Origin of the sequence: Ravibacter arvi (assembly GCF_039540405.1) — a bacterium.
Classification (GTDB): domain Bacteria; phylum Bacteroidota; class Bacteroidia; order Cytophagales; family Spirosomataceae; genus Ravibacter; species Ravibacter arvi.
Genome location: NZ_BAABEY010000002.1, coordinates 346029 through 403699, shown reverse-complemented (window position 1 = coordinate 403699; position 57671 = coordinate 346029). Strand labels below are relative to the sequence as shown.

At 49.1% G+C, this 57671-nt stretch carries 50 protein-coding genes, 1 tRNA gene, 1 pseudogene and 1 CRISPR repeat array (2 of these 53 cut by a window edge); of the genes and pseudogenes, 17 read left to right on the top strand and 35 right to left on the bottom strand.

Annotated elements, in window-relative coordinates; translation table 11 throughout:
• The 3 genes from ABD852_RS03145 to ABD852_RS03135 all read left to right on the top strand — a co-directional run.
• A protein-coding gene (locus tag ABD852_RS03145) for an AraC family transcriptional regulator (RefSeq protein ID WP_345026559.1) crosses the window boundary here: on the top strand, window positions 1-283 show its final stretch. It extends 509 nt beyond the left edge of the window; only the last 283 of its 792 coding nucleotides appear in the window; its start codon lies off the left edge, out of view; its stop codon occupies window positions 281-283.
• 134 nt (window positions 284-417) lie between these two features.
• On the top strand, window positions 418-813 hold the full coding sequence (locus ABD852_RS03140) for a hypothetical protein (RefSeq protein WP_345026558.1): 396 nt from the start codon (window positions 418-420) through the stop codon (window positions 811-813).
• Between the two features lie 6 nt (window positions 814-819).
• The gene (locus tag ABD852_RS03135; RefSeq protein WP_345026557.1) at window positions 820-1023 is read left to right on the top strand and encodes a helix-turn-helix transcriptional regulator; all 204 of its coding nucleotides are present in this window, start codon (window positions 820-822) and stop codon (window positions 1021-1023) included.
• A gap of 237 nt (window positions 1024-1260) precedes the next feature.
• A CRISPR array of direct repeats spans window positions 1261-3641; the repeat unit is 29 nt; unit sequence GTTTCAATACCTACAGGTGCAATTGATAC.
• Window positions 3642-3837: 196 nt separating this feature from the next.
• Here the strand turns inward: ABD852_RS03135 and ABD852_RS03130 are convergent.
• The 11 genes and pseudogenes from ABD852_RS03130 to ABD852_RS03080 all read right to left on the bottom strand — a co-directional run bounded on the left by ABD852_RS03130 (window position 3838) and on the right by ABD852_RS03080 (window position 13424).
• Window positions 3838-4128 (bottom strand): CRISPR-associated endonuclease Cas2, encoded by a 291-nt coding sequence (locus ABD852_RS03130; protein ID WP_345026556.1) that lies wholly within the window; start codon window positions 4126-4128, stop codon window positions 3838-3840.
• 88 nt (window positions 4129-4216) lie between these two features.
• Window positions 4217-4384, bottom strand: coding sequence for a hypothetical protein (locus ABD852_RS03125; RefSeq protein ID WP_345026581.1), 168 nt, complete (start codon window positions 4382-4384; stop codon window positions 4217-4219).
• A 36-nt stretch (window positions 4385-4420) separates the two neighbouring features.
• Window positions 4421-5229, bottom strand: a pseudogene (gene cas1, locus ABD852_RS03120) (CRISPR-associated endonuclease Cas1); the annotation flags it as partial.
• A gap of 139 nt (window positions 5230-5368) precedes the next feature.
• Window positions 5369-5533 carry a CRISPR-associated protein Cas4 gene (locus ABD852_RS03115; RefSeq protein WP_345026580.1) on the bottom strand — a complete coding sequence of 55 codons (165 nt, stop codon included), beginning with the start codon at window positions 5531-5533 and terminating at the stop codon, window positions 5369-5371.
• 47 nt (window positions 5534-5580) lie between these two features.
• The gene (locus ABD852_RS03110; RefSeq protein ID WP_345026555.1) at window positions 5581-5919 is read right to left on the bottom strand and encodes a Dna2/Cas4 domain-containing protein; all 339 of its coding nucleotides are present in this window, start codon (window positions 5917-5919) and stop codon (window positions 5581-5583) included.
• A gap of 13 nt (window positions 5920-5932) precedes the next feature.
• Complete coding sequence (gene cas3 / locus ABD852_RS03105) at window positions 5933-8353, bottom strand: CRISPR-associated helicase Cas3' (protein WP_345026554.1); 2421 nt, start codon at window positions 8351-8353, stop codon at window positions 5933-5935.
• Between the two features lies 1 nt (window position 8354).
• Window positions 8355-9257: a type I-PGING CRISPR-associated protein Cas7/Csp1 gene (cas7p, locus tag ABD852_RS03100; RefSeq protein ID WP_345026553.1), complete on the bottom strand. Its 903-nt coding sequence runs from the start codon at window positions 9255-9257 to the stop codon at window positions 8355-8357.
• A 47-nt stretch (window positions 9258-9304) separates the two neighbouring features.
• Window positions 9305-10915 carry a hypothetical protein gene (locus ABD852_RS03095; RefSeq protein ID WP_345026552.1) on the bottom strand — a complete coding sequence of 537 codons (1611 nt, stop codon included), beginning with the start codon at window positions 10913-10915 and terminating at the stop codon, window positions 9305-9307.
• Window positions 10912-11694, bottom strand: a complete 783-nt coding sequence (locus ABD852_RS03090) for a hypothetical protein (RefSeq protein WP_345026551.1) — start codon at window positions 11692-11694, stop codon at window positions 10912-10914. Before ABD852_RS03090 ends, ABD852_RS03095 begins: the two co-directional genes overlap by 4 nt.
• Before the next feature lie 17 nt (window positions 11695-11711).
• Window positions 11712-12395 (bottom strand): CRISPR-associated endoribonuclease Cas6, encoded by a 684-nt coding sequence (locus ABD852_RS03085; RefSeq protein ID WP_345026550.1) that lies wholly within the window; start codon window positions 12393-12395, stop codon window positions 11712-11714.
• A gap of 84 nt (window positions 12396-12479) precedes the next feature.
• Window positions 12480-13424, bottom strand: a complete 945-nt coding sequence (locus tag ABD852_RS03080) for a helix-turn-helix transcriptional regulator (RefSeq protein WP_345026549.1) — start codon at window positions 13422-13424, stop codon at window positions 12480-12482.
• Between the two features lie 136 nt (window positions 13425-13560).
• Here ABD852_RS03080 and ABD852_RS23030 point away from each other — a divergent pair, with 136 nt between their 5' ends.
• On the top strand, window positions 13561-14064 hold the full coding sequence (locus ABD852_RS23030; protein ID WP_425568754.1) for a transposase: 504 nt from the start codon (window positions 13561-13563) through the stop codon (window positions 14062-14064).
• Here the strand turns inward: ABD852_RS23030 and ABD852_RS03075 are convergent, their stop codons facing one another.
• A complete protein-coding gene (locus ABD852_RS03075; protein ID WP_345026548.1) occupies window positions 14065-15480 on the bottom strand; it encodes a glycosyltransferase in 1416 nt (471 codons plus the stop codon).
• Window positions 15447-16973, bottom strand: a complete 1527-nt coding sequence (locus ABD852_RS03070; protein ID WP_345026547.1) for a glycosyltransferase family protein — start codon at window positions 16971-16973, stop codon at window positions 15447-15449. Before ABD852_RS03070 ends, ABD852_RS03075 begins: the two co-directional genes overlap by 34 nt.
• Before the next feature lie 599 nt (window positions 16974-17572).
• Between ABD852_RS03070 and ABD852_RS03065 the strand changes: the two genes are divergently transcribed.
• Window positions 17573-18811, top strand: a complete 1239-nt coding sequence (locus tag ABD852_RS03065) for an ATP-binding protein (RefSeq protein WP_345026546.1) — start codon at window positions 17573-17575, stop codon at window positions 18809-18811.
• 189 nt (window positions 18812-19000) lie between these two features.
• Here the strand turns inward: ABD852_RS03065 and ABD852_RS03060 are convergent.
• The 11 genes from ABD852_RS03060 to ABD852_RS03010 all read right to left on the bottom strand — a co-directional run bounded on the left by ABD852_RS03060 (window position 19001) and on the right by ABD852_RS03010 (window position 29790).
• Window positions 19001-19078, bottom strand: a tRNA-Val gene (locus tag ABD852_RS03060).
• A 75-nt stretch (window positions 19079-19153) separates the two neighbouring features.
• Window positions 19154-19891, bottom strand: coding sequence for a type IX secretion/gliding motility protein PorT/SprT (gene porT / locus ABD852_RS03055; protein WP_345026545.1), 738 nt, complete (start codon window positions 19889-19891; stop codon window positions 19154-19156).
• Complete coding sequence (ubiE, locus tag ABD852_RS03050; RefSeq protein WP_345026544.1) at window positions 19840-20562, bottom strand: bifunctional demethylmenaquinone methyltransferase/2-methoxy-6-polyprenyl-1,4-benzoquinol methylase UbiE; 723 nt, start codon at window positions 20560-20562, stop codon at window positions 19840-19842. The genes porT and ubiE overlap by 52 nt, the downstream gene beginning before the upstream one ends.
• A gap of 102 nt (window positions 20563-20664) precedes the next feature.
• Window positions 20665-22134: an MBOAT family O-acyltransferase gene (locus tag ABD852_RS03045; RefSeq protein ID WP_345026543.1), complete on the bottom strand. Its 1470-nt coding sequence runs from the start codon at window positions 22132-22134 to the stop codon at window positions 20665-20667.
• Window positions 22124-23083, bottom strand: a complete 960-nt coding sequence (locus ABD852_RS03040) for a glycosyltransferase family 2 protein (RefSeq protein ID WP_345026542.1) — start codon at window positions 23081-23083, stop codon at window positions 22124-22126. The genes ABD852_RS03045 and ABD852_RS03040 overlap by 11 nt, the downstream gene beginning before the upstream one ends.
• A 6-nt stretch (window positions 23084-23089) precedes the next feature.
• Window positions 23090-24853, bottom strand: a complete 1764-nt coding sequence (locus ABD852_RS03035; RefSeq protein ID WP_345026541.1) for a hypothetical protein — start codon at window positions 24851-24853, stop codon at window positions 23090-23092.
• Window positions 24837-26303, bottom strand: coding sequence for a DUF6056 family protein (locus ABD852_RS03030; protein WP_345026540.1), 1467 nt, complete (start codon window positions 26301-26303; stop codon window positions 24837-24839). Before ABD852_RS03030 ends, ABD852_RS03035 begins: the two co-directional genes overlap by 17 nt.
• A 92-nt stretch (window positions 26304-26395) precedes the next feature.
• Window positions 26396-27304, bottom strand: coding sequence for a DMT family transporter (locus ABD852_RS03025; protein WP_345026539.1), 909 nt, complete (start codon window positions 27302-27304; stop codon window positions 26396-26398).
• The gene (locus ABD852_RS03020; RefSeq protein WP_345026538.1) at window positions 27301-28383 is read right to left on the bottom strand and encodes an LptF/LptG family permease; all 1083 of its coding nucleotides are present in this window, start codon (window positions 28381-28383) and stop codon (window positions 27301-27303) included. The genes ABD852_RS03025 and ABD852_RS03020 overlap by 4 nt, the downstream gene beginning before the upstream one ends.
• 13 nt (window positions 28384-28396) lie before the next feature.
• Window positions 28397-29056, bottom strand: coding sequence for a metal-dependent transcriptional regulator (locus ABD852_RS03015; protein WP_345026537.1), 660 nt, complete (start codon window positions 29054-29056; stop codon window positions 28397-28399).
• Between the two features lie 128 nt (window positions 29057-29184).
• Entirely contained in the window at window positions 29185-29790 is a 606-nt protein-coding gene (locus ABD852_RS03010; RefSeq protein ID WP_345026536.1) for a hypothetical protein, read from the bottom strand.
• Between the two features lie 250 nt (window positions 29791-30040).
• Between ABD852_RS03010 and ABD852_RS03005 the strand changes: the two genes are divergently transcribed.
• The 4 genes from ABD852_RS03005 to ABD852_RS02990 all read left to right on the top strand — a co-directional run bounded on the left by ABD852_RS03005 (window position 30041) and on the right by ABD852_RS02990 (window position 35073).
• A complete protein-coding gene (locus ABD852_RS03005) occupies window positions 30041-31972 on the top strand; it encodes a KUP/HAK/KT family potassium transporter (RefSeq protein WP_345026535.1) in 1932 nt (643 codons plus the stop codon).
• A 77-nt stretch (window positions 31973-32049) separates the two neighbouring features.
• The gene (locus ABD852_RS03000; protein ID WP_345026534.1) at window positions 32050-33111 is read left to right on the top strand and encodes an NAD-dependent epimerase/dehydratase family protein; all 1062 of its coding nucleotides are present in this window, start codon (window positions 32050-32052) and stop codon (window positions 33109-33111) included.
• 122 nt (window positions 33112-33233) lie between these two features.
• Entirely contained in the window at window positions 33234-34070 is an 837-nt protein-coding gene (locus ABD852_RS02995) for an SMP-30/gluconolactonase/LRE family protein (protein ID WP_345026533.1), read from the top strand.
• Between the two features lie 94 nt (window positions 34071-34164).
• Window positions 34165-35073, top strand: coding sequence for a hypothetical protein (locus ABD852_RS02990; RefSeq protein ID WP_345026532.1), 909 nt, complete (start codon window positions 34165-34167; stop codon window positions 35071-35073).
• A gap of 71 nt (window positions 35074-35144) precedes the next feature.
• On the opposite strand, the gene ABD852_RS02985 is transcribed toward ABD852_RS02990, so the two are convergent.
• Genes ABD852_RS02985 through rbsK form a run of 3 tightly spaced genes read right to left on the bottom strand, consistent with a single transcriptional unit; the run spans window position 35145 to window position 38185 of the window.
• The gene (locus tag ABD852_RS02985) at window positions 35145-36155 is read right to left on the bottom strand and encodes a nucleoside hydrolase (RefSeq protein ID WP_345026531.1); all 1011 of its coding nucleotides are present in this window, start codon (window positions 36153-36155) and stop codon (window positions 35145-35147) included.
• Window positions 36156-36214: 59 nt separating this feature from the next.
• Window positions 36215-37219: a GRP family sugar transporter gene (locus ABD852_RS02980; RefSeq protein WP_345026530.1), complete on the bottom strand. Its 1005-nt coding sequence runs from the start codon at window positions 37217-37219 to the stop codon at window positions 36215-36217.
• Window positions 37220-37240: 21 nt separating this feature from the next.
• Window positions 37241-38185 (bottom strand): ribokinase, encoded by a 945-nt coding sequence (gene rbsK / locus ABD852_RS02975; RefSeq protein WP_345026529.1) that lies wholly within the window; start codon window positions 38183-38185, stop codon window positions 37241-37243.
• A 226-nt stretch (window positions 38186-38411) separates the two neighbouring features.
• Between rbsK and ABD852_RS02970 the strand changes: the two genes are divergently transcribed.
• The 3 genes from ABD852_RS02970 to ABD852_RS02960 all read left to right on the top strand — a co-directional run bounded on the left by ABD852_RS02970 (window position 38412) and on the right by ABD852_RS02960 (window position 42184).
• Window positions 38412-39848, top strand: coding sequence for a hypothetical protein (locus tag ABD852_RS02970; RefSeq protein WP_345026528.1), 1437 nt, complete (start codon window positions 38412-38414; stop codon window positions 39846-39848).
• Between the two features lie 73 nt (window positions 39849-39921).
• Window positions 39922-41199 carry a replication-associated recombination protein A gene (locus ABD852_RS02965; protein WP_345026527.1) on the top strand — a complete coding sequence of 426 codons (1278 nt, stop codon included), beginning with the start codon at window positions 39922-39924 and terminating at the stop codon, window positions 41197-41199.
• A gap of 70 nt (window positions 41200-41269) precedes the next feature.
• Window positions 41270-42184 carry an ion transporter gene (locus ABD852_RS02960; protein ID WP_345026526.1) on the top strand — a complete coding sequence of 305 codons (915 nt, stop codon included), beginning with the start codon at window positions 41270-41272 and terminating at the stop codon, window positions 42182-42184.
• 51 nt (window positions 42185-42235) lie between these two features.
• Here the strand turns inward: ABD852_RS02960 and ABD852_RS02955 are convergent, their stop codons facing one another.
• The 4 genes from ABD852_RS02955 to ABD852_RS02940 all read right to left on the bottom strand — a co-directional run bounded on the left by ABD852_RS02955 (window position 42236) and on the right by ABD852_RS02940 (window position 45855).
• Window positions 42236-43120: a sugar phosphate isomerase/epimerase family protein gene (locus ABD852_RS02955; RefSeq protein WP_345026525.1), complete on the bottom strand. Its 885-nt coding sequence runs from the start codon at window positions 43118-43120 to the stop codon at window positions 42236-42238.
• A gap of 78 nt (window positions 43121-43198) precedes the next feature.
• A complete protein-coding gene (locus ABD852_RS02950; RefSeq protein ID WP_345026524.1) occupies window positions 43199-43993 on the bottom strand; it encodes an SDR family oxidoreductase in 795 nt (264 codons plus the stop codon).
• A 77-nt stretch (window positions 43994-44070) separates the two neighbouring features.
• The gene (locus ABD852_RS02945) at window positions 44071-45096 is read right to left on the bottom strand and encodes a zinc-binding dehydrogenase (RefSeq protein WP_345026523.1); all 1026 of its coding nucleotides are present in this window, start codon (window positions 45094-45096) and stop codon (window positions 44071-44073) included.
• Between the two features lie 54 nt (window positions 45097-45150).
• On the bottom strand, window positions 45151-45855 hold the full coding sequence (locus ABD852_RS02940) for an orotidine 5'-phosphate decarboxylase / HUMPS family protein (protein WP_345026522.1): 705 nt from the start codon (window positions 45853-45855) through the stop codon (window positions 45151-45153).
• A gap of 218 nt (window positions 45856-46073) precedes the next feature.
• Between ABD852_RS02940 and ABD852_RS02935 the strand changes: the two genes are divergently transcribed.
• The 4 genes from ABD852_RS02935 to ABD852_RS02920 all read left to right on the top strand — a co-directional run bounded on the left by ABD852_RS02935 (window position 46074) and on the right by ABD852_RS02920 (window position 51087).
• Window positions 46074-48656 (top strand): family 20 glycosylhydrolase, encoded by a 2583-nt coding sequence (locus ABD852_RS02935; RefSeq protein WP_345026521.1) that lies wholly within the window; start codon window positions 46074-46076, stop codon window positions 48654-48656.
• 95 nt (window positions 48657-48751) lie between these two features.
• On the top strand, window positions 48752-49612 hold the full coding sequence (locus ABD852_RS02930) for an ROK family protein (RefSeq protein ID WP_345026520.1): 861 nt from the start codon (window positions 48752-48754) through the stop codon (window positions 49610-49612).
• A gap of 27 nt (window positions 49613-49639) precedes the next feature.
• A complete protein-coding gene (locus ABD852_RS02925; RefSeq protein WP_345026519.1) occupies window positions 49640-50881 on the top strand; it encodes an MFS transporter in 1242 nt (413 codons plus the stop codon).
• Window positions 50882-50955: 74 nt separating this feature from the next.
• Window positions 50956-51087 carry a hypothetical protein gene (locus tag ABD852_RS02920; protein WP_345026518.1) on the top strand — a complete coding sequence of 44 codons (132 nt, stop codon included), beginning with the start codon at window positions 50956-50958 and terminating at the stop codon, window positions 51085-51087.
• 431 nt (window positions 51088-51518) lie between these two features.
• On the opposite strand, the gene ABD852_RS02915 is transcribed toward ABD852_RS02920, so the two are convergent.
• The 3 genes from ABD852_RS02915 to ABD852_RS02905 all read right to left on the bottom strand — a co-directional run bounded on the left by ABD852_RS02915 (window position 51519) and on the right by ABD852_RS02905 (window position 55972).
• The gene (locus tag ABD852_RS02915) at window positions 51519-52898 is read right to left on the bottom strand and encodes a putative oxidoreductase C-terminal domain-containing protein (protein ID WP_345026517.1); all 1380 of its coding nucleotides are present in this window, start codon (window positions 52896-52898) and stop codon (window positions 51519-51521) included.
• Between the two features lie 159 nt (window positions 52899-53057).
• Window positions 53058-54170 (bottom strand): acyltransferase family protein, encoded by a 1113-nt coding sequence (locus tag ABD852_RS02910; protein ID WP_345026516.1) that lies wholly within the window; start codon window positions 54168-54170, stop codon window positions 53058-53060.
• 128 nt (window positions 54171-54298) lie between these two features.
• Entirely contained in the window at window positions 54299-55972 is a 1674-nt protein-coding gene (locus ABD852_RS02905; protein ID WP_345026515.1) for a VRR-NUC domain-containing protein, read from the bottom strand.
• A gap of 141 nt (window positions 55973-56113) precedes the next feature.
• Here ABD852_RS02905 and ABD852_RS02900 point away from each other — a divergent pair, with 141 nt between their 5' ends.
• Window positions 56114-57307, top strand: a complete 1194-nt coding sequence (locus ABD852_RS02900; protein ID WP_345026514.1) for a phosphoglycerate kinase — start codon at window positions 56114-56116, stop codon at window positions 57305-57307.
• A gap of 74 nt (window positions 57308-57381) precedes the next feature.
• On the opposite strand, the gene ABD852_RS02895 is transcribed toward ABD852_RS02900, so the two are convergent.
• On the bottom strand, window positions 57382-57671 hold the 3' portion of the coding sequence (locus ABD852_RS02895) for a hypothetical protein (protein ID WP_345026513.1). 1651 nt of this gene lie beyond the right edge of the window; the window shows 290 of its 1941 coding nt (coding positions 1652-1941); its start codon lies beyond the right edge, outside the window; its stop codon occupies window positions 57382-57384.

Here is a 57671-nt window from a genome sequence, read left to right as displayed (position 1 = left end):
CAATGAACATTTGCAGGAGAATATTGTTTTGAGGAATTTGGCGCAGGAATTCGGGATGTCAGAGAGGACGCTCAGCCGGCTTTTTGCTCTTGAATTGGATTTGTCGTTTTCAGGTTATTACAAAAGAGCCCGTACGATGAAAGCGCTCGAATTAATAGAGCAGGGATGTGACAGTGTTTCCCAACTGGCTTTCGAAGTGGGGTATCAAAGCGTCTCGACCTTTAGTAATAACTTCCTGGAGATATGCGGCAACAGGCCGTTGTATTTCATTCATAAAGATTAAACTCATGACATGCTGTGCGATGAAGCAATAAATCTGGTTCAACGTATTTTCGCCCATGTTGGAATGGAATCCCAAACAGATTCTCTACTTTTGTAAAGTTTACATGACATTAAGACTTCTAAACTTTACAATCTATGAACGGTACTTTTGGTGTTTTTGCCTATTCCCATAAGATGAAGATTGTGGGTACACTGCTGATCATCTGGGGGATATACGCTTTTATTTCTAAATATCGGCAGCACGATCTGCTCGACCTGAACCTGCTCTCCGGTCTTTCGTGCTGGGGATTGGTTTTTATTTTTTTCTCAAAGGAGAAAATAGACGATGAACGTATTCACCAGGTGAAGTTTCAGGCGCTGGCGTGGGCTGTGCCGGCAGGGTTAGTTATTACGCATTTGATTAATTATTTCTTTCTGAGCCAGGAGCCTGCTTCGGGGAAACTGACCGGGTCTATTTCCGCTTATCAGTCGCTGGTTATTATTTTGCTGCTTGCATTTGGCCTGTTCCACTATCTCAAGTATAAAAACTAAAGATTTGTGAAAAACCTGATTAAAGTCGGGCGGGCCCGCAGCAATATTACCCAGGCGGAGTTGGCGGATAAGGTGAAGGTCTCCCGGCAGACCATAAACTCGATTGAAACGGGGAAATTCACCCCTTCTACGGTGTTGGCTCTAAAGATTGCCGAGGTTTTGCAAGTTAATGTTAATGAGTTGTTTCAATTGGAGGATTCCGACTGGTAGAGGTTTGAGTTGATAAGCAATATTAGCGTGGAAGGCTGCTCAAAAAGCATCTCAGGATTCGTCTGTTCGTTCTCGGTCAGCAATCGAATCAGGTAATTGATGAATTCAATCTGGATAGACGAAAGAGGTGAGTGTGACAAAAAAACAGAGCCTCACGGGTCGAGAAGCTGTCCATCCCCAATATACTCGTGCGATTGATAGCTTCCGGTAGCTGGCCAGAGTTGCAGCATCCACGACGTCTCAATACCTACAGGTGCGATTGATACGGTCGATCCATCCGCCTCGTCGAAAGGTATGTCAAGTATGTTTCAATACCTACAGGTGCGATTGATACCATTATGCGAAAACGAAGAAAACCCCGAGGCATCATGTTTCAATACCCGTAGGTGCAATTGATACCGAAAAATGGCGTTGGCAGCCAGCTCCCGGAAGCCGTTTCAATACCCGTAGGTGCAATTGATACCGATGCGCAGTCGCTGGGAGAAGTCCCGGTAATTGGAGTTTCAATACCCGTAGGTGCAATTGATACTGGTGGTACGCCCGCAAGTTCCTTTGGTCACTCACGTTTCAATACCCGTAGGTGCAATTGATACAAATTCGCCACGCTTATTCGTATGGAAAGTACCATCGTTTCAATACCCGTAGGTGCAATTGATACTGTATTATGTGACTCTCTTGCCGGGTACCTATAGTAGTTTCAATACCCGTAGGTGCAATTGATACTAAAAAGCGTGGCGCCAAGGCAAGAAAAACTTCAAGGTTTCAATACCCGTAGGTGCAATTGATACGAGTTTTCATACTTTTAAAAGATCCGTTGTTTCCGTAGTTTCAATACCTACAGGTGCAATTGATACTTTTTATCTAATTCTCGTTGTCCTCCGTATACGTCTGTTTCAATACCTACAGGTGCAATTGATACGGCAGCGCTGGAATATCTACCCCGGTGAACATAATGTTTCAATACCTACAGGTGCAATTGATACGCCGTTCGCGGCTTCAACGCCGACTGGACTACCACGTTTCAATACCTACAGGTGCAATTGATACCTGGGCACGCCTACCGATTTTGTGCCTTTTAATCCGTTTCAATACCTACAGGTGCAATTGATACATAAATGGGGCCGCGACTCATCGGGAAATAAGGTAGTTTCAATACCTACAGGTGCAATTGATACTGACGTCGACAAGATTGACAAATCAAAAATTTACGTGTTTCAATACCTACAGGTGCAATTGATACGAGCGCGGAAGGTCTGGAATAATGTAGAACTCACCACGTGTTTCAATACCTACAGGTGCAATTGATACGAAAGATATGTATAGTACGTGCTAATGCCGAAGCCCGTTTCAATACCTACAGGTGCAATTGATACAAGCCATTATGACGAAATCGCCGATTCTGATTCTCCAGTTTCAATACCTACAGGTGCGATTAATACTTGGGGCCGTGGGTTTTCAGTTCGTTACAAAATTTAAGTTTCAATACCTACAGGTGCAATTGATACTCGGCTCGACCGGTTTTGTGTTCGCGAATTCCGAAGTTTCAATACCTACAGGTGCAATTGATACGAGTTTTCATACTTTTAAAAGATCCGTTGTTTCCGTAGTTTCCATACCTACAGGTGCAATTGATACTGATCGAAAAGATATCAGCTGCTATTACGAGGGACTAGTTTCAATACCTACAGGTGCAATTGATACAATAAGCAACCAAAAAACAGTATCAAATTATTAAAGTTTCAATACCTACAGGTGCAATTGATACCGTGACTGAGCTGGTGTTACAGTGCTGAGCTCACTCAGTTTCAATACCTACAGGTGCAATTGATACTAGTTGGTCAGCCTCAAAACGAACCGCATGTCCTCCATAAGTTTCAATACCTACAGGTGCAATTGATACGCGGTCGTACCCTAAAAGGGGGGCAAGCTTAAAATGGTTTCAATACCTACAGGTGCAATTGATACTAAAGTCAATTCTTGTGATATGTCGCGCGTCGAAATAGTTTCAATACCTACAGGTGCAATTGATACGGACCAACTCCTAAGTTTCCCCACCGGCCACGACGAGTTTCAATACCTACAGGTGCAATTGATACCGCTGAACGAAGGCTGGGAACCTGATTGGAGCAATAGGTTTCAATACCTACAGGTGCAATTGATACTATGATCTTCCGTCGCACAATTATCTCCGAGGTTCGGTTTCAATACCTACAGGTGCAATTGATACTAATCGAAGCGGACGGCTGGTACTTCGATTCGCAGACGTTTCAATACCTAGAGGTGCAATTGATACGGCGCGTTGTACATTTTCCTCGACTACCATCAGGGGTTTCAATACCTAGAGGTGCAATTGATACAAAAAAAACAGATCTTTTGTCCGGCAAAATTTGAAAGTTTCAATACCTAGAGGTGCAATTGATACCTGGTGGTCTTGTCTGGAACGCGCTTGAAAAGAGAAGTTTCAATACCTAGAGGTGCAGTTGATACTTGGAAGCGAAGCGGAGAGAAAGTGTGGAGGGAGTATGTTTCAATACCTAGAGGTGCAATTGATACAATTGGTAACTTGCTAAAAAAAGACCATGAACGAGAGTTTCAATACCTAGAGGTGCAATTGATACCCACTGCAAAAATATCGATTACAGCTAATCAGCACCGTTTTTATTCGGAAAAACGGATAAAAAAGTCGTCAGCCCGCGGTGTGGTGAAAATCTCTGCAGGCTGACGACTTAACTTTATGTGTTCATTTACAACTACTTGATTGGTTGGGATGAGCTTAATTCGCTTTTTGCGCTCAGAAAATCTACTCAAATTGTACTAGGCGACGACCTTGGCATTGCTTAACTTACAAAAAACGTGTACGTTGTCCTTTCTCCTTCCCCAACGCCACCCGTTCCGTGTAACGTTCATCCCGCATTTGGTAAAAACAACACCGTCACCCTCTTGCATCAGTTTTTCTGCTTCCAATTGTAGCGACTTGAATTGGGCGTGTGTTAATTCTCCTTCAAACACCGAATTCTGAATCCAGGTCAGGTAGCGCCGGAAAAGTTTTAGCATTTTTCCACCACGCTTTTGATCGACGTCATAAACTGCAATAAAATAGGGCATATAGTATCGGAATTAACCTCGTTGTGGGGCTATGAATTGTATTTAGTCAATATGTCAAAGAACGTGATTGTTCATTGAAGGTGTGTTTTTACCACCACATGTGAAGCCCCTCGTAGGGTTCTTTAAGTGGATCGTTCAGATGCTGGATCAGCTTGTAACATTCCAGCCTGATCAGCCGTTCGTAGGACACCTTACGATCCAGTAGCCGGTGCTGAACGGTCTGGCTCAAACGCTCGTCCCAATGTTGGACGAACACCTTTCGCCCGCTTTCTGACAGATAGCAGCCACCCAGGTGCTTTTCAAAATGCTTCGGTCCGATTTCTCCAGTTTTTAAAGTCTGAAAATCGCCCGGTCTACCAGCAATGGTTTGAACACTTCTGCAATATCCAGCGACAACGAAAAGCGTCGTTCACCCGGTTCGTGTAAGAAGGCAATCGTTGGATCTAAAGCCGTACGATAGATTTGCCGCAGCACGGTACTATAGCAAAGTGAATTCCCGAATGAAATCAGGGCATTCAGTTCGTTGGAGGGCGGCCGTCTTTCGCGTTTGGTAAAGGGGAATAAAGCTGATGTATTTTCTCCTAAAAAACAGGGCCACAATCGATAGTAGCGATCCCGGATACGACCTTCTACAGCCATGAGCGTCGGGATGTCAACTGCTTCGGGTAAAGCCTCTCGGTCGCGGGTAAGCGCTAAAAGTGTGGTCTGTACTGTCGTACGAGTCTCTCCCTCCAAACGAGGTTGATAGTACTTGATGACCCGCTCAATATTGAACAGTGCGGCTTCAACAATCGCCTTGGCCAGTACCAGACGTCTTTTGACATTCAGGTAAAACTGCGCCTGTCGCACTCTTAAATGCCCCGAAAGTTGGTTGTCACGAGGGTACAGTGTGGCCGTATAGTTTCCGTAATAGTCATAGAAAAATGCCGGAATGCCCTGCCGTCCCAGAAATGTAATGAGCTTCGAATTAATGTCTATTTCTCCGAACAAAAACAAACTGTCGACGCTTTCTACTGGGAAGGGGGCCCGCGGCCCATCGGCTTCTGCCGAAGGGAGTGCTTCATCGCCGGGAGAATCGTCGGGTTGCCTATCGCCCGTCATCCTTTCCAGCGCCAGTGTATTGTGCTGCCGTTTCAGACGTCCGCTGGAAAATAAGTAATAGGGTCGTTTCATTTTGATGTAGTTTTTGTCACAGGCGGGATGGCTTCACTATTGTCCTTACATTGGTATAGAGAGATTTTTAGCCGAAACACAATTCTTCAAAAGAGCATTTCTTGCAGAGCTTTCGGTTGGTCAGCACTGGCGGCGGCGATTCTTGTTGGGCCAGATTATTGATCGAAGCAACCATTTGCTCCAATTCTGATACATGAGTCTGATCTAGTGTTACTCCTTCGGTCCGTTTCAGAAGTGGATAATCCAGCTGCCCTGTAAAAGGCGACCCATCGGCTTGTTTTATACCGTTGCGATACAGTAGCCCAAAGGTAGAACCGCACTTGCACAGCTATGTGCCTCTTCGCAGGAGCGGCTTTTTTTTGTTTCGTGCAATACCCCTTGCTTCAGCTTCATACGGTCGATTTTGCCAATAAGTGGTGTGCCGTCCGGGGCTTCAGCCTCAATTTGAAACTGCTTGTCGTCGCGAGAGTAAGTAGCTTCGTCGAGCAGCCGCCCCAAAGCCACAGCATCCGATTCCTGCTCCATCCAAATCCCCCGCAACGACCACCAGGTCTTACGCGGGCACAGCCGATAGTATCCGATCAGCATTCCGCCGATGCGGGGGGAGGGGTTTTTCATTGATTGCATTGTACTAGTCTATAATGCCTTTTGCACGGTCTATCTTCTCTCCTTTGCCTAAAGTCGCAAGGCCTGTATCCGACTGATAAGTTCCTTTTTCTACAACCCATAAGACTTCAACTTCGCCATCATCGCCAATTTGATATTTAAGCGGAATCAATTGCTCCAATCTCCTGGCTTTCTCTACAATGTAAATAGGACAACTAATCCCATGTTCGAGTTGGTATGAACGGAAATCATCCCAATTGTAGAAAGGATATACAGCTTTGTCATACTGATAACTTTCGGCGGATTCGGGCAACGAAACAAAGACAGTTTCCTGGGCGGGTATATCACGGCTTTTCCATTGCCCGGAAACGGATGCATCCTCTTCGTCAGTGTATTGTGCCGGAACGATCATCCAATTTGCTCGCATCAGATCTTTTAGCTTTTTTTGGTTCACTTTGATCCAACTTTCAAACCCGGATTGTATCGGATAGAGACCATTCACATAGTTCACAAAATCGTCTGCAGTAACTTGTTGGGGAACTTCGTCGAAAAGCTCCTTTAATTCACTCAGCGTTTTTGTAAATGCCTCAGCCGGAAGCCAACCCGCACCTTTTTGCGGTTCGCCGTAAGGAGCAGGATAGGTTTCTCCATTTTTTATCGGTTCTACGACATACAACACCCCGCCGACAGCGGATAAATCGAACCGATCTAACCGGCCGGCCCGCTGAGTCAATCTATCCCAAGGGCAAACATCGGATAGCATGGTTGGGGCGCTGATGTTTACACTCATTTCTCCTATCTGGGTTAAAATGGCAATCCCTTCCGCTTTACCACCAAGCCATGCCTCTTTGCCTAACGCCTTGAGCAAATCCGATTCGATGTCCTTCTTATGTGGCTCTGTAAAGCGGCTGTGATAAAGGATCGGCAGGGGACCGCCTAACTCTTGCTGATTTTTAAACCATTTATAATAGGCATATGCTCTGTCTACAGTATTTGCGTAAACGATGCCGGTTCTTTGACGAGTCATGCCTTTTAATATGCCTTCTACGTCTTCGGGGGCCTCCGCGTTACCCCGCCAAACAATAGCGCGTTTGGGTGACTTTTTCTCTGTCGGGGCCTCCAGTATTTTATCTGTGTTCTCATTTAAGCCATACAATGCCAGCGACGAATCGGGCACAGTGGCACTCATAATCAAAACGGGAACTTTTAAGATTTTGAGCGTCTCCAGCAATACCAATAAATTGGCCTGAATGAATGGATCATAAAAATCTGCTTCATCAAACACAACGGCACTATTTGCCAGAAAAAAGAAGGTGCTGTGATGATCTTCTTTCGTTCCTGTAAGAGAAAGCAACAAATGGTCGATCGTACAAACTGTAATCGGAGTCACAAGCAATTGAGCTAGTTTGTGTAACTCACGAGCAGCATTTTTTTCGGAATCTGAAATCCCTCCGTACCGACTATACCAGGCGCTTGAATGATAAAGGCCAGTCGAACCGTAATTCTTGCTTTTGTCGATGCTCATCGCGAGCGCATTGGAAGTAAAGCGGGTGGGCATTACTAAAACAAGTCGATCGGCGCGCCCGTCTTCAATTTGCTTCTTTGCCCAAAGTAATGCGGCATCCGTTTTACCGCTACCTGTCGCTGCGCGCAAAATGCTAAGTAGCTGTTGAGCCGCAAGCTCTTCGGCGAGTATTTGGACTCCATTTTTTGCAGTGTAAGGAAACTCGTAGGAGAAAGCTTCGGCTTCAGGTACAGATTCACCGCTCTCCAAGCGGCTGGCTCGTGTATCCGCCAATCGAAGTAAAGCCCGAACTCCGGCAATTTTGTAGCGTTCAATGACTTTCTTATGCCATTCTTGCTTGCCTTCTTCCCGAGCGAACAGTTTTGATTCTCTGATAAGTTTCTCCCATAGTGCGGAAAAAGGTCCCTTTTTTTCTGATCTGTGTTTGCCGTCCGTTCGCCACCGTTCTTCATATCTATTCCCCAGTTTTCCGTGATGGGCAGCGATAGCTACCATTTCAGCGAGACTCAATGGATCTGAATTTTCAAAATGGCTTAGCGCCTTTTGAAGTGAGTCGAATTCGTGCCTTAGTTTCGCATGCATCAGGTGCGGACTGCTACTGATTTTACGCTGGCGCATCTCTTTTTCGAAGCGTTTAAAATCAAGTGCGTTCACCTTGTCAGGCGGCAAGCCGTTATTTTGCCGCCATTTTTGGTATAATTCATAGTCCTTTTCGCAAGCAGTTCTCCACTGCTCGTGCAACTTCCCCGCATCGTGCCACCAAACAGCCCTTTTTACCTGCTTGCGGAGATCGCCCTTGGTCAGCAGTTTGTACTTTTCACACCAAAAAGAATCCTCGGGCAAAAGCTTTTCTGCTTCTTCCAAAACATGTTGTCGATGTTCATGATAGGTGATGCCGGAGGGCTTGGCAAGAGGTTCCATACTAAGACGGGCTTGCGGGATTGTATAATTCGTTGGCTGAAATTGCGTCAAAGGCTCTTCGGTAGGCTTCGTCGACGCTAATCACTGAGGCATCGGTATCGTCGCCGAGGAAGAAAATTGCTTCTCTATTTTTTAGTTCCTCCAAAATCCGCTCTTTCTCAACGTCTGATGATGCAATAAAATAGCGGCTTGCTTTTCGGCTCATCTTAGTGTCCAAGACGATCAATACCTTTTGAGGTTCTCCAGTAGTAGCATTGCGGGCTTGATTAGCATAATCAGTCATAGACCGGGTTGCCTCCAGAAATAGTTTTACACGGCGGTGCCGCTCACCGGGCTTGTCTGCCAAATGGTCTGAATAACTCGTACTTAGATGAGATTCATTGCCTCCATATTCGAAAAGCTTGGTGATACCAACCGCCGAAACATCTAAATGAAAACTCATATTCATTAAATCGCTCTCGCTAAACTCGTTGGTAGCTAGTGCTTGTTTACTTTCTGATTCCTTATTTTCATTCATTTTCAATCTTACTAACAGATCTCGGCTAATTTCGCTAGTATCGAGGGCGACAGCAGGAGTTGCCGATACAGGAGCAGTACGTCGCCCCGAATAGTTTTCCTTATTCGTGTGCAAATAGCCCCCCAAATCACTACGTAAATCTGTTTTCACATCCGCTGAAGTGCCATCACTGTTGGCAACATATGTGCCTATTCCGTTGGGATCGTCTTCGTTGATGCGTTCGATGGCGCTAAATAACACGTGGCGTTGCATTTGTCCGGAAATGTAAACTCTGCCATCCCGACGACGTTTTATAGACGAGGCGTTCCCTAACAATTTTTCGCCGCGATTAGCTGCGTGATCATTCATTGGAGCTAAAAGTGTAACAGTGATTGACTTGATCTTCATTTTCGTTATGGTTTTAAAGCTTTATAAATCAATTTAAATCAGGATGCCTAGTCGTTCAACGGGCCGCTTTCATCGGCCGACGAATTTGTCTTATTGCTATCAGGTTTTTCGGACGGCACGTAGGAATTCAGTCGCATAAATGCCGTTATCAATTCCTGTGCTAAAGAAGTGTTGTCTTTTGTGGGTAACCAGCCCGCTATTGCTTCCATAAATAAACCAGCATCTTCATCAATTTCATAGCCAGTTAGTCGCCCTGAAATTGTATTCATTTGAGAGAGCAACGCAACCGGGCTCTTCGTGCTCATTATTGTACTTTCAAATTGTACCAAAATGCGGTTTTTGTATTCACGCAAGTCTCTAGGCGTCCGACCGTTATTTACATCTTCCTCTTTTTCTTTTTTTGCAGCTCTGTAAGCTGCACGATTAAGGGATTGTCCATATGCACGAGCTGACTTTATCAGTTCAGGGGACAAGTTTTTGTGTTCTGTTGCCATATACTGCTCAATTAACGGTGATAAATTATTTGGGTATTCGGCCCGAGTGGCCAGGAAATCGCGAAACGCGGGTTGGGAAAACTGTTGTAAAAACCGGTCAAAGAAAAATTTGTATAATTTGAGTTTGGGATCGTCTATTTTTTCAACCCCCAATAATTTTGCCTGGTGCGCTGATTGAATAAGATCCGCTAAATCGTCCTCCAACGCAATTTTGACTAAATGGTGTCCGAAGGACTCCTGACGATTCTCTTCATAAGAAATTATGTATAGCGGGGCGCCTGCCAACAAATCGAGCACACGAGTAGCGAAAGCAGCACGTGTATCTCCGCGAAAAGTTTCCCCCATCTTCGCCCATGCTCCAATAGCTGCTACCAGTGAGACTACGCCCAGAGAGCCATCACGTGGAGCATCCGGATAGTTACCCCTGAAAATGGGCGGTCGGCGGTACTTCCTGTCTTTCGGGTCTATCGTACTATGAAATGGAGAGGAACTCTCTTTGAAATCCTTTCCAACTTGGTACTGTAAATCAGCAAACAGTCGAACGAAGTCGATTAGTGGGTTAGAGTTTACTCCAATTAATGGTAAGTCAGGTATTACAGTAGTATTTGACGCCCCTTTAGTCCCAAACACCTGAGCCGCTGGTTTGTACTCGGTGAGGGTTGTGATAACAGTAAAAGCCGCTTCAAGAAGGTTGGCTCTAGGTTCAGCCATAGACTGTTTACCATTGTTTATTTTCGATGTTAAAGGGGCATAGGATCTTTTTAGTTTCTGCTGCGACTTCAGTAGATCCTCTTCTTTCGTTTTCAAAAGCAGATCTCGAATTACCCGAGCTTCTGCCACGGTATTTGCAGACGACTTGTCGTTAGTAATAATATGTGGTGCCAAATAGTAGCCATTCCCTGCTGTTTGTCCACTCTTCTGCCCTGGGTCCACTTTGATTCCTTTTAGGTAGTCATATTTCAGAACGGTATTAGCTTCGTTAAGTGGGTTGTTCTCTGTACGTAAAGTATAACGATTCAACGCCCGATCAATAGATTGCGCGGCAAGTAGGGCAATCGTTTTAAGATCGGTCAAATCATCCAAATTATATTCATCCCCCATTCCCAACAAGGCTGCGGCTACCCCATACCTCGGATAGGGGTGTAAGAAATCCAGGTTGATCATATTTCTTGATAGTTTACTTCTACCCAACCATCGTTAGAGCCCAGGTACAGAGGCCCAGCTGGGTTTTCAAATGCACAGTGTAAGAGTTTTGAAAGCGTTGCGGTTGTATTCAAACCTATCAAATAGGGGCGCGAGGGTATTACGTATTCCCTTACAGTTGGGCTTACGTAGTACTGAGGAAATTTTGAACGAATAGCTGTATACTTAATTTTCGAGCCGTCGGGCAACTTGTCCAATTCATCCTCTGAATGGTTTTGAAACTCCGCACGATCCCCAAATTCGATATGTCCTTGTTTCTCTCGATTTAGCAGGTCAGAAAGCGAAGCATCATAATGTTTGCTGCCGCCGAAAAAAGAACGGCCCGTATCTCGTAATTGCTGAGACCACAAATCATCATAGACACTCACAGCCGGCTGGATTACTGTATCGGTAAATTTAACGTGGTACTGTAGAAGACTCAAGTATCCTACATCTGAGGTTTTGGGCTTACCCGCAATCCATTCGGAATTAATCCAATCGGTATTGTTTTTTAACTCTTTTTTGAGACGTTTTTTTAGTCCATCCATCATTTGTGTTCGCAAATCGTCGTGTAAGTGCCAACCGAGCGCGTTTTCGAGAAGTCCATATAGCATGTGATTAGTTGGATGAGGTTGGCTTCTATAGTATTTGCCCGGCTGTGCCGCCACCATCGATAACGGAGCTAAAGCTTCAATCGTTAATAAACCTTTTACCATCAATTCCGGCGGTTCTTCGAAAAATTGCAAGTCTATTGTTTTCATCTTACTTGAGAGTAGGTTTAAATTAGGGCACCGAAACCACTTCCAGTTAGGTCACCCAGTCCGACGAACCATGCAAATTCAATGGCTTCAGGAGTTCCCTCAACAATGACCGGGCACACACTGCCTTTGTGTTTAATATCTTTTCCTTCAGCCATACGCTTAGCCGTCATTACTTTTTCACGGGCTTTAGTATAGCTGCGGTCGAAACGAACTTTTACATTATGGTGCTTAGTGCCTAGTTCTGCCTTTTCCATTTTCTGGATAAGCTTGTTAGTAAGTAGAATGTCCGCACGAATATCGTTCCATAGTAGGCATTCGCGGCTCCCATCGGCACGTTTGTCGCGAACCAGTACGGCGCCGTCCACTGCAAACCGCATAGAAGATTCGAAACGTGGAGTTGGAACTTCCAAAGCTTTTTCGACAGTCATACCATAGGCAAGTTTTTTATTTTTTAAAATACCTTTGGCCAGTTGCCAGCCTAAATCGCTGTCGTAGAAGCCGAGATTCCATGTGGCTCCATGTGGGAAGTTTAGGTTTCGTCCTACTTTTTCTCCACCCTTCAACCAGCCGATACTGTAGAGGCTCAAATCATCGTGAATATCGTTTGGTCCAAGCCAACTGTGTAACGCGAAACGTAAATCCTGTAAATAGGAAAACGGCACCGGATAAATGTTGGGACTCAACACTAGTTGTATACGCATAACATTATTCTGTTTTGATGGATCAAAGATTGGAGGACATGACTCCCAAATTCTGGGAGTCATAAAAAAATAGATGAGAAAATGCTAGTATTTCAGTGCCGCCTTCGCAATCCGCTCCTTAATTCGTTCACGTAATTCCTCAGGCTCAAGCACCTCCACCATTTCTCCAAGCCCGAGGATTTCGATTTGTAACTCCATATTTAAGGATACAAACACTTCGAAATCAACATATTCAGAACATACCTGCGGGAGCTCCCGCTGAGAAGGATGTATCGGAAGCGACCGTAAGTAATTAGCTTGTAATGGGATAACTCGTAGTACCACTCGCACTGGCTCAGCACCAGGTGCTGAATTAACGCCAATCGCATGTTGGCGCATAGCGCGGTATTGATGGTTGCGATTTTGAGCAATATGTTGGTCTGTCAGTTGAAGCTCGGTCATTCGGTCCAACCCAAAAGTCCGCACTTGCTTTTTTTCGATATCCCACCCATCCAGGTACCAACGGTTTCTATATTCAAATAATAACCCTGGCTCTATCAAACGCGTGCGGACAGGCACCGAAATTGCATTGTACGTTTGGTACAAAAAAGATATGACGCGTTGCCCACGCAAGGCGTCCCAGAGAATGCGTAAATGTCTGATACCTGAAAAATTCGGATTTCTTTCTAATTGCAAATAGCGCCCAATCTCACGTGCGCCTGTCAACGTCTGATTGACAAACTCTACCCGTTCGCGACGTTCCAGCAGATCTAGAAATGCAGTGAAATCGGTAATATCTTCGTCGTCTTGGTTAATGTTAATATAGTAGCCGTTTCGTCGCTTATTGTATTTAATATCAACAGCATATTGCTCACTAATATCCTTTTTGTCACGCTCGAAAGAACTTTCGGAATAGTCCTTAAAGCCTTCTTCTCTTACAAGTTCGAACAATTTTTCTCTGGATGGATAAACAAAAGGCGGTTGTATGGCGCGAACTAAGCATACATGACGACGGAGGGTAGCTGCTAATGACAAAAGAAAATAATTCAAGTAATACAAAAGGGTCTCGTCGGAAATATAACTTTTGCTTTTTTATAATACAATTAAATCTTGAAATGTTTATTGAGCGGTAATTCGTGGTGATATTTTTAACTATCAATCACCGTCAACTGGTAATACGCGAATAATGAAGAGGAACGAAATGCGGTCTTTCGGAAATCCTACCGCTTTACGCAAATCATGGCCCCGGCGGAAATACAGGCTGCGGTCATTTTACCTGACCGAAGGGAATGTTGATGATCGTAACCCGAAACATATCAAGAAGATGACCGAAGAACTTTTCTGGAAAATGTATGCCGATAAAGGGTATCTCCAAAGCACTCTCGCAAATGTTGTTTGGCAACGGAATACAGCTGTTCACCAACTCAAAAAGAACATGAAAGGACATATCATGGAACTACGAGATAAAATACTACTCAGAAAAAGGACCATCATAGAATCGGTCAATGATGAGCTTAAAAATATGTGTCTGGTAGAACACACCGGACGCAGAAGTATTAATGGGTTTATAATGAATATGTTATCAGCGTTGACTACCTACTGCTTTTCCCTAAAAAGCCCTCTCTCAATATCGATTGGATGGAATCTAATCAACTATTCATTACAGACGCTTAAACCGAATTCACGTTAGTTAGCTTCTGAGTGGGATGAATTTGATTTTTTGTAGGGCAAAAAATGTCATTTTGAGTAATATCCACCCGTGCCGAAATCTCGATATATTAGTGTCTCCATAAGTTCTGGCCCTGTACCTGATCGGCACCTCTACTATTTTTAGCTGAAGTTTAGATGCTCCGAAAATGAGGTCGAAATCTCCAAAGGGGTCGAAGTTGCCGAAGTAATGACGGTTTTTGCTTAGCTTCTGATAGTTTTCTGCGCTAATTACCTTGGTCCCGCAAAGGGTGTCTTTGAGGGGCTGACCGAGTATCCATGAAAATGCCAGGCTGAAAAACTTATTGCCTATCAGGTTCAACGATCTCATAGCTTCGTTTTCCAAAGGATACACTAACCGAGTGCCGTTGATGTATTCGCCCCTTCCGGAGGCTATCGCCCGGTAAAACTTCGGCAAGTCCTCCGGAGGCACGGTCATGTCGGCATCCAGAATCATCAAAATCTCACCGCTGGCATGCGCAAATCCTTTTCTGACGGCATCACCCTTTCCTTTTCCTTCTTGTTGCGTCCATTTGATGTCGTGTGTGTCCAGGTATTTTTTACCCATTTTTTGAATTTCTGCCCAGGTTTCGTCTGTAGAGTTTCCTTCCACAAAGACAATCTCTGTATGGCTTCCCATTTTAGGCGTTCGTAGAATCAGTGACTCGATATTGCCTTTTTCATTTCTTGCCGGAATGATTACACTTACTGATTTTTCGGCTATCCGGCTGTGATTTTCAGGGATTTTTCTCGCTGTCATAAAGTTGACCAGCCCCAACTTGTTGACGAGCGGAAGCGGACCGACAAATGCATTCAGGATATTCGAAAGCAGCGGGAGGTAAAGTGGCGCAATCAGGTTTCTGGATTTGGAAACAATTTCGAAGCCAGTAAGCGTCAGGAGGTTGATAATGTCGTTTTGATCCAGCCAATTTTGCTTTTTTTGAGGCATCTTGAGACCAATGGCCTCCGCCAGGTTGAGGAAGGGGTACCAGAGAAAATTGGTTGTCGTAATGACAACCCTCGTCTTGTCGTCACAATGGTTACCGATACGTTCAAATACCTTCTGAACATCATAGAAACTACCTACACTGTCACTGATCAGAACAAAATCAAAAGTTCCTTCCACGCTAAAATTCTCCGGTTCGGAGAGATAGTAGGTGTTGTTGGGGCGATATTCTCTCGCATAGTCCAATTGAGAAGCCGAATTTGTCACGCCTACCCCTAGTCGCGGATGGAGTGCCTCCAGCAAGTAGCCCGTGTCACTTCCGATTTGTAAAATAGAAGAATCCGCAGGGATGAAGTACTTCAGGTACGTGACCAGGTAGCGGTAATAATAGGTATTACGCCTGATCCATTTTTCTCTTTCTATTCCGGTAAATTCGTCAATCGGCTTTCCCATAACTCGTTGATCCAAATGTGAATGTGGTTCCCTTTGAGAAGTATATAGTTTGTTTCAGGTACTTCGCAGTCGGCGGTTGATGATTGATCGGGTTGATGACCGCAAACATAGACTGCGGGTTGTCCGAGAAGCCATTCCTGGCGTTCGGGTCTGGCACCGTAGGATTTGTGAAAAATAGAAAGGTATTGTTCCGGGGCCACTACCTCAGCCCCTCTGGGGAGTTTCGAAGCGATTTTTTTGAGCAACCGCCGGTCTGCATCCGTTGGGTTATCGCTGCCGCTGAACGACAACACACGATAGAGTATCTTGCCAAGGTCTTTTCTGGTCTCTATGATCGGCCAGCTGTGAAACACCAGAAAGGCACTGAAAGTCAACTGGAAGATAGCACCCCACATAGGATAGGAAAGCGAAACCGGCTCCCGGAAGGCGGCTGTGCGAATGGCGAGGTAGAGGTAGCAGCTGAAGAAAAATGCCAGTATGCTCCCGGCCCTGGTCGGGTAGGGTAGTCCGCCATCAAAATCGGGGAAATAAATTAACCCCTCGATAAAGAACGCTATGCCAAGCACCGATAGGTAGAAGGCAAGGAAAAAAGACAGCCAGTGGCCCCCTTCGAGTTTTTTCAGGATAGGAATAAACGGAAGAATCAGAATAGCGTAGAAGAGAACAAGCGCCAGCATAAACTTGAGCAGGTAGTTGATCAGCTCCACTGGCTGTACTTCTGTAAGTACTTGAAGAGCTGTCATCACGCGGCTTGGCCCTGCACTTTTATACGATAGCAAAGCCATTCCTGCCAAAAAAATAAAGACTGAAACCGTGACAAGGAAGATATTGCGTTTAGAAAGAAGTAGTTGTCGTAAGGAGATATTGGGATTGTCGAGAAGAGAAGCTGTGATAGAAACAAATAGCAACAGCCCACAGATCAATATCGGTGCGGACTCCTTTATTGTTGCCGTTAGAAAAAGGAATATGCCTGCAGGGATCCATTTTTTTTTCGCAATAAACAAAGCCGAAAATCCCATCAGGGGGAAATAGTATTGTTCGGGATGCCAGCCGAAGACATCAATAAATACAAAATAAGCCAAAGGGCCGAGTCCGAAGAGTATGAGTGTAATCCATATCGTGCGTCGGTCGCGCCATCCGGCGATGGTGAGGCAGATTCGATAAAACAAGAGTCCTGTCAAAAGAACGTATGCTCCGAAAAGGCCGTATATGCCGGTCAGCCACGTAACCGGTCCTAGCAGAAGAATGAAAAAGTAGTTGTGTATCTTATCGTGGTATCCGTAGTAGGTGTCGTACAGCAGTGGTCTGCCCTCCATCCATCCTTTACTTAGCTGTAGCGCAATATGTCCGTCAGCGAAGCTTTGATAGGGAGACTGAATCTGCAGAGTTTTAAGCCCAAACCATACCATCAAAATCAAAAACGGTACGATGGCCAACAGTCCGATTTTTTTGCCGGGATTAAATCCAAAGCTTCTTTTACAGTTGGGAAACATCTGTAGGGGTTGACTTTCTAAGAAAGATAACGTGCTTTAAGACAATTGTTTATTCGCTTGCGTGTGTTTCGGCTATTCTGAATACCAAGGGGCAGGCGGTTTTAGAAATATTGCGAAATGTAATGAAAAATTTGTGTGAACAGATAGTTGCCGATGATTATTGATTAGTCGGTCGGGGACGATCCAGACCTGCGAGACAGATGGCTGCCCGGAAAATGGATAGAGATGAAATGAGGGAGAAGAGCTTGTTGATTTACGAAAAAAAAGAGGGGTCTCTGTCTGAGATCCCCCAAGGTGGGGATGAGGGGATTGAGGTCGAACACCTAGTTGGCTTTTTAACGTTTCTGGATATCATTAAACAATTGAAAACCAGCAATATATAAAACAACCGGGCGATTCCTTTATTGAAAGGTCTCAAGGCCGTGACGAGTGAGCTTCAGCCTGGTATGTATTGCGCACGGCACTCTCCTTTTATTTTTTGTTTCATCAAATCTAATGTGTAAGTTTACGAACTTGTAATGTACAAATACTCGGATATACAATGTATATTTTTACGGAATCATACTGGTAATTGACACTCAAAACAAGGCCGTACCCTCATGACCGACTATCCGAGATGGCAAAAATCCAACCTTGAGCAAGCGCTAACATCCCGCAGGGCAGTAGTTTTGACGGGGCCTCGTCAATGTGGAAAAACGACATTAGCCCGCAAGCTCGTTTCCGGTCGCAACGCATATCGTACGCTCGACGATTTGGCTGTGAGGCAGGCGGCCGAAAACGACCCTCATCTTTTTGTCGAGTTTGCCCCTGCGGGAGCCACGCTTATTATTGACGAGGTGCAAAAGGTTCCCGATTTGCTCCCCGCTATTAAGAAAGTCGTCGACCAGGACAACAGGCCGGGACAATTCCTTATTACCGGTTCAGCCAATATTCTGAATTTGCCAACGGTACAGGAGTCTTTGGCCGGAAGATTGGGAAAGATACGGCTTAGGCCTCTTTCGCAAGGAGAGATTGCTGGAAGTAATCCACTTTTCCTGGAACAGGCTTTTGAGCAAAAATTTCGGCGACCAACAATCAAAAGCAATCGAAATGACTTGGTCGAAGCAATATTTCAGGGGGGCTTTCCCGAAGCGCTGAGAATGGGGGGCAAAGTCCGTAGGAACTGGCATATCGACTATGTAGATGCTTTGATCGAGCATGATTTGAATGATATTGCCAATATCCGGCATACGGAAGTCATGAAAGACCTGGTGAGAGTACTGGCTGCGTGGTCTTCCAAATTCATGGATATTTCCTCTATTGGCTCCGGGCTTTCCGCTGATAGACGCACACTGGCCAGCTACATCAGCGCATTGCAGGCATTTTATATCGTCGAAGCTGTTCCGGCGTGGCGAAAAACTGATTATGACCGGCTTGGCAAGCAATCCAAACTCTTTATGGCCGACACAGGCATGATGACAGCTTTACTGGGATGGAGGCCTTCTGACTTTATTGATGACGCGGACAAAGCGGGCAAAGCCTTCGAAACATTTGTCTTTTGTCAGCTTGCTTCCGAGATAGACGCAGCAGCAGAAAGTTATTATCTCTATCAGTACAGAGATCATGACAAACGAGAAATAGATTTCCTCGTTGAGCGCGATGATCGCAACCTGTTAGCCATCGAAGTAAAGTCCGGCATTACAGTCAAAAAGACCGATTTCAAACATATAGTATGGTTCAGGGAAAATCTGGTAAAAAAAAGCACGGTAACAGGTATCATTTTGTATGCCGGAGAAGAGATTTTGCCATTCGGTGAAAACCTTTGGGCAGTACCTATCGACTGTATGTGGGCAAATTAGACACCTAACGATTAATGTCGTTCCCGGTCTCTGCCCTTCGTCTCTTCCTGCCCGTTATTTCTCCACCCGATAGCTGTCCTGATGCGCTCTCGGGTTGTCTGTCGTTAAAGTACTTCTTGTCTATCAACTGATGTTTTACTCCACACAAAAAAAGGAGTCACATTTTCATGTAACTCCTTGATTTTCAACTGGTGGGAGTTGAGGGATTCGAACCCCCGACCCTCTGCTTGTAAGGCAGATGCTCTGAACCAACTGAGCTAAACTCCCTTTTTGTTTTTAGGTGTGCAAATATTGCCGTTTGCGTCTTAAAACGCAAGTTTTCGTGATTCTTTTTTTGCTTTTTTATTCGAAATTCAGGTAAATCGAAACCGCGTGCGTAGTAAGTCGCTCAATACCAGGCGTGGTTTGCATGCCGGTCGATGGCACCATATTGATCAGACCGTGGGAAAAACGCAGCTCCGGCGCAAATTTGAAAAACTCGAAGAAGCGCTCCAAGCCGACGCCATAGTCAAGGGTAATGTCCGATTTATTGGTATTGAGCTGGTCTGCGCCAAAACGGATCTTGTTTTTCACGTTGGTTTCGAAACCGAAGGTAACCCCGCCGATCAGGTACATCCGCGTATTCACCCGGCGTTTGGATTTGTACTTCAGCAGCAAGGGCACCTCTACCCAGGTAGACTCCCTGATCTTGTCGCGCTTCGAGTTGGCGTACTGGTAGGTCAGGGTGCGGCCATACAGCGTCACAGACGGGGTGGTGCGGATGTCGAAATGCTCGGACAGTACCTTGCTGATCGTAAAACCCATGCGGAAGGCAGTCGTTACCGGCGAAAAAAGCGCCACCGTCGTGTCCGACACGTAGGCATCCGAAGTCCTTACGACATAGCGGTTAACCGGCATCGCAAACAGGAAGCCGAAATGAACAGGCTTATCGTCGTAAAATTCAAGGTGTTTTCTCACATAGCCCTGTCCCTGAGCGCCGGCATTTTCAGCACAACCAACCAGAAGAACCCCGAGCAGCGTAAGCTGAATTACTTGTGACCGATGTAAATTGAACAGATGCCGAATGTTAACTGTATACATTTCGTTTGGGTAAAGCCTGATCTTCCGAGAATAGCCAGGAAATCATTCCCGTCGGGAAAAGCCTGGACGGAATCGGGCAGATAGGTATATGCGGAGGTGTCTTTCGAAATGAGCCGCCCGATCAGCGGCAATATCCTTTTAAAATAGAAATAGTAAAGCTGCTTGAAGGGGAAGGCCTTCGGCTTGGAAAACTCCATTACGATGCAGGTACCCGCCGGCTTCATTACACGATGCATCTCACTAAGTCCTTTTTCAAGATTATCGAAATTACGTACTCCAAACGAAACGATAACGGCGTCAAAATAATTGTCCTCAAACGGCAGACTTTCGGAAGCCGCTTTCCTGAAGGAAATAATGTCCTGGTGACCGCCTTTCCTGATCTTTTCCTCACCGACCCGCAGCATCCCTTCCGAAATGTCAACGCCGATTATCTTTTCCGGATTCAGTTTCAGCGCTTCCAGTGCGAAGTCACCGGTACCGGTGGCCACATCAAGAATAACGCGGTTGGGCCGCTTTTTGAGGAGTGAGATTGCTTTTTTCCGCCAGTACAAATCTACTCCGCCGCTCAAAAGGTGATTGAGTAAATCATATTTGGGGGAAATATTGTCGAACATTTCCTCTACCTGCTCCCGCTTCGACGACTCTTTGTCTTTGTATGGTACAACGCTCATAATCCGGCTTCAATTCGTAAAAACACAAAAATAGCAGGTATTGCCAGGTTTTTCACATGTCCCGGTTGATATAGTTGCGGTCCGTGGCGCGTTCCGGCTCTTTTAAAACTGGAAATAAATAAACTGGTTGGACCCAAATATGCCGAAGAACATGATCAGCACGACCAGCGCCGAAAACAGCGCGACAGACCTCGCGGTATTTTTAGTGGGAATCTGCAGGTAGTATCGCTCTTTTACGAGGAGCACTACAATCAGCAGTACGCAGAACCACATTTCTGTGGCATTGAACGGCGTTTGCAGCGGATCGCCGAACGACAGCGTAAATATTTTTTTAAGGATCATCAAAGCCCTCTCTACCGGGGCTTTTACATTCCGGAAAAATACCCAGGCGAGCGTAACGAGCAGGAAGGTAAGCAACACGTTCCAGGCCCGGACTGCCCGGTTGCCGGGAAACAGGAGTCCCGCTTTTTTGAGCAGTTTCCGGTACCACTCGCCGCCAATGCTGAAAATGCCGTGCAATGCTCCCCAGATGACAAAATTCCAGCTGGCGCCGTGCCACAGGCCGCTTACCAGGAATACCGTGAACAGGTTAAGCTGTCGGCGTGCCTCGCCTTTCCGGTTGCCCCCGAGCGGAATGTAGATATAATCCCGGAACCAGGAAGAAAGTGAAATATGCCACCTTGACCAGAATTCCGAAATGGTCGCAGATTCATAGGGCGATCTGAAGTTTTCCATCAGCTTGAAGCCCATTACCCGGGCCGAACCGATGGCGATATCCGAATACCCTGAAAAGTCGCAATAGATCTGGAACGAATAAAACATGGTGGCCACCAGGAGCGAAAGCCCGTTCATTTCTTCCGGCCGTGCATAAGCATGATCCACAACCATCGAAAGGCGATCGGCAATCACTACTTTTTTGAACATGCCGAACGCCATCAGCATCAAACCGGATTTCAGTTTTTCGAAGTCGAATTCAAAATACTGGTGAAACTGGAAAAGCATGTTCTGCGGGCGCTCAATAGGCCCTGCCACCAGCTGTGGATAGAACATCACATACAGCGCGTAAATGCCGAAATTCCTTTCTGCCGGATGGTTGCCCCTGTAAACCTCTATCGTATAGCTCATGGCCTGGAAGGTATGAAACGACAACCCTATGGGCAACAGCACCTTGCCGTTGCCGGTCAGGAACCATTCTGCGACGGGCTCGGGCAGAAGGCGGGGGAGGGGCGGCACCACGTTGCGGGAAAATAGGGATTGCGTGATTTCGTTGAGCGAATCGCCCAGGAAATCATAATATTTAAAAAAGGCCAGTATCCCGATGTTGGATACCAGGCTGATAATCAGCAGTAGTTTTTTCCGCCCGGGATCAGTCGTTTTCTCCAGCCAGATACCCGCGTAGTAGTCGATTACAATGGTCGCAAACAGGATCAGGATAAAGACCGGTTTGAAAACCATGTAGAAATAGCAACTTGCCAGTAAAAGTAATATCCAGCGCCCACGCCAGGGTAAATTGAAATAGGCGATGGTGACTACGATAAAAAAAATGACAAATTGTATATTGTTAAACAGCATCCGGCTTCTGGTAATCGCAGTTTACAATTTCTTCCTTAATGATAAAAAGCGGCCGCTGCTTGGACTGGAAGAAGATACGCAGCACATACTCCCCGATAATCCCGAGCGCAAACAATTGTACACCGCTGAACAGGATGATCACGAACAGCAACGCTGTAAAACCTTCGATAATCTGGGTGAAAAAGAATTTCTTCACCAAAACGGTAATGAAATACAACAGGGCGATCAGGATGCTCAACCCGCCCATATTGGTCATAAATTTGATCGGGAATTCGCTGAAATTGAAAATGCCGTTGTAGGCCAGCCTGAAAAGCTGCTTGAAGCTGTACTTGGACTCGCCAGCCGCCCGTTCGTCGCGCTCGTAAGCATAGCCCACTTGCTTGAAGCCTATCCAGGAGCGCATGCCCCTGAGGTAACGGCTTTCTTCCGGCATTTTTTTCATGACGTCGGCCACTCGTCGGCTCACCAGCGCAAAATCGCCGCTGTCCAGCGGGATGTCAATATAGGAAATCGACTTCAAAAACCGGTAAAACAGGAAATACCCCGTTCTTTTCACCAGCCCTTCCTTGCGTTTTTTCCGCACAGCATACACCACGTCATTCCCTTCTTTCATCAGTTTATAAAACTCGGGCAGCAGCTCCGGGGGGTCCTGGAGGTCTCCGTCGATAATGAAGAGCCCTTCGCTACCGAGCGCGGCTGAAATCCCGGCAGACAGCGCCAGTTGGTGGCCATGGTTCCTTGACAAAAATACGCCGTGGTACCTTTCGTCCGTAAGCGCAATTTGCCTGATCATGTCCGGCGTCGCGTCGCGACTGCCATCATCAATCAGCACGACCTCAATGGAAAGAGGAGAGCTTTCCATCAGCCGGTTGAGCCTGGCTACCAGGTGGGGGAAAGTCTCGGCTTCATTGTAGAGCGGAGCGACAATTGAAATCTGTGGATTTTTCAAGCCTTTTTATTTTTTTGCAAAAATACTATTTTCATTCACATCCTTGTTTAAGGCCTGTTTTACGGCCTCATCGCTGATCAGGCCGCAGGTAACTTTGCCCGCTTCAAGTTGCAATATACCGATTTGGGCTGCCCTGTTTTTTACCAGGTCCAGCGGGAGGGCCGTATGTTTCACCCTTTCAAATTGCCGCAACCGGTTTTTTCCCTGGTAAGCCGACTGCTCGAATTTGAATAGCTCGATCTCGCCGTTGTGGCGTACAAAAGCATAGAAACCGTCGTTAAAACGCAGTTTATACGGCGAATTCTCCAGAAAAAGATGGAAGTTTACCTGGTCAGATTCTGTCCGTAGCGACACCGCTTGGCTATCAAAAACGGCTTGTGTTGTTTTCATCAATTCGAAGTACCCGGCATAGGTATCAGGGAAATGATAAATGTCCGCACGTGCCAAATCTTTCACCAGGGTGTCGGTGTATTTCCCCGCGGCTGAACCTTTTTCAAAGCCCAGTCCGAAGGCATTGTGTTCCTGGTTGTAGGCGTTGATCAACAGGTATTTTCTTCTTTCAGCAATGTGGGGAAGCTGGTAAAAAGCGCTGAGCAGCCAAATTGCGGCACTGACTACCGTAATTGCCCGGAAAGTGCTGAGAAAAACGGGCCTTTTCAACCGCAATGCCAGTAGCGCGAGGTAGCACCCGATCATAAAAAGAGCGGGATACAGTTTGTAGTTGCTTACCATCAGCACATCGAAGCCGAAACGAGGCCGCAGAAACCCGATGATGATTCCGTTGACAAATGAAAATGAAAGGATCCCCGTAACGAAATCCGTGTACACCCGGTCGGTTTCCAGTTGTTTTTTGATCCGTAGAACAACTGCCGGTATTTTTATCAAACCTTTCAGGTACGTCTGCAAAAAGGGTAATACCAGCCCGGAATACCAGGCCAGGGCAAAGCCGATCATAGCCGTACCGGCTGCCACCGGCAGCGCGGTTCTGAAGGTAATCGGGTTGCTTTTCGCAAAAAGATCGAAAAGTCCGCCCAGGAAGGCCGGGATACCCAGCAACGGCATGTAGGGGTGTTCGATAAAGTAAGCGATTCCGCTGTCATTACCCTGTGCGGGCATACCGTGAAGGTAGAAAAAGATGCCGGTTGCGCCGGCCAGCGACCAGATAACAAGCGGCTTCCAGTCGTGCCGAAGCAGCAGAACGATGAAACCCGCCGGCCATACGAACATACCGCTTCCAAATGAATAGTTGGCACAAAAAGCGGCGGCTATTGCCCAGGAGAATTTCCGGTTAGCCAGCAGGTACATGGCCGCCACCATGAAAAATACGGAAGTCTGGTGCTGCAGGCTGCAGATGGACCAAAGGAAAATCAGGTAGAACTGGAACTGGAAAAGCAGCAGGGAAACGGGCAGGAAGTAAATCGAAGCCAGGTTCAACTTCCGGAACATCCTGTAAAGCAGCCAGAAGGTGGCCAGTGTAAAGCAGGCCCCGCAAGCCTGCAGAAATACAAAATTAAGCTTGCCGGAAATCCAGAAGTACAGGAGCGTAAGCAACTTGGCCGGCACCATTCTGTGCTCGTTGTTGGGCTGAAAAAGCAGCCTTGTTTTTTCTGAAAGGCTCCCGGCCCTTGTCCATTTCCTGAGAAAATCGGCGAAAGGATCAAAGTCGTCAAACCAGGGAATATCTACGGAAAACACCGCGATGACCGCCAGCCAAATTACGGCCGGAGCCATTACCAGGGCGTTTTCCCACGATTTATTTTGGTGTAGCATGTGGCCCGGTCTCAACGAGATAAATGGCTTTTTTTCCGAAATAACCGGCCATACACCGGTTCCAGAGATGTTTCGGGTCGGGCTTAATATCCTCCAGGAACAACGTCTCGGGATGTACGGAAAGCGGTTGCAGGTAAAGTGTATCGGCGGTGGAATGCATCATAAGGTCGGTTCTTGCGGTCATTTCCCGGTCAAATTCCGCCGCTGAGCCGTCCCGGAGTTCCCGGTACATCAGGCGTGGATTGGCCGAGTTTGCAAAATGCCAAAGCACAACCGCCAGCAATACCGGTTTCAGCGCAAATGGAAATACCGGGAACCGTTCCGGTGCTATAATCTTGTTTTTAGCCAGGAAAGTATAGACCACACCCAGGTTATAAAACCAGCCCAGCAGGAAAAACAGGTACGCACAATTAATCATTCTCGGCGAAGGGAAAATGCCGATACCGTAATACGACGGGAATATCTGGGAAGCATAGACGGCAATGGCAACGAGCATGCTGTAAACCGGGTTCACATCGAAAAGCGGGTTAAATCCACCGTTTTTCATCTTTACAAAACCCGGGAGCGCAAACAGCCACAGCAGGGTGAAAACCAGCAGGGAGGGGCTCAAAATCCAGTCTTTTAAAAGCTGCGGCGTGAATTTCAGGGTTTCTACCAACGCAAAAAGGAAGTTTTTGCTGTGTGGATTACCCTCCAGCCGGACATTGTTGCCTACGGAAAGAAAAGAAAGCAGGGCGGTGAATATCCCCCAGAGCAACAGGAAAAAGCTCAGTCTATGAAACTTTCTCCGGAACAGCAATTCATACCCAAACCAGGCCGAAATCAGGATCATGATCACCAATACCAGGTTTTCACTTCCGCCGTTGATAGCAAAAACAAAAAAGAAAAGCAGAAACAGCTGTATTTTCCTCTGCCACGGAGATCCGCCGCCGGCAAAAGCAGCCGTTGGCGTGCTGTATTGAATAGCCACCGCCAGCCAGAGAATAATAAAGACTATGGAAACTGTATAGTTCGCTACGGCAGCGGTCCAGAAAAAGGCTTCGAGAATACTCGGAATCTTTAAAACAAAAAGAAAAAACAGCACTGATGTCAACCCCGTATTGACCAGCACGCCGGGGTTCGGGTTCAGTTTCCTGATCAGGAGATAAAAGGCGTACAGCAGGCCTGCATATACCAGCACCGGCATCCATTTGAAGCCGGCGAACCAATGAAAAAGAAGGGGATTGGAATGGTTGAGAAGGATGCCGAAATACCGGCCGGTCCACCCGGTATAGTTGGCCTCCATTGCCCCGAACCAGCCATACTTGAAAACAGTATCGATATAGCAGTAATCGTCAGCGGCAGAGGCATGGTTGTGCATTCCGAGATGCACCAGCGGGAAAAGCATCAGCAGAGCCAGGCCGATACCGGCAACGGACTCCCAGATGGGTTTTCTAAAGAATACAGTCATCTAACTATGGTCAATCAACTAGTCAAAACTAATAGAAATTGGGGGCAACGCAAAGAAAACCACGCTCAACGGCCTAAAAACCCCATTTGTTTTTAGGAACCGGTAGTGGAACCGCGTTTCTCAAAACGAACCCAGAGGGGGTAGAGCAACACGGAAAGCAGGATAACGAAGGTACCCAGGTAAAAACCGCCGGTCATTCTTTCTTTCTCGCCAAAGATCCATACGGCCATGGCGATTCCATAAATGGGCTCCATGTTGACGGTCAGGTTCATCATAAAGGCGGTGAATGTTTTCATGAGACTGGCAGCCAGTGAATAACCGTAAACGGTACAAAGCAGGGTCAGGACCAGCAGGTACGGCCAGTCGCCCGGAGCAGGTAAAAATGGCTGGCCGGCGCCCCAGGGGGACAGCTGGAAGGCCAGCAATACCACGGCCGAAAAAATGGCCGCTCCCACCATTTCATACCCGGTTATCACCACGGCATCATATTTTTTGACGAGCCGGCTATTGGCAACCACAAACATGGAGGCTACCAGCGCGGCCAGCAGCGACGTAACCAGCCCGGCAAAATGATTGAACTCGAACTTAAAAATGATGTAGAGCCCGATCATAGCCAGGAATCCGAAGAACACATCACGCGGTTTGACCGGCCTTTTGTATACCAGCGGCTCCAGGATGCTGGTCCATAGTGAAGAAGTTGACATGCCCGCCAGGCACACGCTCACCGTTGAGATTCTTGCCGACAGGAAAAACAGCATCCAGTGAAGGGCCAGCAACGCACCCGTTCCAAAGAGGATCAAAGTAGATTTCGGGCCCATATTCCGCAATTCCTTTCGGAAATAAAGAACGCCGGAGAGCACAATGGCCGACAGGAAGGTACGGTAAAAAACCAACGCAACAGGCGACACCGAAATCACCGCGCCCAAAATGGCCGTCAGACTCCAGATTGCCACCAGGAAATGTAATTTCAGATATGAAAACAAAGTGGGAGACCCATTCATCGGGGAAGCGTTTTATAAAGAATAATGCCGATCAGGGAAAAGATGATGTTGGGCAGCCATACCGCCAATAGCGTGTTGATGTTCCCCGTTTCGGCGATCCCTTTTGACAGTAGGTAAAAAAGTATGTAAGCAAACGCCAGGAAAAAACCGAGCGCAATCTGAAGCCCGATTCCGCGGCGGCTTTTCCGCGCCGACACAATTACGCCTATGGCCGTCAGGATCATAATAGCGAACGGCTGCGTAAAACGGGTATATTTTTCAATCTGGTACACTTCCAGACCGTCCGAACCCCTGCTGATCAGCAGATCGATATGGTCGTTCAGCTCCGGTAGGGTAAAGGTTTCAAAAAGTTTGTAGGTATTTTCGAAGTCCTTGGGCTTCAGGTTCAGCGTAGTATCCATTTCTACGCCGTAGGTGAGCTGCTCACCCATGTCGGCGAGCGTACGGACCTTATAATTCTGAAGCTTCCACTTTTCCGTCTTGGGGTTCCATTCGATCTTTTCGGCCGAAAGCTTCTGCATCAGACGGTTTCCCCGGATGGTTTCAAGCGTAAACTTGTTGCCGGTCATGCTGACATTGTTGTAGCTTTCCATGTACGCATATACGTCCGGTGCGATTGTCAGGTGTACGTTGCGGTCGGAAAAGTAAAACTGGTCTTTGAGGTAAGTTACGGCAAATTTGTTCTTGACGGTGTTGGCTTTGGGAAGCACCCAGCCCACCACGTAAAAGGAAATGACGCTCAGGAAAAAGGCGCCGACGAGGTAGGGGAGGATGATCCTTCCGAAACTGATCCCGGTGCTCAACATCGCCACAATTTCAGTGCGGGCTGCTATTCGCGAAGTGAAAAACACCGTGGCAATAAACACCATCAGCGGGCTCAGGAAATTGATCCAGTAGGGGATTAGGTTAAAGTAATAGTCAAAAATGATCTCTTTTGCAGGCGCTTTGCGCTTGATGAAGTCATCCAGGTTCTCGGTATAGTCGATCATGCAAATGATCAGGGTGATCATCAGCGACGCGAAAACATACGTAATCAGCAGGTTTTTTATCAGGTATTTGTCGAGGATCCTGGGTTTCATCAGTCCGGGCAGATTAAGGTTGAACCAGCAAATGCCGGGCTACCTGGCTGGAAACAAAACAGTTCTTCCCGTTGTCAATCTGCAGCAGGTACGAATGGTCATAGGCATTGATGTCCAGCACCTCCAGGCCCGTGCCCAGGTTCAGATCGGCACTGTCAAGATATTGCAGAAAAGCCTGCGAATGATCCAGTACGCCCGTCAACGTAGCCTTCTGGCCCTTTTTTAGTTCTGAAAGCATCACATAGCCGGGCTCGGGCATGTTTCCTTTTGCATCCGGGATCGGATCGCCGTGAGGGTCGAAACGGGGATAATTCAGGTAGGCGTCAAGCCGCTCTACCAGCAGATCGGAAGAAATGTGCTCCAGCTCTTCCGCAATTTCATGGACTTCGTCCCAGCCGAAACCCAGTTTGTCAACCAGGAACGCCTCCCAGAGCCGGTGCTTCCGGATCACTTTCAAAGCCAGGTTTTCACCCATCGGCGTCAGGGTAACGCCCTGGTACCTTTTGTAGTGAATAAACCCTTTTTCAGCGAGCTTTTTTAGCATATCGGTCACCGAAGCGGCTTTGGTAGCGGTGCTTTCGGCGATGGCGCTTGTGCTCACCTCCAGCCCGTCTTTACCGGAAAGCGTGTGGATTATTTTTAAGTAGTTTTCTTCGGTGAAAGAATGTTGCATGTAAGAATCCGGTGTAAACCTTCGCCAAAATTAAGCTTAGTTTACAAAATTACGAAATGGTTCGCCCGCAGGGGCCGTCAATGATTTTCTGTAGCGGCAATCCGGCAACCGGCACGTGGCCCGCCCGGTTAAAGAAAACGAACTTTTATTTTGATGTCATGAGGAGCGGTTTCATCACCGCCAAAATAGGGGAAAAGGCGGTAGGAGGGGAGAATGCCACCGCCGGTACACTCGCGTGGTACCAGTTCTACGTGGTCATCCATGGTAAATTTGTATACGCTGTTTCCCTGGGAGTCTTCCGTGATTTCAATTTTGTAGCGGTGTATTTTCCCGATTTGCGCCACTCCCATGAGTTTTTCAGGGATCCTGACCCCGTTGGCGTACACATAGGTATAAATGCGGACTTCGCCTTCCATCCAGTTCCACCCCAACCGGGCGCTGGCTCCATGGTGATGCTGGTTGCAGTCGCTGAACCCCATCAGTTTGTTGATGTCATACTTATTACCCGGGTCAATGGTCTCATATCGGGCCGACTCGTCAAAAATCGCCTGGAAATCCAGCTTTTTTGCGTTCGATATTTTAATCGCGGCCGTCGTATTTTCAGCCTCGTGGTTGCCGGCCCTTATGGTGTAGGGGATAAAGTCGTCATCGAAATCGGGGCTGTTGCCAAACCAGTCGCACCCGGTAAGGCCCGTGCTCAATAACGCTGCAAAAAAAAATAGTCGGATTTTCATGGTCTTGCTTCAAAGGAACCCGGTTGCATAGATTCCGGATTATTGCCTGTAAAATTAACAAAAGAACCTGAATCGTTCCCGGGAAATTGTCCGCCTATAAAACGAACCCGCCGCAGATTGATTGTGATCCGGCGCCGGAAAAACCGCGCATTTCAGGCTTCACCCGCCTGCCTGAAAAAAATTAAAGATTACAGAACTTGGTGTTTTTGTGATGCACTTGCATAAATTTCGCTCGTTTTACTAAAGAAAAATGGAACGTAAAGACATTGACCGTGTCACCACCGGGGGGATGCTCATCGCTATTGGCATTATCTATGGCGATATCGGGACCTCTCCACTCTATGTGATGCCTGCCATTTTCGGCTCCAACAGGATCGTCGAAGAGCAGGTGATCGGCGCGCTTTCCTGTGTGGTCTGGACGCTTACTTTGCTGACAACCGTCAAGTACGTAACCTTTGTCATCCGGGCGGACAACAAGGGGGAAGGGGGAATTCTTACCCTTTTCGCGTTGATTCGCAGGCGCGCCGGGTGGCTGACCGTGCCGGCAATTCTGGGCGCCTGCGCCATGCTCGCCGACGGTGTCATTACTCCGCCGATCTCCGTAGCCTCGGCCGTAGAGGGGCTCAACATCAAGTTCCCCGGGTTGAATACGCTGCCCATTATTATCTCCATTCTTACTTTCCTGTTTTTGCTGCAGGCGTTCGGCACGGGCGTCGTAGGAAGGGCCTTCGGCCCGATCATGCTGATTTGGTTTTCGGTTCTCGGTATTTTCGGCGCCATGTACGTGGCATCCGATCCCACCGTGCTTAAAGCGCTGAATCCCTATTATGCCTACCATTTCCTGACCACTACGCCCCGTTCTTTCTGGTTGCTGGGTGCTATTTTTCTCTGTACGACCGGGGCGGAAGCGCTTTATTCAGACCTTGGCCATTGCGGACGCGGTAATATCAGGGGGAGCTGGGTGTTTGTAAAAACCATGCTCCTGCTGAACTATTTCGGGCAGGGGGCCTGGTTGATTGCCCACCAGGGGCAGCGGCTCGACGGAAGAAAACCTATTTTCGAGATCATGCCGGAATGGTTTCTGTGGCCAGGCATTTTTATTGCAACCGCGGCAGCCGTTATCGCAAGCCAGGCGATGATCACCGGTTCCTATACCCTGATCTCGGAAGCGATTCGCCTCAATTTCTGGCCGAAAGTAAAGCTGTTGTATCCCAGTACCGAGAAAGGTCAGCTCTATGTCCCCAGTATCAACTGGCTCCTTTACGCGGGCTGCCTGATCGTGGTGCTGTACTTCCGGCAGTCTTCAAAAATGGAGGCCGCCTACGGCCTGGCTATCACCATGACGATGGTCATGAATACGCTGCTGTTTTCATTCTATCTCTATGTGAAGCATGTCAAAAAGTGGCTGATCGCGCTTTTCTTCACTACCTACATATTTATTGAGGGTGCCTTCCTGCTGGCCAACCTGACCAAATTTACGCATGGAGGCTGGTTTTCGCTGCTACTCGCGCTTTCTCTTGCCGCCATTATGGTCATCTGGCTCCGGGCCTACTACATCAAACTGCGACTGACCGAGTTCACGCGCCTGGATGAGCACCTTACGCCCCTGAAGGAACTGAGCGACGACATCAGTATTCCCAAATACACAACGCACCTGGTGTTTATGACCAATGCCTCGCGCCGCAATGAAATTGAAAACAAAGTTATCTATTCCATTTTCCAGAAACGGCCCAAGCGGGCGGACATCTATTGGTTTGTGCACGTGGACACGCTCGACGATCCCTATACAATGGAATACAAAGTTGACTCTATTGTCCCCAACGACGTGGTAAAAGTGACATTCAGGCTTGGTTTCCGGGTGGAACAACGGATCAACCTGTATTTCCGGACCGTCGTGGAAGACCTGGTTAAAAACAAGGAGGTGGACATTACCAGCAGGTACGAATCGCTCAATAAGCAAAACCTCACCGGGGACTTCAGATTTGTAGTGTTGGAGCGGTTTCTTTCCTATGAAAATGACCTTCCGCTGCTCGAGCAGATTGTCATGAAATCTTACTTCGCGATCAAATCAATTACAACACCCGAAGACAAGTGGTTTGGACTGGACAGCAGCTCCGTCAAAATTGAAAAAGTGCCGCTGGTGATACGACCTTTCAGGAAAGTTGCGTTGAAACGCGTATAATGCCCGGGATGACTTATTTTTGCTTTTCTATTTTTTTCAATCAGCCGGCAGGTTATCCTGCTACAATTTAATTGCACATGAACATACTAATTACCGGTGGAGCAGGCTTTGTGGGGTCTTCTCTTGCAATAGCTTTGAAGACGACTTACCCCACCTACAAAGTCTTTGCGCTGGACAACCTGAAACGCCGCGGTTCCGAGCTGAATCTGAAAAGGTTGAAGGAGGTGGGCGTCGAATTCATTCACGGCGATATCCGGAACAAGGAGGATTTTGACGCCATTCCTGCTGTAGACGCCGTCATAGAGGCATCGGCAGAGCCTTCGGTGCTGGCCGGCCTGAACGGCACCCCCGACTACCTGATCAATACCAACCTGGTCGGCACGATCAACTGTTTGAACTTCAGCCTGAAACACAAGGCCAATTTTATTTTTTTATCGACCAGCCGCGTATACCCGATCAAAACCATCGAAACCCTTAATTTCGAGGAGCAGGAAACCAGGTTCGTACTCAGCGACCAGCAGCCGGTCGCCGGTGTTTCGGCAAAAGGTATCGCTGAAGACTTCCCGCTGAATGGAGCACGTTCTCTTTATGGCACTACCAAGCTGGCTTCGGAGCTGATCATACAGGAATACAATGAATTTTATGGTTTGAAAACGGTAATAGACCGTTTCGGCGTGATTACCGGCCCCTGGCAAATGGGGAAGGTGGATCAGGGGGTGATGGTTCTCTGGATCGCCAAACATTTTTTCAAACAGGAGCTCGGCTACTTCGGGTACGGCGGCACAGGGAAACAGCTCAGGGACATGCTGCACGTAGCGGATCTCTTCAGGTTGGTCGACTGGCAGCTTCATCACCTGGATCAGGTAAACGGCGAGATTTTCAATGCCGGCGGCGGCTGGAATTCCAGCGCCTCACTTCGCGAGCTGACCGCCATTTGCCAGGAAGTGACCGGGAACATAATCCCGGTTAAATCGGTACCTGAGACCCGGACTGCGGATATACGTCTCTATGTTACCGACAATACCAGGGTTACGCAGCGCACCGGCTGGGAGCCTGCCATCGGGATTAAGCAGATCGTAGAGGAGATCACCGCCTGGCTTGCGGAAAATGAAAAAGATCTTGCGCCGATTCTCAAATAACCGGCTGTAAGAACAGATGTTTTCCTACAGGGATTAGCGATTAAATTTCGGTTAACAGTTTTATTTATTGAGCAAAACAGATAGTTTTAAGTTCTTAACACTCAAACCATTCGGAGCAAACTATGAGACTTTACAAATATTGGGCCCTGCCGGCAATCGTTGCCGCGCTGTCCGCAACTGATGTAACCGGGCAACATTCACTGGAAAAACTATGGGAAACCGAATCGATTATACAGGTTCCCGAATCAGTATTGTACGACGGAGATCAGAAGGTATTGTATGTGTCGCAAATCGATGGCAAGGGCGGGGAAAGAGACGGGAAAGGCGGAATTGCTGTCCTGACACCCGACGGAAAAGTTAAAAACCTGGATTGGATTACCGGCCTTAACGCACCGAAAGGGCTTGGGAAGTACAAGGGGAAATTGTACATAGCCGATCTGGATGAAGTAGTCGTCGCCGACATCAAATCCGGTAAGATCTTAAGTAAAATTAAAGTTCCGGACGCCAAATTCCTGAACGATGTGACCGTTGATAAAGCCGGCAATGTGTATGTATCGGATTCGCAGACGAAAAACATCCATCTCATCAAAAATGATGCTTCTTCGGTTTATTTCGTAAGCGCCGAGCGCCCCAATGGCGTGCTTGCGCTGGGGAGTGACCTGCTTGTCCTGGACGCCGGTGCATTGTACCGGGTAGGGAAAGACAAAAAGGCGGTGAAACTCGCCGAAGGCATGGAAAAAAGTACCGACGGTATCGAGGAAGTCAAACCGGGAGAGTATATCGTTTCCTGCTGGGCAGGTGTGGTGTACTATGTAACGGCCAAAGGCGAAGTAACGCAGTTGCTGGATACCCGTGGTTCGTCCACCAACTCGGCTGACATCGGGTATGATGCCAAGAAAAAAATCGTGTATGTGCCGACATTCGCCAAAAACAGTGTTGTGGCCTATCAGCTGAAATAGCAGCTGCGCTGCATACGCGCGCCGGGAGGCAGATGCCTGTAGCAGGCCGCCCATCCAACTAAATTATTCCATTGCACTCTAACCATTTTACAATATGTCTGACAATCAAAACACCCCGGTCAATGAAGACGACTCCCTGGCGGAGCAAGCAAAGAACAAATTGGAAGAGGCAGCTGATCAAGCTGAAGCAGAAGTAAAAAATGCGGTTGAAAAAGCTGAAGAAGTTAGTGCGGCGAAGAAAGAGGAGCTGGCCGAAAAAGCTTCCGAAGTAAAAGAGGCGGTGGAAGAAAAGGTAGATGAATTAAAGGCTGAAGCGGCCCAGGCGAAGGAAAGCGCGGCTGATACGCTTCAAGACCTCGCTGCCGAGGCGAAAGAATCAGTTGAAGAAAAGGCAGGGGCTTTGAAAGCCGAAGCAGAAGCCGCAAAAGACTCACTTGGAGAAAAAGCAGCAGAAATAAAAGCAGGCGCCGCCGGCGCAGCAGCCGGTGTAGCGGATAAGCTCGCAGATTTGAAAGACGACGCCGCAGACAAGCTTCAGAATGCGCGCGAGGCAATAGGAGAGAAGTTCTCTGATCTGAAGGACGAAGCTTCTGAAAAATTTGACGAGGCGAAGGAAAAAGCGAGCGAGTTGTCGGCTGCAGCCTCCGGAAAACTGGCAGATCTTAAAGAAGATGCATCCGAAAAAATGGCGGAAGCCAGGGCCAAAGCAAATGAGCTGGCTGCAAAAGCATCGGAAAAGTTTGACGACCTGAAAGAAGAGGCCTCGGAAAAATTTGACGAAGCGAAAGAAAAAGCGGGTGAGCTGAAAGCGAAAGCAGCAGAAGAATTGGAAGAACTGAAAGAGGAAGCTGCAGAGAAGCTGGCCGCAGCAAAAGCAAAAGCCGCTGAACTTTCAAGGGAGGCTGCGGAAGGTTTCGATCACCTGAAAGACAACGCTGCTGAAGCCGCCGGTGAAGTCGGTAAAAAGGCGAAAGGCTTTTGGGCGAGGTTGTTCGGGAGATAACCGTCTGAAAAAATGCATTATAAAAAAGCCCCGGGTGAATCTTTCACCCGGGGCTTTTTTGCGAGGCTTGTTTACTTCTTCTGGTGGTGCATCAAAGCTTCGATCAGCGCCGTCACCTGCGGCACCGGCATGCGCGGGACCAGGTAGGCATGGGGGCCGGCCGGATCGTTCACCCAGCTGTTGTTCCCGCCCTTTGCTACATAGCGCCCTTTTTGAAGATCGTAATAAGGAGATGCCCCTTTAATGGCAACCAGTACCGCGGTCTGGTCCCAACTGTTTCTACCTGCGCTGTCCGATTTAGAAAAAGCAATTGCTTTCGCGTAAGCCGCTTTAACGGGAGAATCTACCGTCGCGTCATTGATAAGGGGAAGCCCCGTGATAACGTCCCGGCCGATCTCGAAGCCACTGAAAATAATTTCGGTAGGCCATTGTCCGAATACCTTTTCGGATGCCGTAGAATCCACAAAAACATTGTACTCCCGCCCTTCCGGGAATTTGCCGGCCATAGAAACCAGCCTTTTAACTTTCTTTCCGATCAGCTCTTTTCCCGAAAGCGGGCTGGCGGCATCAGGCGGAGACTCCAGGAGATTAGCCAGGTTCGTCAGGAAGCCCACGGTGATGATGGTAACGCTGGTGTCAGGCTGGAGGGCCAGTACCTCGCGATAGGTCCTGGTAGCATCAGGCACTTCGGCGCCCGGCTGCGCCTGATGCGGGTATTTCTCCACCAGTAGCTGCGGCCATCCCTGCGGTGAGGTCATATTGGGTGCCCCCGCACTTTTGGGGCCGCCGGTTGGCAGATGCGGCCTGCCGAAATAAGTATTGAGCACGTCGATGACGGGCACGGTAAATTCGTTTGCGTTGCTGGCGACTACTGCCACCGGCATCGCGTATCCGCTGTCGGCCAATGCATGCAGGACGGCCATTGCCCCTACGTCGTCATAGTCGGGGCCGATGTCCGTATCCAGGATAACCGGAACAGCTGACGGCGTTTCTTTTGCCGCACTGGAGTTGGACGACGGCCCGCAGGCATTCAGCAGGCCCAGGGTAACCAGGCAGCCGAGGGAAATACGTTTGAATTGCATGTTGTAAAAAGTTAAGTCCCGTAACGGGTGTGTCGGATTCGATAAAAACCTTATAAATATTACTCGCCGGCAAGGATAATGATGCCTAAGCCACACAAAAATGCCACAAACATGAGGAAAATAAGCGGTTTGACAGCGGCATTGCCGCCTTTGAATTCTTTCCAGACCAACACCCCCCAAAGTGCGGCCACCAGGGTGGCGCCCTGTCCGAGGCCATAGGAAATTGCGGGCCCGGCTTTACCCGCGGCAATCAGGTTCAGCAGGTTGCCCAGCCCCCAGATACAGCCGCCGAGTAAGCCTACCAGGTGCGCCCCGGCAGGCCCGTTGAAATACTCCCGGTAGGAAATAGGCGGTCCTTCCAGCGGCTTCCGCATCAGGTAGCTGTTAAACAGCAGGTTGCTTGCCAGGATGCCGGCTGAAAAAATAACGAATGCGGTATATGGGGTCATTTTGCCTGTTGCCGGCGCTATAAAATTTTCAAGGTCCATCCCGGCTGCAACGAACGGGTAGAAGGTCGACATCAGAATACCCGCGACTACCGAAACCCCCACCCATTTTCCAACCGATTTTTTCAAGCCCGGCGCCTGGAGCTTCCCGTAAGCCAGTGCGTTGAGTACAATTGCAAGCGTTACCAAAGCTACCCCGGTAAACAGAAGGGTAGGATCTCCTTTGCTCAGCAAAATGTAGTTAATGACCACCCCGATCACCAGCGCCAGGCCGATTCCTATGGGGAATGCAACGGCCATACCGGCAGAAGCAATGGCAGCGGTCAGGAGAATATTGGCCAGGTTGAAAACGATGCCGCCGATGAAAGCACTTCTGATATTAGCTGCTTCTGCCTGGGCCAGGTCTTCCATGAAGGGCCGGCCGGCCTCGCCGATGCTTCCCAGCGTGAATGCGCCGAGCAGGGAAAACAGGAAGATGCCGATTACATAATCCCAGTAAAAAAGCTCAAACCGCCAGTTGTCTTTAACCAGCTTTTGGGTGTTGGCCCAGGAGCCCCAGCACAGCATCGTGATCAGGCAGCAGAAAATAGCGACGGGGTATTCTTCGACAATAAACATGATACGGCTTCAGTTGTAAGGTTAGGCAACAGGGAAATCGGACGATGTAGACAAAGTGATAGCTTCCAATTCTTTCCGGGTGGGCAATGAGCTCTGTGCCCCCATGCGCGTGACGCTTATCGCTGCGGCTTTTGCGGCAAAACGGGCGGCAGAAAGGAGATCCTGGCCTTCGGAGAGGGCAACAGCCAGTGCGCCGTTGAAGCAATCACCGGCCGCAGTGGTGTCTACCGCCGACACCGGGATGGCCGGAATGATGCACTCGTGGTCATCCGATTTCACGTAAGCACCTTTCGGGCCCATTGTAATCACCACGTTCCGGCAACCGGTTGATCTTAGCTGATGGGCCGCCTTTGCTGCAGATGCTGAGTCATGTACCTTGATTCCGGTGAGCAGCCCCGCTTCCGTTTCATTGGGGGTAATCAGGAATAGCCGGCCAAGGGTTGTTTCGGGCATAGGCTGTGCCGGCGCAGGGTTCAGGATTACCCTTGCGCCCAGCGCTTCGCTCTCCCGCACAACGTGGTGCACCACCTCTACCGGGATTTCCAGTTGGATGAGTACCGTGTCGCCCTTTTTCAATTGATTGAGCGCGTGCTGCACGTCTGCCACCGTAAGCGCTGCATTGGCGCCCGGCGCTACCGAGATGGAGTTTTCCCCGTGCGCATCTACGTTAATGAGAGCTACGCCGGAAGGAAGTTTGGGGTCGGTAGCCACGTGTTCTATACGGATATTCTCCCGTTTGAATTGCTGGATCGCCTGTTTCCCGAAAAGATCATTGCCGGTTTTTCCGACAAAATAAACCTGGCCGCCGAGCCGTGCAGCGGCAACTGCCTGGTTGGCCCCTTTTCCACCGGGATTCATCAGGAAATCGCCGCCGATTACCGTTTCGCCGGGACTTGGCAGCTTGTCGGCCTTCACAACCATATCGGTGTTGGAACTGCCTACCACATAAATTGCAGAATGGGTCATAGGGTCTCGAATTAAAAATCATTCAAAACTATGTCAATGCAGGGAAAGAATAGCACTAAAAAAAATGGAAATAGCTATTTTTGAGGGGTTAGGTATGAGTTGTGAGGTGTGAGGTGTGAGGGGATGGGATCTAAGCAAATGAAGCTGATTTCTGATTTTCGATAGCCGACTTCAACCCCAAACCCCAAACCTCACACCTCAAACCTCACACCTAATAGCTATTTCTATGCTCCCACTTGGTGAACTATATGAGTTAATTCAGTCGCTGGATAAAAGTGAAAAGCGACATTTTAAACTGCAAATAGGGGGAAAGGCGAACAAGACGGCGTACGGGACTTTATACAGGCTGCTGGAGGCTGCACCGGCATGGGGGAGCGGGTTGAAGTCGGAATTGTCAGCCAATTTTACGCAGGCGCAGCTGGAAATAGCCCGGAAACATCTGAGTAAGGTGCTCACGCGTGCCCTGGGTAACTACCATATGGGGACTGACCCTGAAGCCGTATTGTGGGAGAAATACACCCAGGCTAAGCTCCTGTTTAAAAAGGGGTTGGGCGCAGCGTCCCGGCGGCATATTGTCCAGGGAAAGGAAATGGCGCAGCGGTACAACCACGCTCATTTTTTGGGTATGTTTTGCGAACTGGAACTGGCTTATGGGGCTACGGAAAAGTTCGCCGGGTGGCGTGAAGAGGAAGTGATTGCCGTCAATGAAAGCGCTAAAAGCAGTGCCCGGGATCACGAGGCCGCACGTGAACACGCTTTCCTCTACAATCTGCTGCTTTGCCGCTACTGGAAAAACGGCGCCGTGCAAAGCCAGCGTGAGCGGATGCAACTGAATGACATTATGCTGGAGGAGCATCAGATTATGGTGCGCCAAAAGGAAACGTTTGCATCCGGTAAACTGCACCTGCATTTCCAGTCGGTCTTTTTTATGATGACGGGCGATCTTGACGGCAGTCTGAAGGTGTTCTACGACCTTGACGATTTTTTTCAGCGGCACCGTACGGAGTGGGGCCGTGAACCGGTCGACTACGTGCGCTTTCTGCAGGACGTGCTGGAAACGCTCCGTCGTTTTGGTCGATTCGAAGAAATGCGGCATTTCGAGGCCAGGCTGGAAGAAATTGTGGCCCGCTTTCAACCGCTCCGGCAGAAAATTACACTGCTCCTGGCAGAGAACAGGCTGCACGTTGCCCTGGCGCAGGGAGTAGACCCGAGGCAGCTTCCGATGTCGGTCCTTCCGGAAACCGGGCTGGATAAAATACCGCAACAGGATTTGCTGCAGGGCTGGTTTACGCTTGCGCGTGCACATCTGGCCCGGAAAGAAGCCGGCGAGGCCCTTCGGATGGTCAACCGGCTTTTGTCCGTTTCTCCTGCAGCGCTCGGTAAGATGAATGCGTCCAAGTGCCGGATGATGCGCTTGATGGTCCACCAGGCCCTGCAGAACCGCGACTACCTGCATTATGAGATCAGATCGGTGGAGCGGAAAATGAAACTGGAAGACTCCTGGTACCCGGCGGAAAAGCTGGTGGTAGATTATCTGAAACATTGGCTTGCCTTCAGGCCTTTTAACCGGTCCAGGGACGAAATTCTAAAAACACTCCAGGACCCGTATGCGCAGGCGATGGTGTCGGAGTTGGGACTGAAAAACTGGCTGAAGATAACGTGAAACCACCTTCATTTGCTCGCGACGGATTCTTGGGCTAAATTGCCCGGGATACCAGACTGTGGAGAAAAAAATTATGCAGCCCCATCTTGATTCCGCACCGCTTGCCGAACGTTTAAGGCCCAAATCACTGGACGACTATATAGGCCAGGAGCATCTGCTTGGTAGGAACGGGCCGCTTCGCAAGGCGATTGAAAACAATATTATACCTTCGATGATCCTGTGGGGCCCTCCGGGAACGGGGAAGACTACGCTGGCCCTGATGATATCGGAGATCGTCAAGCGGCCTTTTTATAGCCTCAGTGCCATCAATTCGGGTGTAAAAGAACTGCGCGAGGTGCTGTCCAGGCCCAGCGGCCTTTTTTCGCCGATCCTGTTCATCGATGAAATTCACCGCTACAACAAGAGCCAGCAGGATGCCCTGCTCGGCGCAGTTGAAAAGGGCCAGGTTACGTTTATCGGCGCTACAACGGAGAATCCCTCCTTCGAAGTCAATTCGGCGTTATTGTCCCGGTGCCAGGTGTACGTGCTGGAAGCCTTCGGAATGGATGAGCTCACCGCCCTCGTACAGCGTGCATTGGTAAAAGACCCCTGGCTGAAGAGCAAGCAGGTCCGGATCGAATCGTACGACGCTTTGTTCAGGGTATCCGGCGGTGATGGCCGGAAGCTGCTGAATCTGCTTGAACTTGTGGTGCTGAACCAGGGAGACGCCGAGGAGGTGGTAATTACCGACGAATTGGTGATGCAGGTCGCGCAGAAACAGATTGCGCGATACGACAAGGCCGGTGAGCAACATTATGACATCATTTCTGCCTTCATCAAATCGTTGCGGGGAAGCGACCCCAACGGAGCGCTTTACTGGATGGCGCGGATGATTGTAGCGGGGGAAGATCCGGAATTCATAGCAAGGCGCATGCTTATCATGGCTTCGGAGGACATCGGGAACGCTAACCCGACCGCCGTCATCATGGCCAACGACTGCATGCAGGCCGTGAAGGCAATCGGCTACCCGGAATGCCGGATCGTACTTTCCCAGGTTGCGGTTTACCTGGCCACATCACCCAAAAGCAATGCTTCTTATGAAGCGATCGGGAAAGCCCTGGCACTTGCCGAAAAGACGATGCACCTGCCGGTTCCCCTCCATCTCAGAAATGCGCCTACGAGGTTGATGAAGCAGCTGGGGTACGGAAAGGGGTACCACTACGCCCATGACTACGAAGGGAATTTCGTCCAGGAGAATTTTCTTCCGGAAGAGCTGAAAGGCACCCTTTTATATGAGCCCGGTAAAAATGCAAGGGAAGATGAGATCCGGAAGAAAATGCAGCACCTCTGGCAGGATTGGTACAAATATTAACCGCCACGAACAAAGGCTGTGACATGAGAAGGCACGGGACGGAGAATCACACGTTGAAGCCAGGATTTACATGCTAAAAAAAATAAAAAGGCCGGTCAGCAAACTGGAGGCATTCAGAAAACGGGTGTACGTAATCATTTACGGCATAGACACCCGCGCGGGCAAAGCGTTTGACATAGGCCTTCTGATTGCCATACTGCTCAGTGTTTTCACGATTATGCTGGAAACGGTAGAAGGCGTGAACCAGGTTTTCCACCAGGAACTGACCATTCTGGAATGGGTCTTCACCATTCTTTTTACGTTGGAATTCGCACTTCGGATTTTTGTCAGCGACAAGCCGTTCAAGTACATTTTCAGCTTCTACGGACTGATTGATTTTCTGTCGATCCTGCCGATGTTCCTTTCCGTTTTTATCATAGGAAGCCAGGTGCTGACCAGTCTTAGAATACTGCGGCTGCTCCGTTTGTTCAGGGTTTTGCGGCTAATGGAGTTTATGGAGGAGTCTTCCAAGCTGAAACTGGCTTTGCTGGCCAGCAGGGCCAAAATCATGGTATTCCTTTATACGGTGTTGATTATCTCCGTCCTGATCGGTACGCTGATGTATTATGTGGAAGGGCCGGATAACGGCTTTACGAGTATTCCCAGAAGTGTTTTCTACACCATCGTTACGCTGACTACGGTAGGCTATGGTGACATGGTACCCTCAACGGCGATCGGGCAGTTTCTGTCGATGGTCCTGATGGTGACCGGTTATGGTATTATTGCCGTTCCTACGGGCATAGTCGGCGCAGAAATGGTAAAAGGAGCGGCGAGAGGCCGTGAGAAAGGAAGACGCCAGGTTCAGAATAATGACCTGCACCTGCTTAATGGGCTGGTCTGTCCGCACTGCGGCAAAGACGACCACCGGGAAGATGCTGACTATTGCTATCATTGCGGTTACCAGCTCCACGATGAAAATGCCGGGGCCGACCCGGATAAAAAGTAAAATCGCCCGGTTGCAGGTAATTGCCCCGGGCGACTCGGTAAGCGAAGCCTGCTACGGCCAGTATTGCGAAATTTTCTTTCTCAGGAATGCTACGCTTCTTTCGAGCTGGTCCATTCCGTCTACTCCGTCCTCGATACTGATCCAGTTGTCGAACCCGACACGCTTCAGCTCTGTAAAGATGGCATCGTAATCGTTTAGTCCCTTACCGATTTCACCATGGCTCAGGCGCTTGGCGTAACCTTGCGCGCCGCCTTCTTCTTTCCGCAGGTCCTCAATGGTTCCTTCCTTCAGGTAGCGGTCGCTGGCGTGCATGGTTACCACGCGGCCCGAGACCTTTTTCAGTAATTCAATCGGGTCTTCGCCGGCAAGATAGGTGTTGCTCGGATCGTAATTGACACCAAAATAAGGGTGGTGGATCTTGTCGACCAGGCGGCTGAAAATATCCATTTTCTGTGCGAATTCAGGGTATTCCCAGAAGTCGTCTTTATAATGGTTTTCTATTATCAGGGTCACGCCACGGGCTTCTGCGTAGGGGAGGCACGCTTCGATACATTCCGCGGCCAGGTCAATGCCCTGCTCAATTGACAGTTCCGGCCTTTTTTGCCCGGACAAAACCCGGCAATAGGAACCACCCAGCGCATGGGTCATGTCGATCCAGAACTTTTCCTTTTCAATTTCGTTCTGTCGGAAGCCCTTGTCCGGATGGGTGAAATCCGGTGAGCAGCACATCATCGGGATCGTCTTCCCATGGCTTTCCACCTGCTGGCGAAACCCCCCCCAATTGCGGTCGTCTGCCATTTCCAGGAAACCGGCATACCACTCCAGGCCTTCAATGTCCAGTTTAACGGCGAGTTCTATCCATTCAGACAGCTTCATCGAGCCGTCTTTGCACAGTGCTTGCATAAAAGCCTTCGGAAAGGCTGCTAACTTTGGCATGTTATTGTTGCTTAATTTTCAAAATTTCACTTGCTAATAACCCTCACACCTCACCCCTCATACCTCACCCCCCAAACCTCACCCCTCAAAAACACTCATATCCTTCGGAGGGTTACGCCCGATCAGCGGATGCTGTTCCAGCTCCACTACCTGGGCGCTGATGGGGCCGCTTTCATCCGACAGCCAGAATATAGCGGCGGCAGCAATTTCTTCGGGCCTCAGGATACGGCCTGCGGGAGCGTAAACCTTGGGCAGCTTGGTTTCCCAATCGTCAGAAAAACCTTCTTCGCGCTTGATCCTGATTTCATTTTCGGTCAGCACCCAGCCGGGATTGATCTGGTTGACGCGCACATGGTTCTCCCGGTTCAGGGTATCTCCCAAATTACGGGTGAGGGTTTGGAGCGCGCCTTTTGAAATACTGTACGCCAGCAAATTCGGTTCGCCGCAGTAGGCATTTACCGATCCGATATTGAGCACGGCTCCGCGGGTTTCGGTAAGGTGCGGAAGCGCCGCCTGGATGAGGGAAAAGGGAGCAATGGTGTTGATTTCCAGTATGCTCCGCAAAAAAGGCAGGGTAGTCGAATGGATGTCCGATCCTTTTACCAGTGCTGCGTTGTTGACTACGGCGTCAAGCTTGCCAAAAGCCTGCAGCGCTATGGCCACCAGCCGCTCGGCGGCTCCTTCGCGGGTCAGATCTTCAATGTGCAGCACCGCGCGGTCATTGCCCATTTCAGAGACCAATTCCTTCCCGGGGGCTTCATCAAGACCGTGAATGACAACTTTAGCTCCTTCCGATACCGCTTTCCGGGCGATGGCCTTGCCAATACCGGTACAGCTTCCGGTGATGATAATCACCTTATTTTTTAGTCTCATGGTCAGTTTGGGTAACGTAAGCAATGGCGAACGCCGGAACGTTCGCCATTGTCAGGAATTCCTCTTTGGGGAAATGACTATACCGGGCGCAATACGCTTTTTACGACATCACCGTGGTGCATTTTTTCGAACGCCTCCCTCCATTCCGTGATAGGCCAGACGCCGCCGATGATCGGTTTGACGTCCAGTTTTCCGCTTGAAAGAAGAGCAATAACGCGCTCCCAAATCGGCCAGTTGTGGCTAAAGCTCCCTTGGAGCGTTACGTTTTTCTGAACAAGCGGGTCAAGATTGAAGCCCAGGGGCTGAGGGCCCCAGCCAACCTTGGAGATATGGCCGTTCGGACGGACCCACTCCAGTGCCAGCTTTAATGTGGCGCTGGCGCCTGCCGCGTCGATAATGCAATCTGCGCCCAGACCGTCTCTTTCGAAGGCCCACTCGCGCGCATTGCCCACAATACCGGTCACGCCGTATTGTTCTGCGATGGCAAGCCTGCCGCGATCCGCTTCAAGGCCTACGATGGCGACGTCAGCTCCGCACAATGCCGCCATGGCAGCGCAGAGAATCCCGATGGTACCTGGCCCCAATACGATGACACGGTCCCCGGGTTTGATATGACTGTTGCTCACAACCGCGCTGTAGGCTACACAGCAAGGCTCCGTGAGGCAGGCCTGTTCAAACGGAAGGGCATCGGGCACTTTGTGCAATATGCGTGACGGCACGCTTACAAAGCGGGTCATGGCCCCGTTGACACCGTAGCCAAATCCTTTACGGGTCGGGTCAAGGTTGTAGAGTCCCTGGCGGGTCATGGGGTTATTCTGATCGATAATAGCCGCAGTTTCACTGACTACACGGTCGCCTTCCTTCCAGCCTTTCACGTTTTTTCCTACCGCGTAAATGTTGCCGCCAAATTCATGGCCCAAAACAACGGGGTAGTTCACCGGCCAGCTATGGTCAGCCGTCCATTGGTGAAGATCGCTGCCGCAAACCCCGACATTGGCTACTTCCAACAGAACGTCATCGTCGCCTATTTCCGGTCTTTCAATTTCTCTGATTTCCACAGACCCCTTCTCGGGGGCATAATTAACAACTGCTGCTGACTTCATACGGTTTTAAAGGTTGCTTCTCTGCAAGCACGAATAAATGGGTTTGAATCTGTTTTATTTGCCGACGGCAACATCACCGTATGCATGAATTTTTTCGCAAATGAGGCGAAGCGACGCTTCCAGGTCTCCGTCAGCGGTTTTGAAAGCATCTGCGTCGATAGTCAACGGGGCGCCCAAAACTACCAGGGGAGCGCCGAATTCGGGGCACCTGATGGCTTGCTCAAGGGTAAGACCGCCAACGGCCTGCACCGGTATATTGACCGCTCCGACGACTTCCTTCAATTGGTCGAGGGGACTGGGCATTCTCCGTCCTTTTGCGGCGATTCCTCTTCTTTCGTCGTAGCCAATGTGGTGGATGATGTAGTCGCAGCCCAAATCTTCAAGCCATTTTGCACCGGCTACCATGTCTTCGCAGCCCAGGTTATCGCCCATTACCTTCACGCCGTAGTCCTTCCCGGCCTGGACCACGCAGTGAATGGTTTCTTCATGCGCACGCGCCATTACCACTACATGGGTAGCGCCGGCTTTTGCCATCATTTCTGCTTCCAGGTATCCCCCGTCCATGGTCTTCAGATCGGCAACGATGGGAACATCGGGGAATGCTTCTCTAAGTTTACGGACGCCGTGCAGCCCTTCCGCCAGGATGAGCGGTGTACCGGCTTCCAGCCAATCCACTCCGGCCCGCATGGCCATGGCGGCAGTTTCCAAAGCTTCGTCGATGTTCGTGAGGTCAAGAGAAATCTGGACTATTGGTTTCATTTTTTGAATAATTGATTGGTGTAAATTACAAAAAGATCGATGGTTTTCAACAAAGAAAAGTCAACGGAACATTTACTGAAATGATCCGGAAGACGAGAAATATTAATAAATTGATCATGCAATTGGCGATCGGATTTCTCCACTGACGGGCATGTCTGCAATGGTATTTTTTATACGCCTGTAAGTATTAATAGGGCTATTAAGTTTGCGTGATATTTATGAAACACATTTTCAAGTTCGGTTGTCTTTGTTTTATGGCGCTTGTATGGGCTGCCTGCTCATCCGGCGGCCGTGAAAAAGAAGGTAAACAGGGCCAGGTAGGCGTTTCCTGGAAGCTTGTAAGCAACTTTGGCGACCCGACCGGGACGTTTGAGGCCAGGTTCCGGCTGAACAACCAGAGTGGCGACACACTGTCTGACAGCAATTGGGCGCTTTTTTTCAACATGTCTCCCCGCCACATACTCGAAGGGAAAACTGCCCAGCCGGCTGTGTTAAAGCACCTGAATGGCGATTGGTACAAAATGGTCCCGGAAAAGGGTTTCATTCTGGCGCCGGGGGATTCCATAGAGATCCGGTACTGGGGAACTGAAGGTGTCATCAAGGAAACCGATGCTCCGCTGGGGCCGTACTTTGTGTTCTACAACACAAAAGGTGAGGAACTACAAACCGTACAGGTCGAGGACTACAGAATCGAACCATTTACCTCCCGGGAGCAACTGTTGCGCGACAGCACCGACCGGTTGGAAGCCCATTCTCCCGGAAAAATCTTCAGGCAAAACGCCTGGATGAGCGAAGTGCCGGCGGATCAGATCCGGAAGATTATTCCAAGCCCGGTCTCGTTCCAGCCGCTGAAGGGCAAGTTTGAACTGAAAAACGGTTTTACCATTTCCTATGCGGCAGGTTTAGCCGGTGAAGCTCGCCTGTTAAAAGAAAAATTCAATGCCGCGACCGGCCTTGACGCTACACTCAAAGAGGGCCATGCAGGAGGAGACGTGGTTTTGGCCATCGGCCAGGTCGAAGGACAGAACGGAAAACCGGAGGCGTACCAGCTGCAGGTAGACGAGAAGGGCATCCGTATTATCGGAACCGATCCGGCCGGCGTTTTCTATGGTACCCAAAGCCTTTTGGCGCTCGTTCCGCTTGAAAGATGGAAAGATAAAACCGGCAAGGTAACACTGGATGGCGTGTCTGTTAAGGATGCACCGCGGTTTGGATTCAGAAGCATGCATTTTGATGTAAGCCGTAACTTCCAGACGAAAGAAACCGTATTGAGAACGATTGATCTTCTTTCCTTCTACAAGATCAACCACCTGTTGCTTTATGTTACCGAAGACGAAGGCTGGCGCGTTGAGATCGAAGGCCTGCCGGAGCTCACCGAAGTGGGTGGTAAGCGCGGACACGTTGCCGGAAAGGAAGTTGCCGCGCTGCACCCTTCATATGGTTCAGGCCCGGTACCGAACGAAGCCGGTAAACATGGCAGCGGATTTTACACGAAGAAAGAGTTCATCGAAATATTGAAATATGCGAAAGACCGCCATATCACCGTCATTCCCGAACTGAACTTCCCCGGGCACGCCCGTGCGGCTATCAAGGCGATGGAAGCCCGTTACGAGCGTTTGATGAAAGCCGGGAAGCCGGAAGAAGCCGAAGAATACCGGCTCGTAGATCCCGATGACCAGTCTCAGTACCTTTCCGCACAATTTTATAAAGACAATGTGGTGAGCGTGGCGAGGGAATCGACCTACCGTTTTTATGAAAAGGTTGTAGACGCCTACGTGGCTATGTACAAAGAAGCCGGCCTCACGCTCCGGAAATTTCACACCGGCGGCGACGAGGTGGCGGAGGGAGCCTGGACGAAATCACCGTTGGCACAGAAGCTGATGGCAGCAGATCCTTCTATCCGCGACCCCAAAAACCTGCATATCTATTTTTTCCGGAAGCTGCTGCCCATTCTCCTCAAAAAAGGATTGGAGGTACACGGTTGGGAAGAAATAGCGCTCAGGAAAAATGAAAAGGGGGTTTACGACCCCAACCCCGAGTTTGCCGGCAAACATGTAGTTCCCTATATCTGGAACAATCTCTATGACCTGGACCTCGGGAACCGCTTGGCCAACGCAGGGTACCCCGTGGTGCTTTGCAACGTCACCAACTTCTATTTTGATCTGGCTTATAACAATAATCCCGCAGAGCCGGGGCTGTACTGGGGGGGCTTTGTGGATACCAGGACCAACTGGGAATTTGCGCCTTACGACTATTTTAAAACTACCTTTACCAATTCCATGGGCGCGCCGCTTGATTTTTCGCGAGCGGAAAAGCTCCGGCCTGATGCCCGCAAAAATATCATAGGAATAGAAAGCCAGCTTTGGGCGGAGACTGTGAAAGGCCGGGAAATGATGGAATACTACATTCTCCCGAAATTACTCGGATTTTCGGAGAGTGCCTGGTCACCGGAAAGGAGCTGGGAGACGATCGAGCAGCCCGAACAGCGCAGAAAGCAGGCGGATGCAGAGTGGAATGTTTTCGCCAACCGGTTGGCGAAAACCGATTTGCCGCGATTGGCTTACTTCAATGGCGGTTATAACTATCGCATTCCTGCTCCGGGTGCTATTGTTGAAAACGGGATACTGAAAGCCAATACGGAGCTTCCGGGGCTGGCAGTCCGGTATACTACCGATGGCAGTGAGCCGACGCTTTCGTCACCTGTATATACCGAGCCGGTTTCTGTAGCCGGGAAATTAATACGCGTGAAGGCTTTTGACGCCAGCGGGCGGGGAAGTAAAGCAACAGAAGTGAATCCATAACCATTTGATAGCCGACGAAATTTCATCCTGATTTTTTATCATTTATTAACGCTACTCGGGCAGCAGGTTCTGCTGTCGGTCTGAGGCAACACAACATGAATATTGTAGTAGATTTAGGCGCAACCAACCTTCGCGCAGGGCTGGAAAAAGACGGCATTATCTCGGAAGAGAACGCCATTGTCCTGGAAAACAAGCACAGCCTGGAGGCCACACTATCACAGATAATTGACTTCCTCAAGCCTTATGCCCTGCACGACGCGCAGAGTATCGGCATCGGTGTACCATCGGTCGTTGATATTGTCAACGGAATTGTTTACAATGCGGCCAATATCCCTTCCTGGAAAGAGGTTCATCTCAAAGAGGTGCTGGAATCGGCTTTCGGCATACCGGTGTATGTGAACAATGATGTCAATTGCTTTGTATTGGGGGAGCATCGTTTCGGACTGGCAAAAAACTATAACTCCGTCGTCGGGGTATGCATCGGGACCGGGCTGGGTACCGGGATTATTGTGAACAACCAGTTGTATACGGGGGTGAATTGCGGAGCCGGCGAGCTGGGGCACTTGCCTTACCTGGAGCATGACGTCGAACACTATGTGTCGGGCAGTTTTTTTGAGACCCGCTACGGCCTGAGTGCGATGGAGGCGTCCCGGAGGATGCAGACGGAAAGGGAAAAGGCGCAGCCCATGTGGAACGAATACGGGGTTCACCTGGCGCATGCGCTGATTACCGTCATGTACGCCTACGATCCGGAAGCGATCGTACTGGGCGGGTCGCTGGCCAAAGCTTTTCCTTACTTTGAAAGACAGATGTGGTCTACTATGGAAGAACGGTTTGCCTACCCGGAATCACTCCGGAAGCTGAGCATCTTCCCGTCAGTGGATGAAACGATCTCCTTGCTTGGCGCGTCGCTGCTTTCGCACCAGGATTCCGGGACGTTAATCGATCACAAATAGTTTTAAATGAAAAATACCGGAACAATTATGCGTTTACCCCCGATAGTCCTCCTGATTTTTTTCATCTTTTTTGTCATTTCATTTCTTTCGAATATCCTGGGGCCGCTCATTCCGGATATTATTCAAAGCTTTGACCTGAGCCTCGGCCTGGCCGGCTTCCTGCCGTTCTGTTTTTTTGTTGCCTATGGTGTGGCTTCCATCCCTGCCGGTGTACTGGTTGAGAAATTCGGTGAGAAAACAATGATGGTAGCTGCGTTCGGGCTAGCGTTTGCGGGTGCAGTCACCTTCGGACTTAACCCGGTTTTCGGTACCGCCTTGCTTTCACTTTTCCTGATCGGGATTGGCATGGCCATTTTGCAGGTAGTGATCAACCCGCTGCTGCGCACTGCCGGAGGAGACGTTAATTTCGCCTTCTTTTCTGTCATGGCGCAATTGTTTTTTGGCGCCGCTTCTTTTCTGAGCCCGATGCTCTACAGTTACCTGGTCCGCAATGTGCATGCAGGCGAGGCACAAAACGGGTTGATCCGGCTTTTTAATTCATTGGTGACGCCCGAACTGAAATGGGTGACGCTTTACTGGGTGTTCGCCGTAATCGCCTTGCTGATGGCGGTGTTGATTGGCCTGGTGAAGTTTCCCAAAGTGGAGCTGAAGGAGGATGAACGAATTGATACGGGGCAGGCTTTTCGTGTGCTGCTTAGAAACAAGTTTGTATGGATGTATTTCCTGGGCGTCTTCTGCTATGTAGGGACTGAGCAGGGCGTCGCTAACTGGGTTTCACAGTTTTTGCAGGTTTACCATGGTGTGGATGCCAGCACGACGGGAGCCACCGTTGTTTCCTGGTTCTGGGGCCTGCTGACGATCGGATGTGTGCTGGGCCTTTTCCTGCTTAAAATCTGGGACAGCCGGAGGGTACTGGTAGTCTTTGCTATGGGAGCCATATTGTCGCTTTTGTCGGGCCTTTTTGGACCCACGCAGGTAGCGTTATGGGCGTTTCCCCTGGTGGGCTTTTTTGCCTCGGTGATGTGGTCCGTGATCGTTTCGCTGGCGTTGAACTCGGTATCGCAATACCACGGTACCTTTGCCGGTATTCTTTGTACCGGTATAGTCGGAGGAGCCGTCGTGCCGCTTATTGTGGGTACGCTGGGAGATTGGATAGGCCTGCGCAACGGTATGTTGTTTCTCTTCCTGACGCTTGGCTATATTTTAAGTATAGGTATTTGGGCCCGTCCGCTGGTCAATAACGCTACACTCAAAAAGCGGAAGGAATAGGAGGTGTTTTGTGAAGGCGCGTGTCGGTCCTCCTGAGAAAGAAGTTTTTTTTGCGAAAACACCTTGTAGCGGGGGTGACAAATAGATGTTGTCAATGGAAGTCAATAGTAGCCGGAGGCTACCACCCGGACGGTCATCCTGAAGCGGAGCGCAGCGGAGTCGAAGGATCTCCTGTTGTTACTAAGAAGCCCGGCGGAATAGATTGAGTGCCGGGAAGGGGAGATCCCTCCACTGCGGTCGGGATGACCCTCCGGTCGGAGCGGCTTCAAACCTGTTGTTGTCAATGGTAGCGCATCTGCCGGATGGTCATCCTGAAGCGGAGCGCAGCGGAGTCGAAGGATCTCCTGTTGGTATTAAAAAGCCCTCTGAAAGGGATTAGGTGCCGGGAAGGGGAGATCCCTCCACTGCGGTCGGGATGACCATCCGGTTGGAGCGGCGCCATCCATCGTGTTGTCAATGGTAGCGGAGCGCAGTGGAGCCAAAGGATCTCATGCTCAAAGAGAAAAGCCGTTTTAACAGTGGGATTTGGGTTTTGTGAAGGGGAGATTCCTCGGCTTCGCTCGGAATGACGGTAGCCACTAATTCACGAATAATTCATTCGTGAATTAGTGGCTACCTTTACTTCCTGCGGGAAATATCACTTCTTCTGCGCTTTCTTCAACGCTTCAGTAGTAATGTAATACTTGGTCAGCATGTTCGGAACCTCCCATTCCGGCAATTTGCCCTCTTTCAGGAAGCCCATATATTTCTCCGCTACCTGGGCGAAATGTGCCTCGTGGCCGGTGTCATATTTCTGGGGAATAACAACTTCCCAGCCTTTAGCGATCTTTTTCAGCTCTATCCCCGGGAATTTATCCTGCGCCGCTTTGAACGCTTCTGCCAGCTGCGCCTCATAATCAGCGGCATTACCAACAGGCTCAATGTAAAGAACCGGTTTGAAATTCTGCTCCTTACCCTGGCGGATGATCAGGTTGGCCTTGCTTCCTTTCATGATGGAATAATGCGTGTCGCCGGTACCTTCCGGCGCCTGGTAATTCCAGATAACCACTGCCTTCGCGTGAACACCTTTCAGTTTGTAATTGATTTCGCCATTGGCATACACATCCAACACTCCGTCTTTTACATCTTTCGTAAGATAAGCCGGGAAACTATCGGCCTTTGTTGAAGCTTTGAACTGGTCAAGCGTCAATTTGGTAGGGTACCTTTTTACTTCGCCAAGCTCGACATCGCTCTCATAGTTGATCACGGTTTCCGGGAAGGCAGCCCATTGAATCATATCGATCAGGTGAGTGGTTACATCTACAATTCCTTCACCCTGTTGTTCCACATCATAAAACCATTGCGGACGAACCAGCGGTTGGCCGGATACGAATTTGTAGAAATGGTGAACGCTCTCCTTTACAATTGAAGGATCTTTCGGCGTACCTTTCTGCAGTTCTCCGAATGCGGCGGCCGACTGGGCCAGTTCTCTCTGAAGTGCATTGGTAACTTCATAACGTTCGGTCATGATGTCATACAGAAGCACATTTTTCTCTTTTGCCGAAGCGAAAGCCTGCTTCAGCAATTCAAATCCTTCCGGGTTGATGGCCATCGGCTTATCGGCGAGGACGTTCAGCCCGGCATCCACCGACCGCTTGATAAAGTCTGTCTTCTTTTGGTTATTGCCGGCCAGGATAACGAGGTTGCCGCTCTTGTCGCCGATCGCCTTCTCAATAAAATCTGCGCCCTTGTAAACCTGCTCATTCCATTGAGTAGGGTTTTCAGGCCGGGAGTTGTACCGTTCTATGGCCGCCAGGTAGGCATTTACGTCCGGGCCGTCGGTCGCATACACGTGAACCACCGAATCGACGTCCTGGTACATCTGTTTCTGCACAAGGGCAGCATGGAAATGGCCCGGTTCGACTACCACCAGTTTAATAGGCTTCCCTGTTGAAGTTTCCTCTTTCTTAGTTGGACTGCACGCGGTAAACATCGCCATCGCAACGGCCGTAGGGGCCATTATTTTTTTGTGAAGCATGATTGAGATTATAGTGAATTACTATGTTTGACTTAGCTGTGAGGTTTGAGCTGTGAGGTTTGAGCTGTGAGGTTTGAGCTGTGAGGTTTGAGCTGTGAGGTATGAGGTTTGAGATGTGAGCTGATCAGCAAGCTGCCCTCATACCTCATACCTCACCCCTCATATCTTAAAGAAAATCCGTTTTTTATAAAGAAAATACATTAACCACCAGATTAGGCCGAGTGCTCCGATTGCGCTGAAAACTTCGTGCCACTTTGGGTCTGTAAAGCTATACAATCCTCCGAAAAGCATCTGAGCTGTTTTTTCAAAATCGATAAAACGGTACAAAAGGTAAATCGCAATCGAATTTAAGCCGATAACTTCAAAAAAGAAAGTCCAGCGGCGCCACTGAAGTACCTCAATGACGTAATAGAAGGCGGCAAGGAATATAAACGCCATTCCCGCAGTAAGCAGAATAAAGGGGCTCGACCAAAGATGTTTGTTTACGGGGAAGTGTTGCCCCCAGATAAGGGCGACAACGATGGAGACCGCTCCGCACGCAAGGAGCCAAAGCGTTTTGGCGTTTTCGGTGACATCAGTCGCGCGTAGCTTTGAACCTGCAAATGTCCCCAGAATGCTCAGGCACATGGCCGGGAACTGGGTCAGCAGGGCATTTTCATCGTAAGTTTTCTGAAGAAGGCGCCCCGGCATAAAGGTCCGGTCGAACCAACCGACCAGGTTCCCTTCGAAAGAGAGATCGCCCGCTCCGAAACCCGGCACCGGGATTAAGAACAAAGCAGCATAATAAAGCAGCAGAATGGATACCACGCCGGAGAACCTTTGTTTTGGGGTCAGGTACAGGTAAAACAGAGCTCCGAAAAAGGTAGCGATACCGATGCGCGCCAATACTGTCCCGAAGCGAATATTGGCAGGGTGGAAAAAGTCTATCGGGATGTTTTTATCGACGATCCCCAGCAAAAACAGGATGATCATCCGTTTAAAGACTTTCTTCATGAGCGTTTCCCGCCCCAATCCTTTGCTCAATCCGCTTTCAAGCGAAAACACCAGTGAAACACCGGCTATAAACAGGAAAAGCGGGAAAATGAAGTCGTAGAAAGTAAAGCCATGCCAGGCGGGGTGGGTGAGCTGCGCGGCCACGGCGTCTACCCAGGCCAGGCCGGTTTTGCCTTCCAGGCGTTCAATAAATGCGCCGCCGCCTGCTATTAACAGCATATCGAAACCGCGAAGCGTATCTACAGATAGAAGTCTTTTAGGAGGTAAAGTCTGTGACATAGGGGATTAGGATAGATTTGTTCCTGATAAAAAAGAAAAAAGTACCCCATGGCGGCTTTCTAACGCTTTTCCCGATTTTTCAGGCGCTGTATAGGAGCAATATCTTGTTCGGTGACGGGGCATACTCGTCAATAGGACCATTTCACACGTACTATTTTGCTGGCGACACCGATATCTCTGAAGAAATGCTGCCAATAAAGCTGGCGGGAAGAAAGGTGATCATTGGGTGATTTTATTTCTACAAAACAGTATTCATTTTCTTTCCACACGAACAGGTCGGGAAAACCCCGGGTCTTGTCCCGCAGGTCGGTTGCCATTTCCATTAATATCAGCAGGAGCTGTTCGGCATCCAGGTACCTCGTAATCGCGAGCAGCTGATCGAGCAGTTCATCGTACCAACTCACCATCACATTGGCAGTACCGTATTTATCGTGAAATGTTTGTGCCAGGTTCGTGCGTATTTTTTCAATGGAGTCGAGGGCTTCCTTTTTCTGCTGCAGTAAATGGGCGCGTTTCTGGTAGAAATCCGGCAGGAAAAAATCGGAGGGCACACGCTGCAAGGGGTGGTGGATCGCCTGAACGTTCTGATCGTAAATAACATCCCAGAAAAGGAGGCCGAAAATGGCCCGCCAGGGAATATTTTCGCTGAAAAATGCTGCATAACCCTGCCGGATATAATGGTGGGCTGCACCTGTTTCCACCTGGTGCCGGAAAGTGAACGGCACCGAAATCTGATCGGCCTCGTGCAGGGCACGTGTGGTCTGCCGGACGAGTCTTTTACCGGACCTTGAAAGCTTTGCCAGGAAGTCGTTGCCGAAATACAGCTCGTCGGCATTTTGCGGGGCCGCCTTCATTTCTTCACAGAGACCGGCGGCTTCATCAACAAAACCCAATTTGTGAAGCAGCCTCACTTTTCGCTCCCGTGCCGGCGGCAGGGTCGTTAATTCGTACAGCTCGAGCGCCTGAACCGGAAGTTTTTGCTTCTCCATCCACCCGGCTGCCTTTAAAGCCAGGCGTTCGAGCCCGGGCGCGGCCGAAGGCGACAAATCCGCCATCAGGTCGGAATGGCCAAGGATAAACCATTCGTATAGTACCTGGGGTATTTCCGTTAAGGTCTTTTCATAAAAAGTCTCCCTGAACCTGGAAACCGCCCAGGCGTCGTCTATTTCTTTTCTTGACTGGAACCGCTGGGAGAGGGTTTCTTCTTCAAATGACTGAAAACGCACATGTCCCAGGTCACGGATTACAAATTCCGACATATCGTCATAGCGATTGCCAAAAAAGAGGAATTTCAGCAGGTCAACTTCTTCCGAGTAGAGCACTTCAACGATATTTCCTTCCGAAATTGCAGTTCCGAACAAAGGTTCCGGCTCGTAATCGTGTATAAGCCAGCGGACCAGGTCGGGCTTCCGGATGCTTTTCAAGGGCATAATAACCGGTTTGAGCGCGCCGGCTACCGTCATCAGCTCTCCTTTGGTCAGCATATCGAACAGGGATTCGAGGTCACGGTTCCCGGAGAACACCGGCGGGCGCGCGAAACCGCTCCGGATCAGTATTTCCAGTGACGCCGCTGTATCTTCAATTTCCGGGTAGTCAAGCGATCCGGCTTTAAAATAACGCCCTTTCCTGTTGCTCATCCGGATAAAAAGACACCGGGAATCCTCCGGCAAGTCTTCGTAAGCGCTCAAAAACTGAAGTTCGGCGTCATTCATCAACTGACCGTACATGGACTTTACAAAGTCAACCAGGTAGTCGAAGTAACTTAGGTAATACTTGGGAGGCAATACAATCGGTTCCGCCATAAATCTAGGCCATTACGCCAAATAAACTTCTGCTGTGTTGTATTATAAGTGGATAAAGTAGCAGTATACATGCTAGTTATAGAATATTCAATTGCATTGGTTTACTTTTGCTTTCCATACATCGATAAGCCGTCGTATTTTATGAAAACAGTTGACTCCTTTAATTTTTCGGGACGTAAGGCCCTCGTAAGAGTAGATTTCAATGTTCCTCTCAATGAAAAGTTTGAAATTACTGACGATACGCGTATCAAAGCAACTATCCCTACTATTACAAAGATACTAAATGATGGGGGGGCAGCCATACTGATGTCCCATTTGGGAAGACCGAAAGACGGCCCCACCGATAAATTTTCACTGAGACACCTGGTGACGCCGCTGTCATTAATTTTCGGGCGCACAGTGAAATTTGCCGATGACTGTATCGGAGAAAGCGCGGTTAGCCTGGCTGCAGGCCTTCAACCGGGTGAAATACTGCTGCTCGAAAACCTGCGTTTTTATAAGGAAGAAGAGAAAGGCGACCAGGCTTTTGCCGAAAAACTGTCCACACTCGGAGATGTCTGGGTAAATGACGCCTTCGGGACTGCCCACCGGGCTCATGCTTCGACTGCGGTAATCGGTCAGTTTTTTAAAGATAAGGTTGCCGGTTATGTACTCCAGGCAGAGCTGGATAACGCGCAACGCGTTTTGGAAGAAGCAGAAAAGCCTTTCACCGCTATTATGGGCGGCGCAAAAATTTCCGATAAAATATTAATTATCGAAAAGCTCCTGGATAAGGTAGACAACCTGATCATCGGCGGCGGCATGTCTTATACTTTCGCCAAAGCACAGGGAGGCAGTATCGGCAGCTCTTTGCTGGAAGCCGACAAGCAGGAGCTCACGCTGGAGCTGATCGAAAAAGCAAAGGCAAAAAATGTGAAGCTTTACCTGCCGGTTGATACGGTGATCGCCAATGATTTTAAAAACGATGCCGAGAGGAAGGTAGTGAATGCAGGAGAAATTCCAGACGGGTGGGAGGGCCTCGATATAGGACCGGAAACTGTAAAGCTATTCAAGGAAGTAGTAGAAGGCTCCAAGACGATTTTGTGGAATGGCCCTATGGGGGTTTTTGAATTCCCGAATTTTGCCAAAGGTACGAATGCCATTGCCGCCGCAGTGGTACAGGCTACCGAAGAGAATAATGCGTTTTCGCTTATAGGCGGAGGAGACTCAGCCTCAGCCATCAACAACGCCGGTTACGGCGACCGCGTCAGCTACGTTTCTACCGGTGGCGGCGCCCTTCTCGAATACATGGAAGGGAAAGTACTGCCGGGAGTGGCGGCGTTGGAAGAGGTATGAGGTTTAAGGTGTGAGGTGTGAGGGACGTTAGCGCCACCCTCATACCTCACACCTCATAACTCACACCTCATAACTCACACCCCATAACTCCACAAATGCGAATCACACACAAAGTAAACCTTGCCGTCGTGGTAGGTACCGCCGGCACGGATGGGTTGCGGGGATTCGGCAAGTAATTCAATTGCATACGTCTTGGTATCGAGGCGGGCTACGCCCTTTCGGAGCAGAATATAAACGTTATTCCGGTCACCTTTTACGAAGATCCGCGGGCCTTGCTCCAGGACTGTTTTCCCGAGGCCCAGCTCCTTGTCAATATTTACCTGCTTCACCAGTTTTCTGTCTTCAGGATTCCAGATAAAAAAGT

Coding starts and splice junctions, on each gene's coding strand:
- ABD852_RS03140 (WP_345026558.1), top strand. CDS start 418: ATGAACGGTACTTTTGGTGTTTTTGCCTATTCCCATAAGATGAAGATT.
- ABD852_RS03130 (WP_345026556.1), bottom strand. CDS start 4,128: ATGCCCTATTTTATTGCAGTTTATGACGTCGATCAAAAGCGTGGTGGA.
- ABD852_RS03110 (WP_345026555.1), bottom strand. CDS start 5,919: ATGAAAAACCCCTCCCCCCGCATCGGCGGAATGCTGATCGGATACTAT.
- cas3 (WP_345026554.1), bottom strand. CDS start 8,353: ATGGAACCTCTTGCCAAGCCCTCCGGCATCACCTATCATGAACATCGA.
- cas7p (WP_345026553.1), bottom strand. CDS start 9,257: ATGAAGATCAAGTCAATCACTGTTACACTTTTAGCTCCAATGAATGAT.
- ABD852_RS03095 (WP_345026552.1), bottom strand. CDS start 10,915: ATGATCAACCTGGATTTCTTACACCCCTATCCGAGGTATGGGGTAGCC.
- ABD852_RS03090 (WP_345026551.1), bottom strand. CDS start 11,694: ATGAAAACAATAGACTTGCAATTTTTCGAAGAACCGCCGGAATTGATG.
- ABD852_RS03085 (WP_345026550.1), bottom strand. CDS start 12,395: ATGCGTATACAACTAGTGTTGAGTCCCAACATTTATCCGGTGCCGTTT.
- ABD852_RS23030 (WP_425568754.1), top strand. CDS start 13,561: ATGAAGAGGAACGAAATGCGGTCTTTCGGAAATCCTACCGCTTTACGC.
- ABD852_RS03075 (WP_345026548.1), bottom strand. CDS start 15,480: ATGGGAAAGCCGATTGACGAATTTACCGGAATAGAAAGAGAAAAATGG.
- ABD852_RS03070 (WP_345026547.1), bottom strand. CDS start 16,973: ATGTTTCCCAACTGTAAAAGAAGCTTTGGATTTAATCCCGGCAAAAAA.
- ABD852_RS03065 (WP_345026546.1), top strand. CDS start 17,573: ATGACCGACTATCCGAGATGGCAAAAATCCAACCTTGAGCAAGCGCTA.
- porT (WP_345026545.1), bottom strand. CDS start 19,891: ATGTATACAGTTAACATTCGGCATCTGTTCAATTTACATCGGTCACAA.
- ubiE (WP_345026544.1), bottom strand. CDS start 20,562: ATGAGCGTTGTACCATACAAAGACAAAGAGTCGTCGAAGCGGGAGCAG.
- ABD852_RS03045 (WP_345026543.1), bottom strand. CDS start 22,134: ATGCTGTTTAACAATATACAATTTGTCATTTTTTTTATCGTAGTCACC.
- ABD852_RS03035 (WP_345026541.1), bottom strand. CDS start 24,853: ATGCTACACCAAAATAAATCGTGGGAAAACGCCCTGGTAATGGCTCCG.
- ABD852_RS03030 (WP_345026540.1), bottom strand. CDS start 26,303: ATGACTGTATTCTTTAGAAAACCCATCTGGGAGTCCGTTGCCGGTATC.
- ABD852_RS03025 (WP_345026539.1), bottom strand. CDS start 27,304: ATGAATGGGTCTCCCACTTTGTTTTCATATCTGAAATTACATTTCCTG.
- ABD852_RS03020 (WP_345026538.1), bottom strand. CDS start 28,383: ATGAAACCCAGGATCCTCGACAAATACCTGATAAAAAACCTGCTGATT.
- ABD852_RS03015 (WP_345026537.1), bottom strand. CDS start 29,056: ATGCAACATTCTTTCACCGAAGAAAACTACTTAAAAATAATCCACACG.
- ABD852_RS03010 (WP_345026536.1), bottom strand. CDS start 29,790: ATGAAAATCCGACTATTTTTTTTTGCAGCGTTATTGAGCACGGGCCTT.
- ABD852_RS03005 (WP_345026535.1), top strand. CDS start 30,041: ATGGAACGTAAAGACATTGACCGTGTCACCACCGGGGGGATGCTCATC.
- ABD852_RS03000 (WP_345026534.1), top strand. CDS start 32,050: ATGAACATACTAATTACCGGTGGAGCAGGCTTTGTGGGGTCTTCTCTT.
- ABD852_RS02995 (WP_345026533.1), top strand. CDS start 33,234: ATGAGACTTTACAAATATTGGGCCCTGCCGGCAATCGTTGCCGCGCTG.
- ABD852_RS02990 (WP_345026532.1), top strand. CDS start 34,165: ATGTCTGACAATCAAAACACCCCGGTCAATGAAGACGACTCCCTGGCG.
- ABD852_RS02985 (WP_345026531.1), bottom strand. CDS start 36,155: ATGCAATTCAAACGTATTTCCCTCGGCTGCCTGGTTACCCTGGGCCTG.
- ABD852_RS02980 (WP_345026530.1), bottom strand. CDS start 37,219: ATGTTTATTGTCGAAGAATACCCCGTCGCTATTTTCTGCTGCCTGATC.
- rbsK (WP_345026529.1), bottom strand. CDS start 38,185: ATGACCCATTCTGCAATTTATGTGGTAGGCAGTTCCAACACCGATATG.
- ABD852_RS02970 (WP_345026528.1), top strand. CDS start 38,412: ATGCTCCCACTTGGTGAACTATATGAGTTAATTCAGTCGCTGGATAAA.
- ABD852_RS02965 (WP_345026527.1), top strand. CDS start 39,922: ATGCAGCCCCATCTTGATTCCGCACCGCTTGCCGAACGTTTAAGGCCC.
- ABD852_RS02960 (WP_345026526.1), top strand. CDS start 41,270: ATGCTAAAAAAAATAAAAAGGCCGGTCAGCAAACTGGAGGCATTCAGA.
- ABD852_RS02955 (WP_345026525.1), bottom strand. CDS start 43,120: ATGCCAAAGTTAGCAGCCTTTCCGAAGGCTTTTATGCAAGCACTGTGC.
- ABD852_RS02950 (WP_345026524.1), bottom strand. CDS start 43,993: ATGAGACTAAAAAATAAGGTGATTATCATCACCGGAAGCTGTACCGGT.
- ABD852_RS02945 (WP_345026523.1), bottom strand. CDS start 45,096: ATGAAGTCAGCAGCAGTTGTTAATTATGCCCCCGAGAAGGGGTCTGTG.
- ABD852_RS02940 (WP_345026522.1), bottom strand. CDS start 45,855: ATGAAACCAATAGTCCAGATTTCTCTTGACCTCACGAACATCGACGAA.
- ABD852_RS02935 (WP_345026521.1), top strand. CDS start 46,074: ATGAAACACATTTTCAAGTTCGGTTGTCTTTGTTTTATGGCGCTTGTA.
- ABD852_RS02930 (WP_345026520.1), top strand. CDS start 48,752: ATGAATATTGTAGTAGATTTAGGCGCAACCAACCTTCGCGCAGGGCTG.
- ABD852_RS02925 (WP_345026519.1), top strand. CDS start 49,640: ATGCGTTTACCCCCGATAGTCCTCCTGATTTTTTTCATCTTTTTTGTC.
- ABD852_RS02915 (WP_345026517.1), bottom strand. CDS start 52,898: ATGCTTCACAAAAAAATAATGGCCCCTACGGCCGTTGCGATGGCGATG.
- ABD852_RS02910 (WP_345026516.1), bottom strand. CDS start 54,170: ATGTCACAGACTTTACCTCCTAAAAGACTTCTATCTGTAGATACGCTT.
- ABD852_RS02905 (WP_345026515.1), bottom strand. CDS start 55,972: ATGGCGGAACCGATTGTATTGCCTCCCAAGTATTACCTAAGTTACTTC.
- ABD852_RS02900 (WP_345026514.1), top strand. CDS start 56,114: ATGAAAACAGTTGACTCCTTTAATTTTTCGGGACGTAAGGCCCTCGTA.